We start from the raw sequence: 40,611 nt of genomic DNA, 5'->3' as shown, positions 1-40,611 counted from the left end.
CGTGGAGCAGAAGTACGGCAAGGTCGTGAACATCTCCTCGATCTCGGCGCTGGGCAACCGGGGTCAGGCCAACTACTCGGCGGCGAAGATGGGCATCCAGGGCTTCACCCGGACCCTGGGCATCGAGCTGGGGCCGTTCGGGATCAACGTCAACGCGGTCGCGCCGGGCTTCATCGCCACGGAGATGACCGATGCCACCGCGGCGCGGCTCAAGCTGGACGTCGACGAGTTCCGCCGGCTCAACGCCGAGGCGGTGCCGGTCAAGCGGGTGGGGCAGCCGGCCGACATCGCGGCCGCGGTCACCTTCCTGTCGAGCGACGAGGCGTCGTACATCACCGGCCAGACGCTCTACGTGGACGGCGGCGCCAGTGTCGGCTGAGGCATTGGCGGCGGCCACGCGCGAGCTGGTCCGGCGCGAGGTCATCCCGATCGAGGACGAGTACGACGGCGACGTCGAGGCCGCGGGCGGAGAGACGCTGCGGCGCGACCTCCAGGCGAAGGCGGCGGCGGCCGGGCTGCTGGCGCCGCACGGTCCGGTCGACTGCGGCGGCCGCGGTCTCGGCATGGTCGACCGGGCGCCCGTCTTCGAGGAGGCGGGGTGGGCGCTGTTCGGGCCGATGGCGCTCAACATCAACGCGCCCGACGAGGGCAACATCCACCTGCTCGACCACGTGGCGACCGCCTCGCAGCGGGAGCGGTTCCTGCGACCGCTGGTGGCGGGGGAGACGCGGTCCGCCTTCGCGATGACCGAGCCGGCGCCCGGCGCCGGCGCCGATCCGTCGATGCTGCTCACGCGGGCGACGAAGGTCGACGGCGGCTGGCTGCTCAACGGCCACAAGTGGTTCATCACCGGCGCCGACGGCGCGGGCTTCTTCATCGTGATGGCGCGGACCAGCGGTGAGCCGGGCGGCGCCGGCGGCGCCGGCGGCGCGACCATGCTCCTGGCGCCGGCCGATGCTCCCGGCCTCGAGGTGGTGCGCCACATCGGGACGGTCGACCGGTCGATGCTCGGCGGTCACTGCGAGATGCGGTTCACCGACGTCTTCGTGCCCGACGACGACGTCCTCGGTGGCGTCGACGAGGGCTTCCGCTACGCCCAGGTGCGGCTCGGGCCGGCCCGGATGACGCACGTGATGCGCTGGACCGGCGCCGCCCGCCGCGCCCACGAGGTCGCGGTGCGGCACGTCGCCGGCCGCGAGGCCTTCGGCGGCCGGCTCGCCGACCTCGGCATGATGCAGCAGATGATCGCGGACAACGAGATCGACCTCGCTGCGACCCGGGCCCTGCTGCTGGCAGCCTGTCGCGAGCTCGACGACGGCGGCCGCGCGTCGGAGTCGACGTCGATCGCGAAGACCTTCGCGGCCGAGGCGCTGCACCGGGTCGTCGACCGGGCCACCCAGATGTGCGGCGGGCTCGGAGTCTCCCGTGACCTTCCGGTGGCGCGGATCGCCCGGGAGATCCGGCCGTTCCGCATCTACGACGGCCCGTCCGAGGTGCACCGCTGGTCGATCGCCCGGCGTGCGGTCCGCCGGCTGGCGGGAGACGCCCGATGAGCGACCTGACCACCGCCGAGCTGGCGGCCGTCGCCGAGCGGATGGGCGAGGCCGGCGTCGAGCTCGCCGGCCCGCTGGACGCCGTACTGATCGCGGGTGGGCGGTCCAACCTCACCTATGCGATCACCGACGGCGTGCGCCGCTGGGTGCTCCGCACCCCGCCCCGCGCCGGACGCACGGCGTCGGCCCACGACGTCGCCCGCGAGCACCGGGTCGCGGCCGCGCTGATGGCGACCGACGTGCCGATCGCCGACGCCGTCCTGCTCGACGAGAGCGACGACCTGCTCGGCGTGCCGTTCACCGTCAGCGGCTTCGTCGACGGGGTGGCGGTCCGCACGCAGGCCGACCTGGCGTCGTACGACGACGCGCGGCTCGCCGTCGTGGTCGACAGCCTGGTCGAGACCCTCGCCGCCCTGCACCGGGTCGACCACGTCAAGGTCGGCCTGGAGACCTTCGGCCGGCCCGACGGCTATGCGGGCCGTCAGCTGCGGCGCTGGTCGGGCCAGTGGGAGACGGTGGGGGAGGAGCGCCTCGACCCGCTCGCCCGCGCGGTCGTCGCGGGCCTCACCGCCGCCGTACCGGAGCAGCGGACGGCCTCGATCGTGCACGGCGACTACCGGATCGACAACACCCTCCTCGGTCGCTCCGGCACGCCGGGCGCCGACCGGGTCGCCGCGGTCGTCGACTGGGAGCTCTCGACCATCGGCGACCCGATCGCCGACGTCGCGATGATGTGCGCCTACCGGCACGAGCCCTTCGACCTCGTCATGGGTGCCCCCAGCGCCTGGACCAGCCCGCGTCTCCCGACGCCGGACGGCCTCGCGCAGCGCTACGAGGCCGTCGGCGGGATCACGCTCGAGCACTGGGGCTTCCACCAGGCGCTCGCCTGCTTCAAGGTCGCGGTCATCGCCGCCGGCATCGAGCACCGCCGCTCGGCGGGATCGGGCTCGGGCGCCGGGTTCGACACGGCGGGCGCCGCGGTCGAGCCCTATCTGGAGCTGGCGTCCCGGCACCTGGGGCGGGCCGGCTGAGGCAGCCGCTCAGTCGGCGTCGAGGTCCTGCTCGACGAGCCCGGCGATCTTGGCGACGTCCGCCTCGACCTCGCCGGAGATCTCGACCTGGTCGCCGTTGCCGGCGCCGAGCGTCATGATCAGCAGCGCCGAGCTGGCGTCGACGGCCTCGACGCCGGGGACGCCGATGAGCACCTCCGAGTCGAGGTCGGCCGCCGCGTCGGCGATGATCTGGGCGGGGCGGGCGTGGAGGCCGACGGCGGAGCCGACGGTGACGGTGACGGTGTGCATGGAGCTTCCTCTCAGACGCTGGCGGTGGTCGGAACGGGCGTCGCGGCGGCCGATCGGCCGAGCGACTTCAAGACGATGACGGTGGCGGCCGCCACCAGCACGCCGGCGGCCAGGGCGACGGCGAAGCCGAGGATGCCGTCGACGGCGAAGAGCACGAAGATCCCGCCGTGCGGCGCGCGGAGGCTGACGCCGAAGGCCTCGGACAGGCCGCCGGTCACACCGCTGCCGAGGACGATCGCGGGGATGACGCGCAGCGGGTCGGCCGCGGCGAACGGGATCGCCCCTTCGGTGATGAACGAGGCGCCCAGTGCCCAGGCGGCCTTGCCGTTCTCGCGCTCGGGCGTCGTGAACAGCCGGGGCCGCACCGCGGTGGCCAGTGCCAGGGCCAGGGGCGGGACCATGCCGCCGAGCATCACGGCGGCCATGATCTTCAGCTGCGGGGCGTCGGTGGCCGCGCCGGCGGCGGACAGGCCGGCGGTCGCGAAGCTGTAGGCGACCTTGTTGAGCGGGCCGCCCATGTCGAAGGCCATCATCATGCCGAGGAGGACGCCGAGGATGATCGCGGAGCCGCCGCTCATGTTGGCCAGGCCGTGGTTCATCGCGTCCATCAGCGAGCGGAGGGGCTGGGCCAGGATGGCCAGCATCACGAAGCCGGTCGTCAGCGTCGCCACCAGGGGGATCACGAGCACCGGCATCAGGCCGCGTGCCCAGACCGGAACGGGACGGCCGGCGACCCAGCGGGCGACCAGGCCGGCGAGCACGCCGCCGACGATGCCGCCGAGGAAGCCGGCGCCGACGACCAGCGAGATCGCGCCCATCACGAACCCGGGCGCGATGCCCGGGCGGTCGGCGATGGCGTAGGCGATGTAGCCCGCGAGCGCCGGCACGAGGAAGCCGAACGCGGCGCCGCCGAGGACCATGAGCAGCGCGCCGAGATAGGTCAGGAGTGGGCTGCGGACGAGCTCGGCGCTGCCCAGGTCGTAGGCGTGGGGATCGGGCAGGCTGAACAGGGAGTTGTTGAGCACGATGTGCTGCGCGGTGTTGACCGACTCGCCGTGGTACGTCGAGCCGAGCGCGATCTCGTAGCCGCCCAGCAGGAACGCCAGCGCGATGAGCAGGCCGCCCGCGGCGACGAACGGGATCATGTAGGACACACCGGTCATCAGCACGCGTCGTACGTCACCGCCGCGGCTGCCGCTGGACGTCGGCGCGGCGTCGGCGGATCCGGCGCCGCGCTCGACCCGAGCGGCCGCCGGGTCGGCGGCGGCCCGCAGCGCCTCCGCGATCACCGCGTCGCCGTCGTCGATCGGGCGCTTCACCCCGGTGGACACCACCGGCTTGCCTGCGAACCGGGCGCGATCGCGCACCCCCACGTCGGCGGAGAAGATCACCGCGTCGGCGGCGTCGATCGTGGCCTGCGGCAGCGGCTTGCCGCCGGCCGAGCCCTGGGGCTCGACGGCGATCTCGACCCCGGCACGGGCCGCGGCCGCCTCGAGCGCCTCGGCGGCCATGTAGGTGTGGGCGATGCCGGTCGGGCAGGAGGTGACGGCCACCAGGCGGCGTACGGTGGCGGGGGCCGGCGCGGCGACCGGCTGCTCCGGCGTGTCGGCCGGCGGCGCGACGACGTCTCGCACGATCGCCACGACCTCGTCGGGGCCGGCGGCGGCGCGCAGCGCGTCGGTGAAGGCGGGCTTGACCAGCGAACGGGCGAGCTTGGCGAGGATCTGCAGGTGGGCGTTGCCCGCACCGTCGGGTGCGGCGATCAGGAAGACCAGGTCCGCGGGGCCGTCCTTCGCGCCGAAGTCGACGGCCGGCGCGAGCCGGGCGAAGACGAGCGTCGGCTCGGTGACGGCGGCCGAGCGGCAGTGCGGGATGGCGATGCCGTCCTTCATGCCGGTCGCCGACTTCGCCTCCCGCGCCCGCAGGTCGGCGCGGAGCTGCTCGACGTCGTCGGCGCGCCCGGCCTCGGTGACGAGCGAGGCGAGGGCGGCGATCACGTCGTCCTTGTCGCGCCCGAGGTCGGCGTCGAGGGCGACCAGGCTCGTGGTCATCAGTTCTGCCATGACGGCTCTCCTTCGGAGGCGGTGGTGCTCGAGGAAAGGTCGAGCGGGAGGACCCGGATCTCGTTGACCCGGACGTCGGAGGGGGACGGAACGGTGGTGCCCGGGAGCGCGGCGGCCGCAGTGCCGTAGGCGACCGCGGAGGCGAGCCGCTCGGGTGCGGTCGCGCCGCGCAGGTCGGCGGCGAGGTAGCCGAACAGGCTGCTGTCGCCGGCGCCGACGGTGCTGACGACCTGGACGGGTGGGGGCGCGGCGTGCCACGCCCCCTCGCCGTCGACGAGGACGGCGCCGGCGGCGCCGAGGGTCGCCAGGACGGCGCCGGCGCCGCGCTCGACCAGGCTGCGCGCGGCGGCCGCGACCAGCCCCGGGTCGCGCTCCAGCGAGGCGGGCGATGCCCCGACCAGGGCGGCGAGCTCGTCGGAGTTGGGCTTCAGCAGGGACGGCGCGGTGGCGGGTGCGAGGCCGGCGACGACGGCCGACAGCGCCGCGTCGCTGGTGTCGACCGCGACCCGCCGGCCGCGCTCGCGCAGCCGGGCGGCGAGGACGGCGTACCAGTCGTCGGGCGCGCCGGGCGGGAGTGACCCGGCCAGGACGAACCAGTCGCCGGCCTGCTCGAGCACGCGCTCGGTCAGCGCGGACAGGACGTCGGCGGAGAGGGTGGCGCCGGCGGCGTTGAGCTTGGTGGTCGTGCCGTCCGGCTCGGTGAGGGTGAGGTTGACGCGCATCGGCCCCGGCGACGGGACGGCGGCGCACGCGATGCCGAGGGCCTCCAGCTCGCGCACGAACGGCCCGTCGTCGGCGAGGAGCACCGCGCGGGTCGTCAGCCCGGCCGCGACGCAGGCGCGCGAGATGTTGATGCCCTTGCCGCCGGGCTGGTCGACGGCGTCGGCGACGCGCTGCACGCCCCCGCGCGCGAGGGGCCCGCCGAGGGCGACGGTGCGGTCGATGCTCGGGTTGGGGGTGACGGTGACGATCACGCGACCACCACCTCGACGCCGGCGCCCTCGAGGTCCTGGCGCGCGTCGCGCCCGACGGCGGCGTCGGTCACGACGGTCGTGACCTCGGCCAGCTCGGCGAAGCGCACGGTCGACTCGACGCCGATCTTGGAGGAGTCGACCAGCGCGACCACCCGCTGCGCCGCGGCGACGAAGGCCCGCTTGGTGGCCGCCTCCTCGCTGTCGGGGGTGGACAGGCCGTGGCGCAGGGACACCCCGTTGGCGCCGAGGTAGGCGACGTCGACCCGCAGGGCGCCGACCGCGGCGACGGTGGCCGCGCCGACCGCCGCCTGGGTTTCGGGGCGGACGCGTCCGGGGAGCAGGTGCAGCTCGACCGCCGGGTTCCCGGCCAGCCGGGCGGCGATCGAGACCGCGTGGGTGTAGACGACCAGGTGGCGGTGGGTGGGCAGCGCGTCGGCGAACCGGGCCGTCGTCGACCCCGCGTCGAGCAGGATGGACGCCCCCTCGGGCGGCAGCTGGGCGGCGGCGGCACGGGCGATCCCCGCCTTCGCCTCGGTGTTGGCCGAGTCGCGCTCGCTCAGGGCGAGCTCGAGGGTGGTCAGCGCCGCGCCGGGGACCGCGCCGCCGTGGACGCGCCGGACCAGGCCCAGGCCTTCGAGCGCGGTGAGGTCGCGCCGTGCGGTCTCGGTCGTGACGTCGAACTGCTCGGCGATCTGGGCCACGGACAGCCGGCCCTCGGTCGCCACGCGACGGGCGATGGCCTGGTGGCGCTCTTCGGCGTACATGCAGTGTGACCGTCCTCACGAATCTGTGTTTGTGTTGTTCTATGCCCGTTTCTGTTGCATGTCAAGGGCTTCGCGGTCTAGCGTGTGACCATGGTCACCACGTTGCACGGCACTCCCGTCGTTCCCGGACTGGCCTGGGCGCCCGCCCTGGTCGTCGCCACGGGGGTGCCCGACGAGGCGGTCCGGCGCTACGGCGACGGCGGTCACGCCGACGACGCCGCGGCCCTCGCCGCCTACGACGCGGCGGTCGCGGCCGTGGCCGACGGCTTCCGCACGAAGGCCGCGGCCGCCGACGGCGCGACCGCGGGCGTGCTCACGGCGAGTGCGGGCCTGGCGACCGACCGCGGCCTGCGGGCCGCCGTCCGCAAGAACCTGCGGGCCGGCCAGCCGCTGCTGACCGCGGTCGACCACGCGGTCGAGCAGTTCGTCACCGTGTTCACCGGCATGGGCGGCCTGATGGCGGAGCGGGTCACCGACCTGCGCGACATCCGCAGCCGGATCGTCGCGCGCCTGGTCGGCGAGCCGGAGCCGGGGGTGAGCATGCCGTCGACGCCGACCGTGCTGGTCGCCTCCGACCTCGCGCCGGCCGACACGGCGGGCCTCGACCCCCGCGTGGTGATCGCCCTCGTGACCGAGCGCGGCGGGCCGACCAGCCACACCGCGATCATCGCCCGCCAGCTCGCGATCCCGTGCGTGGTCGGGGCCGCCGGCGTCGTCGAGGCGGCGGCCGGGCGTCGGCTCCTGGTCGACGGCGCGACCGGTGCGATCGAGCTCGACCCCGAGCAGGTGGACGCCGCGCGGCGGGTCGCCCTCGACGCCGAGGAGCGCGCTGCCCTGGGTGCCTGGGAGGGCCCGGGCCGGACGGCGGACGGCCGCCCGGTGTCCCTGCTCGCGAACGTGGCGGATCCGGCCTCGGCCGCCGCGGCGGCCGCGGGGCCGGTGCAGGGCGTCGGCCTGTTCCGCACCGAGCTCGGCTTCCTCGACCGCGCGAGCGAGCCGAGCGTGGCGGAGCAGGCGGACATCTATGCCGACGTCCTGGCCCCCTTCGCCGCGGGCGAGCGGCATGTCGTCGTCCGCACGCTCGACGCGGGCTCCGACAAGCCGATCGCGTTCGCGACCCACCCCGACGAGGACAACCCGGCGCTCGGTGTGCGCGGCCTGCGGCTGTCGTTCATCGACCACGGCCTGCTCGAGCGCCAGCTCGACGCGATCGCCGAGGCCGCCAAGCGGACGGGCACGGACACCTGGGTGATGGCCCCCATGGTCGCGACGGTCGACGAGGCGCGCGACTTCGCGACCGCCGTCCGCGCGCGGGGGCTGCGGGCCGGCGTCATGATCGAGGTGCCGAGCGCTGCGCTGCTGGCCGACCGGATGCTCGCCGAGGTCGACTTCCTCTCCATCGGGACCAACGACCTCACGCAGTACACGATGGCCGCCGACCGGATGTGCAGCGATCTGGCCCATCTCACCGACCCGTGGCAGCCCGCCGTCCTCCAGCTGGTCGCGCTGACGGCGGCCGCGGGCCAGCGCGCCGGCAAGCCCGTCGGCGTCTGCGGGGAGGCGGCGGCCGACCCGCTGCTCGCCTGCGTCCTCGTCGGGCTCGGGGTCACCTCGTTGTCCATGGCGGTCGCCGCCGTCCGTGCCGTCGGTGCTCGCCTGGGCGCGATCACGCTCGCGCAGTGCCAGGAGATGGCGCGCGCGGCGCTCGCCGCCCCGACCCCCGCGGCCGCGCGCGACGCGGCCCGCTCTCTCGCCACAGCGCAACGACACCAGCAACCTGAGGAGTGACGTGACTGTTCGCGTAGGTATCAACGGATTCGGCCGGATCGGCCGCAACTTCTTCCGCGCCGTGTGCGCGAGCGGCGCCGACATCGAGATCGTCGGCGTCAACGACCTGACCGAGACCGCGACCCTGGCCCATCTGCTCAAGTACGACTCGATCCTCGGCCCCCTCGACGCCGAGGTCGGCTCGACCGACAGCGCGATCGTGGTCGGTGGGCAGGAGATCAAGGTCTCCGCCGAGCGCGACCCGGGCGCGCTGCGCTGGGGCGACCTCGGGGTCGACGTGGTGGTGGAGTCGACCGGCTTCTTCACCGACGGGACCTTGGCGCGTGCCCACGTCGACGCCGGGGGAGCGAGGAAGGTGATCATCTCCGCACCCGCCACCAACGAGGACGCCACCATCGTGATGGGCGTCAACCACGAGACCTACGACCCGGCCGCCCACACGGTCGTCTCGAACGCCTCCTGCACCACCAACTGCCTCGCGCCGATGGCCAAGGCGCTCAACGACGGGCTGGGCATCGTCAAGGGACTGATGACCACGGTGCACGCCTACACCGCCGACCAGAACCTGCAGGACAACATCCACAAGGACCTGCGTCGCGCCCGCGCCGCCGCCATCAACATCGTGCCGACCTCGACCGGCGCCGCGAAGGCGATCGGGCTGGTGCTGCCCGAGCTCAAGGGCCGCCTCGACGGCTACGCCCTGCGGGTGCCGACCCCGACCGGCTCGCTGACCGACCTCTCCTTCGAGGCGTCGCGCGAGACCAGCGTCGAGGAGGTCAACGCGATCGTGAAGGCGGCCGCCGACGGCCGCTATCTGAAGTACTCCACCGCGCCCATCGTCTCCTCCGACATCGTCACCGATCCGGCCTCGTGCATCTTCGACGCACCCCTCACCAAGGTGATCGGCAACCAGGTCAAGGTGGCGGGCTGGTACGACAACGAGTGGGGCTACTCCAACCGACTGGTGGATCTGATCCGGCTCGTCGGCCGGGAAGGGTGATCCGGCGCCCCGCGAAAGTGTCGAACAGGTGACCTCCTCGTCTCAGAGTGAGACTCGAGCACCGTCCTCACGGACGTTGAATGAGCCTCGACGAGATGAGGGCCGCCGCCGAAGGTGAGGGGCCGTCGCCAGCGCAACTCTGGAGGGCACCGACATGATCGACTGGGACTCGGAAGACTGGGGCGGCCACGTCCACCTCGCCGCGAACGGCTCGTGGGTCGCCGACCGACACGGCGACGAGCACGAGGACGACTGACGCGCGGCCGTGAACGCACCGCGAGAGGACTGGCAGCGCCAGGCGGCCGCCGGACTGGCCCACCTGAGCGTCGAGCTGATGCCCGCGATGGAGCTGCTCTACCTGGACGGGCTGGCGGCACACCTGCTCGGGCCCGAGGCGCCGGCGCCGCCGTACACCATCGAGCAGGGTACGACGATCGCGAGCCTGCTGCTGCGGGCCGTCAATGACGCACCGGCGGTCGGCCCGGATCTCGCGCCCGACGACGACCCTCGGGCCGCTGATCCGGGCCGCCGAGCGGTCGTCGGCGGCGCGCACCGGCTCGCCCAGCGAGGCGGGCTCGGTGCGCACCGGCTCGTGGCGCGCCTGCTGCCCGCGGCGGTGGGTGAGCTGGAGTCGCACCAGGACGCCCCGGAGGCGCAGGTGCGCTCGCTCTACTACTACGGGCTGATGGCTATCGCGTCCGGGCCCGAGAACCAGGCCAGCGCCGAGACGTCGGCGAGCGTGCTCGCCACCTTCCATGCCTGGGAGGCGCGACTCGGCAACGGCTTCATCCCCCCGTGGCGGGTACCCGCGGGGAGCGGGCCTTGACGCCCGCGCCGTCCAAGAACACTCCATCGATTCCCGAAAGGTCGAGCATGTCCGACACCCAGGCAGGCTGCCCGGTCGCGCACCACGGCAGCGAGAGCGAGAACCCCGCGCTCTCCTCGCCGACCCCGAAGACCCACCGCCCGCGGACCAACCAGGACTGGTGGCCTAACCAGCTGGACCTGTCCGTGCTGCACGCGCACGCCCCGGCGGGCAACCCGCTCGGCGCGGAGTTCAGCTACCGGGAGGAGTTCGCGAAGCTCGACGTCGAGTCGCTCAAGCGCGACATCGTCGACGTCCTGACCACCTCGCAGGACTGGTGGCCCGCCGACTTCGGTCACTACGGCGGGCTGATGATCCGCCTCAGCTGGCACGCCGCCGGCACCTACCGGATCCACGACGGACGCGGCGGCGCGGGGGACGGCGCCCAGCGCTTCGCCCCGCTCAACAGCTGGCCCGACAACGGCAACCTCGACAAGGCGCGGCGCCTGCTGTGGCCGGTCAAGCAGAAGTACGGGCAGAAGATCTCGTGGGCCGACCTGCTCGTGCTCGCCGGCAACGCGGCGCTGGAGTCGATGGGCTTCGAGACCTTCGGCTTCGGCTTCGGCCGCGAGGACGTGTGGGAGCCCGAGGAGATCAACTGGGGCACCGAGGACACCTGGCTCGGCGACGAGCGCTACAGCAGCGAGCGCGACCTGTCCGACCCGCTCGGCGCGGTCCAGATGGGCCTGATCTACGTCAACCCCGAGGGCCCCAACGGCAACCCCGACCCGCTGGCCTCGGCCCGCGACATCCGCGACACCTTCGCCCGGATGGCGATGAACGACGAGGAGACCGTCGCGCTCATCGCCGGTGGCCACACCTTCGGCAAGACCCACGGCGCCGGCGACCCCGAGCTCGTCGGTCCCGAGCCCGAGGGCGCGCCGCTCGAGGCGCAGGGCCTGGGCTGGCTGTCCTCGCACGGCACCGGCAAGGGCGCGGACACCATCACGTCCGGCCTCGAGGTCACCTGGACCGACCGGCCGACCGAGTGGAGCAACCGCTTCTTCGAGATCCTCTTCGGCTACGAGTGGAAGCTCACCGAGAGTCCTGCCGGCGCCCGGCAGTGGGTCGCCAAGGACGCCGAGCCGATCATCCCCGGGCCGGCCGCGGACTCGCCCAAGCGCCTGCCCACCATGCTGACCAGCGACCTCGCACTGCGCTTCGACCCGGCGTACGAGAAGATCTCGCGCCGGTTCCTGGAGCACCCCGACGAGTTCGCGCGGGCCTTCGCCAAGGCCTGGTACAAGCTGCTCCACCGCGACATGGGCCCCGTCTCCCGCTACCTCGGCCCCTGGGTGCCCGAGGCGCAGCTGTGGCAGGACCCGGTCCCGGCCGTCGACCACCCGCTCGTCGACGACGCCGACGTGGCGGCGCTCAAGGCCACGGTCCTCGACTCGGGCCTCGGCGTCGGCGAGCTCGTCTCGACCGCCTGGGCCTCGGCCGCGTCCTTCCGCTCGACGGACAAGCGCGGCGGCGCCAACGGCGCTCGGATCCGCCTGGCCCCGCAGAAGGACTGGGAGGTCAACCAGCCCGAGCAGCTGGCGACCGTGCTCGGCAGGCTCGAGGAGATCAAGGCCGCCTTCGACGCGCAGGGTGAGAAGAAGATCTCCCTGGCCGACCTGATCGTGCTCGCCGGCTCCGCCGCGGTCGAGAAGGCCGCCCAGGACGGCGGCTTCGACGTGACGGTGCCGTTCACCCCCGGGCGCACGGACGCGACCCAGGAGCAGACCGACGTCGAGTCGTTCGCGGTCCTCGAGCCGCGTGCCGACGGCTTCCGCAACTACGCCCGTCCCGGCGAGAAGCTGCCGCTGGAGACGCTGCTGCTCGACCGTGCGTACCTGCTCGACCTGTCGGCGCCCGAGATGACCGTCCTGCTGGGCGGCCTGCGCACCCTCGGTGCCACCGTCGGCGGTACGACGCACGGCGTGCTCACCTCGCGCCCCGGTGTGCTCTCGACGGACTTCTTCACCCACCTGCTCGCGCCCGGTGCGGTCGTGAAGGCGGCGGAGAACGAGGAGCACGTCTACGAGATCCGGGACGCCGTCACCGACGAGCTCCGCTGGACCGCCACCGCGGCCGACCTGATCTTCGGCTCGAACTCGCAGCTGCGTGCGCTCGCCGAGGTCTACGCCAGCCACGACGCCGCGGACCGGTTCGTCCGCGACTTCGTCGCCGCGTGGGTCAAGGTGATGGACGCCGACCGGTTCGACCTGCGGTAGGCAGCACGACGGTGGCTCGCTCTGCTCTCACGGCGTCTGGCGCTCGTCTGGCGTCCCTGCTGCCCGCCGACGTCGTCGTGACGGATCCGGACGTGATCGCCTTCTATGCCCGCGACAGGTCGCGGTTCACCGTCCACGGCTGGCCGGCCGCCGTACTCATGCCCCGAACGACCGACGAGGTCTCCCGGTGCATGAGGGCGGCGTCGGAGCTGGGCGTGCCCGTCGTCCCTCGGGGTGCGGGCACCGGGCTCAGCGGTGGGGCGAACGCGGCGACGGGCTCGGTCGTCCTGTCCCTGCACCGGATGAACCGGATCCTCGAGATCGATCCGGTCGACCGGATCGCGGTCGTCGAGCCCGGGGTGATCACGGCGGCTCTCCGCGACGCCGCGGCTGCGGTCGGCATGTCCTACCCGCCCGACCCGGGCAGCGTGGACATGTGCACGGTCGGCGGCAACGTGGCCACCAACGCGGGCGGCATGTGCTGTGTGAAGTACGGCGTCACGGCCGACTTCGTGATCGGCCTGGAGGTCGTCCTCGCCGACGGTCGGGTGATGCGGACCGGCAGGCGCACGGTGAAGGGGGTCGCCGGCTACGACCTGACCCACCTCCTCGTCGGGTCCGAGGGCACCCTCGGTGTCGTCACCGAGATCACGGTGCGGCTGGTCCCCGCGGCGCCGGCTCCGCACACCGTCGTGGCGTCCTTCGCACGCCTCGCCGATGCCGGCGCCGCCGTCCTGGAGATCAGGCGGGCGGGCCTGGTTCCGTCGCTGATGGAGATCCTCGACCGCACCACCCTCGGCGCGGTCGACCAGCTGGCGCAGATGCGACTCGGGGACGAGGTCGCCGCGCTGCTCCTCATCCAGGGCGACGGCGCCGATGCCGCCGACCTGGTGGCCGCCGCCGACGAGATCTGCACCCGGTCCGGTGCCGTCGACGTGGCCAGCAGCTCCGATCCGGACGAGGCGACGATGCTCCTCGAGGCCAGACGCCTGGCGCTGCCGGCGCTCGAACGACTCGGGCACTGCCTGCTGGACGACGTCGCCGTGCCGCCGTCACGGACGGTGGACCTGATCGCCGCCGTCGAGGAGATCAGCGCCCGCCTCGGCGTGGTGATCGGCGTCTTCGGGCATGCCGGCGACGGCAACATGCATCCGACCATCATCTTCGACGACGCCGACCCGCGGAGCAGGACGGCGGCGCTGGCGGCGTTCGACGCCGTGACGCAGAAGGCGCTCGATCTCGGCGGCACGATCACCGGCGAGCACGGCGTCGGCCAGCTCAAGCGCGGGTGGCTCTCCCGTGAGCTCGACCCGGCCGCCCGGGCGGTGCACGTCGCGATCAAGGCGGCGCTCGACCCCCAGGGGATCCTCAACCCGGACACCGCGATCCCGGAGCGCTGAGCGGTCTCAGATCGAGACGCGACGGCGCCCGGCGTCGTGCTTGGCTTGACCCATGATCTTCATCACCGCGAAGTTCCGAGTCCGTCCCGAGTACGCCGACCGCTGGCCCGAGATCACCCGCGAGTTCACCGACGCCACCCGCGCCGAGCCCGGCTGCCTGTGGTTCGACTGGTCGCGCAGCCTCGACGACCCCGACGAGTACGTGCTCGTCGAGGCGTTCCGCGACGCTGACGCGGGCGGCGTCCACGTCGGCTCCGCGCACTTCCAGCAGGCGTGCGCCTTCCTTCCGCAGCACCTCGTCGAGACCCCGAGGATCGTGAACTTCGAGGTCCCGGGCACGGAGTGGTCCGAGCTCGGCGAGCTGGCCGTCAGCTGACGATGCCGAACTCGCGGATCTTGCGGTAGATGGTCGCCCGCGACATGCCGAGCGACTCCGAGGCGGCGACCTTGTCGCCACCGTGGACGGCCAGCGCATCCACGATGGCGTCGCGCTCCAGCGTCTCCAGCCGGGTGAGACTGCGACGCGACGTCGCACGGCACTCCGCCGGCAGGTCCGCCACGTCGATCACTCCCGCACGCCTGGTGCGGACGATCGACGTGAGCGTCTGGTGCAGATGAGCCACGTTGTCGGACCAGGGCAGCCGCGACAGCTGGTTCAGGGCGGCCTTGGAGAGCACCAGGTCGGTAGCACCGCTCCTGTTGAGCAGCAGTCGGACCAGCGCGGGCAGATCCTCGAGATGGTGGCGCAGCGGAGGCACGGACACCGTGCGGGGGAAGAAGTGCAGCAGGTGCAGTCCGAGACGAGAGTCCGCCTGCCCCTCCTGTCCCTCCTGCTCCTCACGGGCGGTGAGTGCCACCCACGGGTCACGGGCCAGTGAACGGTCGTGGACCTGCTGGAACAGCTCGGTGAGCCCGTCGAGCTGGTCGGGGCTCAGCAGGTGCGCGCGGCGGAGGAGCAGGTCGGAGCCGGCGTCGAGGTGGACGCCGGCCTGGTCGACGAGATCGCCGGGCTCGGAGGCGTCGAGCACCGCCAGCGCGCGGTGGCGGTCGGCGGCCTGGTGGGCGGCCGTGGCCAGCGCCGTCTTGCCGACGCCCGCCTCGCCCTGCAGGACCACCCACTCGGCTCGCGTCGCAATGTCCAGCACCTCCCGGCTCACGCGGCGCCAGGACGCGCTCGACCCCGCCAGCCCGGGCAACGAGGGACCCCGTGGGTCCTGGACGCGAGGAACGCGCTGCTCCTTGATCTGGATGATCCCGCCGGCGAGGACGTCGCCGGCGAAGGCCGGCTGATAGGCGAGGCGGGCCGTCATCCCGCTCGGCAGGTCCGCGAGCAGCGTGCACGCCTTGAGCCGGCCGATCGTCTCCCGGGTCTGGTCGAGGAGGGCGGCCTGGTCGTTGGCGTCGAAGTGCTGCTGCGCCAGGGAGTTCATCATGAAGGTCTGCTCGCCGACGGCGATCACCGGTCCGCCCGAGTGGCGGCATGCCGCGTAGTAGCGACCGAGCAGGGCGCCGTCGAGCTCGTTGGCCTCCTCGAGGATCCGCTCCTGGATCCGGCGCGCGGCGAGCTTGGCGAACGACAGCAGCAGCGGGTTGGTGTTCTCGGCCTTCGTGGTGATGTCGATGACCCCGAGCAGGGATCCGGTCACCGGATGGGTGATCAGGGCTCCGGCACAGGAGAAGGGGCGCAGGTTCCCGGTGTAGTGGTCGGCGCCGTTGACGAGGATCGGGGCACCCACCTCGAGGGCAGTGCCGATGCCGTTGGTGCCGACGTCCGACTCGCCGTAGCAGAACCCGGGCGCGAGGTAGACGGCGTCGAGGGCCTGGATGAGCGACCGGTCGCCTCCGCCGCGCGACAGGACGACGCCGCGGCTGTCGGTGAGGATCAGGCACACCGGCTCGTCGGCGAGCTCGGCGGACAGCGAGGTGAGGACGGGCCGGGCGGCCCGCAGCAGCAAGGAGTCGCTGTCTCCCGTGTCGACGAAGGTCGGCGACGGGTGGTCGGTGTCCACGAGTGACGCCTTCGAGCGCTCCCAGGAGACCTGGATGTAGGTACGCACATCGCTCACCAGCCCAAAGTACCGCCAGGGCGTGTGACCTGCGTCTCACATTGAGACAGGCGCTGCACCCGCTGCCGAGTTTGATCAGGCCCTGACCGGCCCTGACCAAGGAGGCAACATTGAGCAGACAGAGTCTCACCAAGGCCCACGCGAAGATCAGCGAGCTCACCTGGGAGCCCACCTTCGCCACCCCCGCCACGCGCTTCGGTACCGACTACACCTTCGAGAAGGCTCCCAAGAAGGACCCTCTCAAGCAGATCATGCGGTCCTACTTCCCCATGGAGGAGGAGAAGGACAACCGGGTCTACGGCGCCATGGACGGCGCGATCCGCGGAAACATGTTCCGCCAGGTGCAGCAGCGCTGGCTGGAGTGGCAGAAGCTCTTCCTCTCGATCATCCCGTTCCCGGAGATCTCGGCGGCCCGCGCGATGCCGATGGCCATCGACGCGGTGCCCAACCCGGAGATCCACAACGGTCTTGCGGTCCAGATGATCGACGAGGTGCGTCACTCGACGATCCAGATGAACCTCAAGAAGCTCTACATGAACAACTACATCGACCCGGCCGGGTTCGACATGACGGAGAAGGCGTTCGCGAACAACTACGCGGGCACCATCGGCCGGCAGTTCGGCGAGGGCTTCATCACCGGTGACGCCATCACCGCCGCGAACATCTACCTCACGGTCGTCGCGGAGACGGCGTTCACCAACACGCTCTTCGTGGCGATGCCCGACGAGGCGGCCGCCAACGGCGACTACCTGCTGCCGACGGTCTTCCACTCGGTGCAGTCCGACGAGTCGCGCCACATCTCCAACGGCTACAGCATCCTGCTGATGGCCCTGGCGGACGAGCGCAACCGGCCGCTGCTCGAGCGCGACATGCGCTACGCCTGGTGGAACAACCACTGCGTGGTCGACGCGGCCATCGGCACCTTCATCGAGTACGGCACGAAGGACCGCCGCAAGGACCGGGAGAGCTACGCGGAGATGTGGCGTCGGTGGATCTACGACGACTACTACCGCAGCTACCTGATTCCGCTGGAGAAGTACGGCCTCACCATCCCGCACGACCTGGTCGAAGAGGCCTGGAACCGGATCGTCAACAAGGGCTACGTCCACGAGGTCGCCCGGTTCTTCGCCACCGGCTGGCCGGTCAACTACTGGCGGATCGACGCCATGACCGACACCGACTTCGAGTGGTTCGAGCACAAGTACCCGGGCTGGTACTCGAAGTACGGCAAGTGGTGGGAGGAGTACAACCGCCTCGCGCACCCGGGCCGCAACAAGCCCATCGCATTCGAGGACGTGGGCTACCAGTACCCGCACCGCTGCTGGACCTGCATGGTGCCGGCGCTGATCCGCGAGGACATGGTCACCGACAAGGTCGACGGCCAGTGGCGGACCTACTGCTCGGAGACCTGCCACTGGACCGACGCCGTGGCCTTCCGGGGCGAGTACGAGGGCCGTGAGACCCCCAACATGGGCCGCCTCACCGGCTTCCGCGAGTGGGAGACGCTCCACCACGACAAGGACCTCGCCGACATCGTCAAGGACCTCGGCTACGTCCGCGACGACGGCAAGACCCTCATCGGCCAGCCGCACCTGGACCTCGACGACCCCAAGAAGATGTGGACCCTCGACGACGTCCGCGGCAACCGCTTCATGAGCCCCAACGTGCTGCTCAACCAGATGTCGGACGCCGAGCGCGAGGCGCACATCGCCGACTACATGGCGAACGGCACCAAGGCCGCGAGCTGACCCTCCCTGAACCGGTGGCGCCGCCCGGGGGCGGCGCCACCGGATCCTCACCCTTCACCAAGGAGAGCTCCATGGCGGACAAGCACCGCATCAGCTTCGAGCCGGTCGACATCGAGCTGGAGGTCGGCGAGGACGAGAACATCCTCGACGCCGCCTTCAGGCAGGGCATCCACCTGATGCACGGCTGCCGTGAGGGCCAGTGCTCGGCCTGCAAGTCGTACGTCCTCGACGGGGACATCCAGATGGAGCGCTACTCGACCTTCGCCTGCAACGACGCCGAGGTGGACGAGGGATACGTCCTGCTGTGCAGGTCGCACGCGTTCAGCGACTGCGTCATCGAGCTGCTGAACTTCGACGAGGACGAGCTCCTGAGCGGGGTTCCGATCCAGGACGTCCGGACGCGCATCAGCGCGATCGAGCCCGTGACCCGGGACATCGTGTCGCTGCGCCTGACCGCGATCGAGCCCGCGACGTACGACTTCAAGCCGGGGCAGTACGCCGACCTCACGATCCCGGGCACCGACGAGCACCGGTCGTTCTCGATGGCGACGACTCCGTCGTCGCCGGGCGAGGTCGAGTTCCTGATCAAGAAGTACCCGGGCGGGAAGTTCTCCGCGCTCCTCGACGACGGCCTCGCGGTCGGCGACGAGATCGAGCTGACCGGCCCCTACGGCTCCTTCACCCTGAAGGACGGGCACGCCCTGCCGGTCGTGTGCATCGGCGGCGGCGCCGGGATGGCTCCCATCCTCTCCCTGCTCCGGCACCTGAACGAGTCGGGAAGCACGCGTCCGGTGCGCTTCTACTACGGCGCCCGCACGGCGGACGACATCTTCTACGTCGACCTCATCAGGTCGCTCGGGGAGAAGCTCAGGGACTTCGAGTTCGTCGTCTGCCTCTCCGAGTCGATGCCGGACGACCCCGGCGCATGGGGCTTCGCGGCTGAGCCCGGGAACGTCACGGAGGTCGTGGCGCGCCGCGAGGACGCCCTGGCCAAGGCCGAGGTCTACCTGTGCGGACCTCCGCCCATGGTCGATGCCGCCCTGGCCTTCCTCGAGCAGCAGGGCGTCCCCGCCGACCAGGTGTTCCACGACTCGTTCACCAGCCCGATCGCCGCGGACTGAGCAGCACCCATCCATCCCCTTCACGCACAACGGAGTTGACAGACATGGCGGACATCACCGACCAGAAGGAACGCAGCTTTCCGAAGATCGAGTTCACCGACTCGGAGGCCGGAGCGCTGACGTTCCCCAGCTCGAAGAGCCGTACCTACAACTACTACAAGCCGGCGAAGCTGCGGGCGACGATGTACGAGGACGTCACTGTCGACGTCCAGCCCGACCCCGACCGTCACCTGACGCAGGGGTGGATCTACGGGTTCGGCAACGGCCCGGGCGGCTATCCGCAGGAGTGGACCCAGGCGAAGTCGTCGAACTGGCACGCCTTCCTCGACCCGAACGAGGAGTGGGAGCAGTCGATCTACCGCAACAACTCGGCGGTCGTGCACCAGGTCGAGCTCTGCCTGAAGAACGCCAAGCGGGCGGGCGTGTACGACGCGTGGAACTCCTCGTGGCTGAAGTTCATCGAGCGCAACCTCGGTGCCTGGATGCACGCGGAGAACGGCCTCGCGCTGCACGTGTTCACCGCCGTCCAGCGCTCGGGACCGACCAACATGATCAACACCGCGGTGGCCGTCAACGCGGCCCACAAGATGCGGTTCGCGCAGGATCTCGCTCTGTTCAACCTCGACCTGTCGGACGCCGACGTGGTCTTCGCGGGGGAGGCGCACCGCGAGGTGTGGCAGGAGGCGCCCGAGTGGCAGCCCACCCGGGAGGTCGTCGAGCGGCTCACGGCCGTCAGCGACTGGTGCGAGCTGCTGTTCGCCACCAATGTCGTCTTCGAGCAGCTGGTCGGCTCGCTCTTCCGCACCGAGCTGGTCATGCAGGTCGCGGCCCGCAACGGCGACTACATCACGCCCACCCTCGTGGGCACCGGCGAGCACGACTACGACCGCGACCTCGGCTACACCCGGGCGCTCTTCCAGCTCCTCGTGCAGGACGAGGAGCACGGCGCGGCCAACAAGGAGCTCTTCGCGAGCTGGCTGAGCACCTGGGTGCCGCGGTGTCTCGAGGCCGCGCGGGCGCTCCAGCCGATCTGGTCGCAGCCGGCCGAGAAGCCGGTCACCTTCGCGACCAGCCTCGACAACGCCATCGCGAAGTTCTCATCCCTGCTCGAGGACCTCGGGCTCGACATCCCCAAGGAGCTGGACAAGTGACCATGCAATTCGGATCCGCCACGGAGTTCTCCAACATGTGTGGCGTCACCCTGATGAACACCCCGATCGGCCGCGTCGTCGCGGAGGTGATGGGCACCAAGGAGGGCGTCGAGCTCACCGAGTACCCGTCGATGATCCGGGTCGACGGAGTCCGGCTCCTCGAGTTCGACTACGACGAGCTCACCGACGCCCTCGGCGTCGAGTTCGACGGATCGGTCTTCGAGGAGATCAGCTCCACCCACTACGGCCGGATGGTCCACCTGGACGACAAGACGATGTTGTTCGCCAGCCCGGAGGACGCCGCCGAGTACATCGGGTTCGACCTCACCGCGAGCTGAGCCACCCCGAGCGTCCCGTCCGGGGCCCGGGTCTGTGGCCCCGGGCGGGACCCCCGAACAGACCACGAAGAACCAGAAGTCGAAGCGAGGCAGGACATGTACAGCAAGGACGGCGAGGACTACTACGTCTGCGATGCCCACATCCACCTGTGGGACGGGCGCGAGTCCAATCTCAAGAACGTGCACGGCAAGCAGTTCATCGACTGCTTCTACGACTACCACAAGAACCTCAGCCCGGAGGAGCGGGTGTGGGACTACGACACCTACACCTACTACGGCGCCGACCGGCTGATGAAGGACGTCTTCGAGGACGGCTACGCCGACCACGCCATCTTCCAGGCCACGCTGCTCACCGACTTCTACAAGAACGGCTTCGGGCAGACCGAGGAGGCGTTCGCGCTGACTCGGGCCAACGCGGACCGGCTCACCTACAACCACGCGTACGACCCGCGTCACGGCGAGGCCGGTCTCGAGCAGCTGCGCCGCGATGCCGACCGGATGCAGCTGAAGGGCGTCAAGCTCTACACCGCCGAGTGGCACGGCGACTCCCGCGGCTACAAGCTCGACGACCCGTGGTCGCGCCGCTACCTGGAGGAGTGCCTCGAGCTCGGCATCACCAACATCCACGTCCACAAGGGCCCGACGATCCGGCCGCTCGACCGCGACGCCTTCGACGTCGCCGACATCGACAAGGTGGCCACCGACTACCTGGACCTCAACTTCATCGTCGAGCACGTCGGCCTGCCGCGGCTGGAGGACTTCTGCTGGATCGCGACCCAGGAGTCGAACGTGTACGGCGGCCTCGCGGTCGCGATGCCGTTCATCCACACGCGGCCGCGCTACTTCGCGCAGATCATCGGCGAGCTCCTCTACTGGATCGGCGAGGACAAGATCCTGTTCGCCAGCGACTACGCGCTGTGGACGCCCGGCTGGCTGGTCGAGAAGTTCGTGGACTTCCAGATCCCGGAGGACATGACGGAGTACGCGCCGATCACCGTCGAGCAGAAGAAGAAGATCCTGGGGCTCAACGCCGCGGCGCTCTACGACCTCGAGGTCCCCGAGGCGCTGCGCATCCCGACCTCCGCGGCGGACGCCGGCGTCGAGGTGGCCGCCGGGGCGAGGGAAGCCGTGCGCTCATGACCGTCCTCACCTCGCCGGTCACGACCTTGCTGGAGGCCGCGATCGTGGCGGCGCTGGACACCGTGGTGGACCCCGAGCTGGACGAGCCGATCACCGACCTGGGGTTCGTCCGCTCGATCGCCATCGACGACGTCGGCGTGACGGTGCACCTCAGGCTCCCGACGTCCTTCTGCTCGCCGAACTTCGCGTATCTGATGGCCTCCGACGCCGTCGACGCGCTCCGCGCGGTCGAGGACGTCGGCCAGGTCCGGGTCCTGCTCGACGACCACCACGACTCGGACAAGATCAACGCCGGCCTGGCGGCCGACGCGGGCTACCGGGGGACCTTCGGGGTGGAGGCGGAGGACAGCCTCGACGAGCTCCGGCTGACCTTCCAGCGGAAGGCACACGCCGCCGCGATGGAACGCTGCGTCGAGCAGCAGCTGAAGCGGACCGGACTCGCCTTGTCCGACGTCTATCGACTCCGCCTCCGGAACCTGCCCGCCGGCCGCGACAAGGAGGCGCTGCTGCGCCGACGCGCCGCCCTCGGCCTGAGCATCGGGCTGGACGAGCCGGTGTTCGTCGACGAGCACGGCACACCCGTGCCTCCCGACGAGGTTTCGATGCGGCTGCGCTTCGCGAAGTCGGTGCGGATCTCCATCGAGGGCAACGGCCATTTCTGCCGCGGGCTGCTGGCGACCCGCTATGCGGACGGCGAGTCCCTCTCCACCCACATCACCAACACCAGGAGTGCGTCATGAAGGCAGTGCAGGTCGTCGGCTACCACACCAAGCTGCAGCTGACCGAGATCCCCGAGCCGGGGATCTCCGGCCCGCTCGACGTCATCATCAGGATCGGCGGCGCCGGCGTGTGCCGCACCGACCTCCACGTGTTGGAGGGCCAGTGGGAGGCGAAGACGGGCGTCGGCCTGCCGTACACGATCGGGCACGAGAACGCGGGGTGGGTGCACGCGATCGGAGCCGCGGTCACCAACGTCGCGGTGGGTGACAAGGTCATCGTGCACCCGCTGATCACGTGCGGACTCTGCCGAGCCTGCCGGTTCGGTGACGACGTCCACTGCGAGAACAGCAGGTTCCCGGGCATCGACACCGACGGCGGCTACGCCGACTACCTGCTCACCAGCGCCCGCAGCGTCGTCAAGATCGACGACAGCCTCGAGCCCGCCGACGTCGCCGCGCTGGCGGACGCCGGCCTGACGGCGTACCACGCGGTCGCGAAGGTGGCGCGTGCGACGCGGCCCGGCGACGTGTGCGTGATGATCGGCGCCGGGGGTCTCGGCCACATCGGCATCCAGGTGATGAAGGCGATCTCGGCCGCCACGCTCGTGGTCGTCGACCGCAACCAGGCGGCGCTCGACCTCGCCCAGGAGATCGGCGCGGACGTCACCGTGCTCGCCGACGGCGACCAGGTCGCGAAGGTCCTCGAGCTCACCGGGGGCCACGGCGCCGAGGCGGTCGTCGACTTCGTCGGCGAGAACGGCACGACGGCCCAGGGAGTGGCGATGCTGCGCCGGGCCGGCAACTACTACGTCGTGGGGTACGGCGAGAACATCGACGTCCCGACGATCGACGTCATCTCCACGGAGATCAACTTCATCGGCAACCTGGTCGGCTCCTACAACGACCTCCAGGAGCTGATGGCCCTCGCGGCGGACGGCAGCGTCACCCTCCACACCACGAAGTACGACCTCGAGGACTTCCAGCGTGCGCTCGACGACCTCGACAACGGCTTGGTCCGGGGTCGGGCGATCCTCGTCCCCTGACCGCACCTCGCATCCCATCAACAGACCGATCAGAAGACACGTGAAGGGTTGTCAGACATGGCAAAGGAACTGCGATTCAACGAAGAGGCGCGTCGACTCCTCGAGCACGGCGTGAACTCACTGGCCGACGCGGTCAAGGTCACGCTCGGCCCCAAGGGACGCAATGCGGTCCTGGAGAAGCTCACCGGACCGCCGACCATCACCAACGACGGCGTGACGATCGCGCGCGAGATCCAGCTCCGCGAGCCCTTCGCCAACATGGGCGCCCAGCTGGTCAAGGAAGTCGCGATGAAGACCAACGGCGCCGTCGGTGACGGTACGACGACCGCCACCGTCCTGGCCCAGGCGATGGTCCGCGAGGGCATGCGCGCGGTCGAGGCGGGCGCCAACCCGATGCGGCTGCGCCGGGGCATCGAGCGCACGATCCCGGTGGTGGTCGAGGCGCTGCGCAAGCAGGCCGTCGAGGTCGCCGGCGCACGCGAGCTCGAGCACGTCGCGACGCTGGCCGCCAGCGACGACGAGACCATCGGCAAGGTGATCGCCGAGGCGGTCAACCGGGTCGGGAAGTCCGGCATCGTGACCACCGAGGAGTCCGACGGACTGGGCATGTCGGTCGACGTCGTCGACGGCATCGAGTTCGACCACGGCTACATCTCCGGCTACATGGTCACCGACCACGAGCGGATGGAGGCGGTCCACGAGAACCCGCTCATCCTGCTCACCAACAAGAAGATCGACCAGGTGCAGGACATCATGCCGGCGATCGAGGTGGCCAAGCGGGCCGATCGCCCGCTGGTCGTGCTGGCCGAGGACGTGGACGGTCCTGCGCTGCAGCTGCTGGTCGGCGGCAACATGCACCACACGATGGCCTCGGTGGTCGTCCGGGCACCCGGGTTCGGGCACCGCCGCGTCGCGGAGCTGCAGGACCTCGCCATCGCCCTGGGTGGCCACGTGATCGCCAAGGACACGGGCGTCGAGCTGTCCGAGGTCACGCTCGAGCACCTGGGCTCGTGCGACCGGATCACCGTCACCGAGGGCAGCACGACGATCGTCGGCGCGCACGGCGACGCGAGCCTGGTGGAGGCGCGGATCAAGCAGCTCGAGACGCAGCTCGAGCGCGCCCGGATCGATGCGGACCAGGACAGCCTGCAGCTGCGCATCGCCCGCCTGACCGGACGCGTCGCCGTGATCTGGGTCGGCGGTGCGACGAGCGTCGAGCTGCGGGAGCGGATGCTCCGCGTCGAGGACGCTCTCGCCGCCACCCGGGCGGCGCTGGAGGAGGGTCTCGTCTCCGGCGGCGGCACCGCCCTGGCTCAGGCGCGCCGGGCGCTGAACCGGGTCGAGCTCACCGGCGACGACGCGATCGGGCGCGACGTGGTGGGGCGCGCCCTCGCGGAGCCGCTGCGCTGGATCGCCATCAACGCCGGCTACGAGGGCGACGAGGTCGTCGACGTCGTGACGACCCTTCCGCTCGGGCACGGCTTCAACGCGCTGACCGGCAAGTACGGCGACATGTTCGACGAGGGCGTGATGGATCCGTTCAAGGTGACCCGCGCGGCCCTGGAGAGCGCGGCGTCCATCGCGGCGCTGCTGCTGACGACCGAGACGGCCGTGGTCGAGGAGGTCATGGGCAACCCCGGCGCGATCATCGCGCCCGGCTTCGGTGATCTCGCCGAAGGCATGGTCCGGCCCTCGAACATCTACTGAGCGCACTGCCGCTCCGCAGGTCGCCCGCCGTGCCGTGAGGTCGCGGTGGGCGGCCTGTGGGCATGAGAAGGAGAAGCATCATGACCGCGACCGATCTCGGCACCTTCCTGCTGGTGGAGGGTGCCCTCGTGACCGGACTGTGCCTCGCCAGGATCATCTGTCTTCGGCTGGTCGCCCTGGACGCGGCGCCCGCGCCGGTCAGGTCCTGGATCGAACGAGGCACCCGCCTCGTCCCCGCCGTCCTCGCCCTCGCGGTGGCCACGGTGGTGGTCGGGGCCGTGATCCGGATCGTCGCCTCCTGAGCCGAGGCGCCGGTTCTCACATTGAGACAGAGACGCGAGTTCGACGGCTCTAATTTCGGCCCATGAGCACAGCAAGCGCACTCTGGGAAGGCGATCCGTGCTGCGCGATCGACCTGACCGAGCCGGTCGAGGACTACCTCAAGGCGATCTTCGCGCTGACCTCCGAGGGGCTCCCGGCCAGCACCTCGGGCATCGCCGGTCATCTCGGGGTGACCCCGTCGTCCGCGTCGACGATGGTGACCCGGCTGCGACGGGCGGGCCTGGTGGACCAGGTCGCGTGGGGTCAGGTCCACCTGAGCAGCCACGGGATGGCCCATGCGCGCAGCATCGTCCGCCGGCACCGGCTGGTCGAGACCTTCCTGCACCGGCAGCTGGGTCTCGGGTGGGACGAGATCCACCGTGAGGCCGAGGTCCTCGAGCACGGACTCAGTGAGCGGGTGACCGACCTGATCGACGAGCTGCTGGGACACCCACGGCGAGATCCGCACGGGGACCCGATCCCGGCGAAGGACGGACCGCACGACGAGTCCGGCGACGAGCCGCTGAGCGCCGTACCCGTGGGCTGCTCGTTCGTCGTGGGCAGGGTCAGTGACCGCGACAGCGGGGTCCTGCGCCGGCTCGAGGACCTCGGTGTCGGGCCCGGCTCGACCTTGCGCGTCGAGGGCTCGCCGGAGCGTCGTGGCCGAACCGTCCGCGCCGACGGCTCGTCGGCCGTGCTGGACGACGAACTGGTCGACGCCATTCGCGGCGCCGTCGTCTCCGGCACGCATCCCGGTGAGGTGCGGCGATGAGGCTCGACGAGCTCCGCCCGCCGATGGACGCCGTCGTGATCGGCCTCGACGCCGTCGGTGCGGAGCGCCGACGGCTGATGGACCTCGGCATCCTGCCCGGCTGTGCGGTCCGCGCGGAGCGGGTCAGCCCGCTCGGCGACCCGACGGCGTACGTCGTGCGGGGCGGCCTGGTCGCCTTGCGTCGGTCGCAGGCCGAGAAGGTCGTGGTCGGGCTCAGGACGCCCGAGTCCGGAGGGCCGAACGGTGAGTGCTGACGCATGCGGCTCCTGCGCGGTCGCCAATCTCGCGAACCTGCAGCGACTGGGACTCCAGGTCGAGCAGGGCGAGGTCGTCGTCGCGCTGACCGGCAACCCCAACACCGGCAAGAGCACGGTCTTCAACATGCTGACCGGCCTGCGCCAGCACGTCGGCAACTGGCCCGGCACGACCGTCACCCGCGCCGAGGGGGCCTACCGGTCCGGAGGAGCGGTCCACCGCGTCGTCGACCTGCCCGGCACCTACTCGCTGCTGTCCACGTCGAGCGACGAGGACGCCGCACGCGACTTCCTCCTCTTCGGCGACCCCGACGTCACGGTCGTCGTCGTGGACGCCACGCGGCTCGAGCGCAACCTGAACCTGGTGCTCCAGGTCCTGCAGATCACCGACCGCGTCGTGGTGGCGCTGAACATGATGGACGAGGCCGCGCGGCACGGCGTCCGGCTCGACGTACGTCATCTCGAGCGTGAGCTCGAGGTGCCGGTGGTCCCCATGTCCGCGCGCAGGGGAGAGGGTGTCTCCGAGCTGCTCGAGGCGATCGCGTCGACGGCGGCGGGTACGACGGTCGGCCGGTCGCGTCCGCTCAGGCTCCCGGCATCGGTGGCAGCGGCCGTGGACCTGCTCGCGGGACGCCTCGCGATGGAGTTCGCGGGCCTGAGCAACGTCCGGTGGGTGGCCCTGCGACTGCTCGAAGGCGACGCGAGCATCACCGACGCCCTCGTCGACGGCCGCCTCGGAGACCTGGATGCGGCCATGCGTTGCCGGAAGGCGAGCTGATGGAGGCACACGCGCTCCTCGCCGACGTGGACCGACTGCGCGCCGACCTGCCGCCCGGCTTCGCGGACGACCTGGTGGTGGCGATCTACGACGAGGCCGAGGCGATCGCCCGCGCGAGCGTCGACACCGACGGCCTGCCCGCGCGGCTGGTCTGGGACCAGCGGTTGGATCGCCTGCTCACGCACCGGGTCGGGGGCTTCGTCGCGATGGGCGTGCTCTTCTATCTCGTCTTCTGGTTCACCATCGCCGGCGCCGCGCTGCCCTCGGACCTGCTGTTCGAGGTGCTGGTGGAGCACGGCCATCCGGCGATCAGGTCGGTCTTCGAGGGCGCCGGGAGCCCCGCGTGGCTGACCGGCGTCCTCGTCGACGGCGTCTACCTCGGGGTGGCGTGGGTGGTGGCGGTCATGTTGCCGCCGATGGCGATCTTCTTCCCGCTCTTCACGCTCCTGGAGGACCTCGGCTACCTGCCTCGGGTGGCGTTCAACCTGGACCGCCTCTTCGCAGGGGCCGGAGCGCACGGCAAGCAGGCGCTGACGATGATGATGGGCTTCGGCTGCAATGCCGCCGGGGTCACCGCGACCCGCATCATCGACAGTCCACGCGAGCGCCTGATCGCGATCATCACCAACAACTTCAGCATCTGCAACGGGCGCTGGCCGACCCTGATCCTGATGGGCACCATCTTCCTCGGCACCCTCGTGCCGGCCCCGTTGGCGGGCGCCGTGGCCGCCGCCAGCGTGGTCCTCGTCGCCTGCCTCGGGATCGTCGTCTCCTTCGTGGTCGCGTCGGTGCTCTCGCGCACGGTGCTGCGCGGCGAGACGTCGGTCTACACGCTGGAGCTGCCGCCGTACCGCCGGCCCCAGGTGTGGCGCACGATCTACACGAGCGTCGTCGACCGCACCCTGAAGGTCCTGACCAGGGCGCTGGTGATGGCGGCGCCGGCCGGAGCCGTCATCTGGTCGATCAGCAACGTGCGGATCGGTGGCAGCAGCCTCGCCGCGCACCTGGCGGCGGCGCTGGATCCGGTCGGGGTCGTCATGGGGCTCAACGGCATCATCCTGCTGGCGTACGTCGTCGCGATCCCCGCCAACGAGATCATCATCCCCACCATCTTGATGCTCACCGTCAGCCTCGGAGCGGGGGCGCATGCGCAGGCCGGCGTGATGATGGACCTCTCGACCGCGCAGGCCGGAGCCGTGCTCGTCGGCGTCGGTGGGTGGACGGTGCTGACCGGCGTCAACCTGATGCTCTTCACGCTGCTCCACCATCCGTGCAGCACGACGGTCCTGACCATCGGCAGGGAGACGCGCAGCCTGAAGTGGACCGCCGTCGCCACCGTGCTCCCGCTGGCGCTGGGCTTCCTGGTGACCGCCGGAACGACGGGCGCGGCTCGCCTCTTCGGGGTGGCCTGAGCCTCGCGGTGCGTAGACCGCGCCGGTCAGCAGCCGTCCGGCTCGCTGACCCGCGTCTTCGCTTCGGTGCCCCAGGCAAGAGTCGAACTTGCGACCTTTCGCTTAGGAGGCGGCTGCTCTATCCACTGAGCTACTGGGGCGTTGGCCCCATCTTGTCAGGTACGTCGGGCCCGGCGTGCAGCGGATTGGGTCAGCGGCCACCGCCGAGAGACAATGTGGGGAACGCCACCGTGTCCCTGCTTGTCGGGGTCCGTACGGTGGGCGTGGCGCCAGCCGGCGTCGATCGGCCGCTGACTGACTCGGCAGCGCAGTCGAGGAGCAGAGACCAGATCCGCCGCGCGCGGCCACACGACCAGGTGATTCATGACGCAGGACGTAGAGACCAGGAGTGCCGACGGCACCCCTCGTGCGCCCGGTGGTGCCCGTCGTGTGGCGACCTCGCGAGCCAACCGCGACGCGCGCCGGCCCAAGGGACGGCGTTCCGGGGGCGGTCGGCGCAAGGCGCCGCAGCCCGGCAAGACCGTCTTCAAGGTGATCGCGGCGAGCCTGCTCTCCCTGGCGCTGGCGACCGGTGTCGGCGTCGTGCTGATCTACAACAACTGGAACGGCAACCTCAAGCGCGAGGACGTCACCCAGCTGCTGTCCAACCGGCCCACCAAGGAGAAGGTGGCCGGGCCGAGCGAGCCGATGAACATCCTGGTGATGGGCTCCGACACCCGCGCCGGCAAGGGCAACGGCATCGACGGGGAGGCCGGGGGCGGTCTGTCCGACACGACGATCCTGTTCCACCTCTCGGCCGACCGGAAGTTCGCCTACGGCATCTCGATCCCGCGTGACACCGCGGTGATGCGGCCGCAGTGCAAGGGCAAGAACGGCAAGGTCATCCCGGCCGCGACGGGCTACGAGAAGTGGAACGCCGCCTACGCCTACGGCGGTCCGTCCTGCACGATCCAGCAGTTCGAGCAGCTCTCGAAGGTCCGCATCGACCACTACGTCGTCGTCGACTTCAACCAGTTCCGCGACATGGTCAACGCGCTCGGCGGCGTGGAGGTCTGCATTCCCGAGCCGATCGACGACAACCAGCACAACATCCACCTCAAGGCCGGCACTCGTGAGATCAAGGGCAACGAGGCGCTGACCTACGTCCGCGCCCGCTACCGGATCGGCGACGGCACCGACACCAACCGCACCCGCCGCCAGCAGGCGTTCATCGGCTCGATGATCAGCAAGGCGCTCTCCGCCGGCATGCTGGCCCGCCCCGACCACCTGATCGGGTTCATGAACGCCGCGACGTCGTCGCTGCAGACCGACTTCAAGTCGATCGCCCAGATGGCCAACCTCGCGGTCACCGCGCGCGGCATCGGCGCCGACAACATCAAGTTTGTGACCACCCCGTGGGCCTACTCCGACAAGGTCAGCGGCGGCATCGAGTGGACGCCCGAGGTGCTCCGCCTGTGGCAGCTGGTCCGCAACGACAAGCCGCTGACGCCGCAGTTCCTCAAGGACGCGCTCAGCGCGGGCGACAAGCCCGACGGTACGCCGGCCGCGGGCTCGAGTGGCGCCACCGGCTCGGCGAGCGGCAACCCGTCGAACACGCCCTCCCACACGCCGTCCGGCTCCGCCACCGGCAACCCGTCCGGCGGCGCCACCACCGGCACGCCCGGCCAGACCCCGTCCACCGGCGGCGGTCTCTCCTCCGCGGGCCGCGAGAGCGCCGGGCTCTGCACGTGAGCACCGGCCCCGAGCCGGACTGGAAGCGCAGGCGCCGGCTGGCGGAGATCTTCGGCGACGTGCTGCCGGAGACCACCTCCGACGAGCGCGACGCCGACACGACGTCGGAGAAGAAGAGCGAGTCGGCGTCCGAGCGCTGGCTGAAATCACAGGTGCCGCCCCACCACGGAGGGTGAGGCGGCACCGGTCGGCTGGTCTCCCAGCCGGGGCTCAGTGGCTCGCGGCGAGCGAGTCGCGGATCTGGGTGAGGAGCTCGACCTCGGTCGGGCCCGACGCGTCGGCGGGGAAGAAGCGCTCCTTCGCCTTGGTGTAGGGCAGCACGACGAGGAAGTAGACGACCGCGGCGAGGATCACGAAGGCGATCACCGCGTTGACGAAGGGCGCGACGTCGACGCCGCCGATCAGCATCTTGCCGATCTCCTTGGCGCCGCCCGCCTTGCCGACGTACGCGACGAGCATGTCGGTGAAGGTCTTCACGACCGTGCCGAAGGCACCGCCGATGATGAAGGCGACCGCGAGGTCGACCAGGTTCCCCTGCAGCAGGAACTTCTTGAAGCCGGACATTTCTCTCTCCTCTTTCCCGAGACGAGTGGTGGTGAGGCATTCGATCTGGAGGCTCGGCCTCGCTGGCCAGTAGAACTAACTGCGACTCCACGTATAAGTCACGTATTTCGCCACCGACGCGCCGCTGACGTGATACAGGTCGCCTGAGCGTAGGCCGAGCACGACCAGGCGGCCAGCAAGCGCGCCGTCGCTCGCTCCCATTCCCGCCGGCGGTACGGCGAGCACCACCGCGCCGCTCGCGAGCGGCTCGCTGGTGCCGTGCTGCGGGTCGGCGCCGATCAGGTCGATCCGGTCGCCGGGGGAGAGCAGGGCCACCTGGCCGGCGTCCGAGAGCCGCACCGGTGCGACGACCGTGCCGGCCGGCTGGGTCGTCCCGAGGCCGCGGCCGACCAGGCGGACATCGGTCACCGGCTCGCCCGCGCGCAGTGGCGCGGCCAGGATCCCCCCGAGGGGAGGCCTCGCCGCGGCGCCGGCCGGCACCAGCCCGGGCGGGACGCGGGCGACGGTCAGGTCGCCCGGACCCAGGGCCTGCCCGGCGGGCAGGTCGTGCGCGGCGACGAGCAGCGCCGCCGTGGGTGGCGCGGGCGGCGCGAGGGTGCGCATCGCGAGGGCGGCCGCCCCGGCGAGGAGGAGGGCGGCGATCAGCCGGCGGCGGCGCAGCAGCCGACGTCGTAGCTGCTGGCGGGCGTCGGCGAGGCGACGCGCGAGGGTGCGGTCCCGAGAATCCATGCCCGCGACGCTAGGCCGGATCCACGCCGGCTGCCGGCGTCATCCACAGGGGCGGGGATCAGGCGGGAGGATCAGGCGGGGGAGGCGGCCGCGCCGGTGCTCGACGAGCTGCTCGACGAGCTGCTGGACGACGAGGACGACGCGCTCGACGCGCTCGACGAGGACGAGGAGTCGGACGAGCTCGACGAGGACGAGGCCGCCGGCGAGGACGCCGTGCTGCTCGAGCGGCTGTCGGTCTTGTAGAAGCCCGAGCCCTTGAAGACCACGCCGACCGAGTTGAACAGCTTGCGCAGCTTGCCGGTGCACTCGGGGCAGGTGGTCAGCGCATCGTCGCTGAAGCTCTGGAACTGCTCGAAGGCGTGTCCGCACTCGGTGCACTGGTACTGGTAGGTGGGCATCGTCGTTCTCCCGCGGCGCTCGGGGTGCCTCGGCTGGCACTCTCGACTATCGAGTGCCAATGCTACGTCACGACCCCAGCAACCGGCACAATGGCGACCACCATGGTGGAGGCAGCAGCGACCGGCCCGGAGGCCGGCACGAAGAGGGGGCCCCGGCCGTGGCCGCGGACGCTGCGCTGGGCGGTGGGCATCGGCGTCCTGCTCGTCCTGGCGCTGATCGCGGGCCTGACCGCGTCGGTGATCGTCGTCCGGCAGTCCTGGCCGCAGACGTCCGGCACGCTGCGGCTGAGCGCGCTCGAGGGCTCGGTCCAGGTGATCCGCGACAGCTCGGGCATCCCGCAGATCTACGCCGACACCACCCACGACCTGATGCTGGCCCAGGGCTTCGTGGCCGCGCAGGACCGCTTCTTCGAGATGGACGTACGGCGCCACGCGACCGCCGGCCGGCTCTCGGAGATGTTCGGCAAGGCCGGCCTCGAGAGCGACCTCGTCGTCCGCACCCTCGGCTGGCGCCAGATCGCCGAGGAGGAGCTGCCGCTGCTCAGCCCGGCGACCCGCAGCGCGCTCGACGCCTACGCCGAAGGCGTCAACGCCTACCTCGAGGGCCGCTCGCCGGGCGACATGTCGCTGGAGTACGCGCTGCTCGGCCTCACCGGCCTCGACTACAAGCCCGAGAAGTGGACCGCCGTCGACTCCATCGCCTGGCTCAAGGCGATGGCGTGGGACCTGCGCGGCAACCTCGACGAGGAGATCGGCCGCGCGCTGAGCGCCGCCGTCGTCGGCCCGCAGCGGGCGGGCGACCTCTACCCGGCCTACCCCTTCGGCCAGCACCCGCCGATCGTCCAGCAGGGCGGCGTCCGGGCCGGACGGTTCGACCAGAACGCCTCCGGCGCCCCCGCGGGCCTGGCCCGCCCGCCGCTCGACCAGCCGGACGCCGTCCGCGTGCTCGACGAGGTGCGTGCGGTCGTCGACGCGATGCCGCCGCTGCTCGGCCGCGGCGACGGCATCGGCAGCAACGCCTGGGTCGTCGACGGCAAGCACACCGACTCGGGGGCGCCGATCCTCGCCAACGACCCCCACCTCGGCGTCTCCCTGCCGGGGGTGTGGACCCAGGTCGGGCTCCACTGCCGCGAGCTCTCCGCCCAGTGCCCCTACGACGTCGCGGGCTTCAGCTTCTCCGGCGTCCCCGGCGTCGTCATCGGCCACAACCGCGACATCGCCTGGGGCCTGACCAACCTCGGCCCCGACGTCACCGACCTCTACGTCGAGCGGGTGACCGGCGACGACTGGGAGTTCGACGGCCAGCGGCTGCCGCTGACCCTGCGCCCGGAGACGATCAAGGTCCGTGACGGCAAGGACGTCGACATCGTCGTCCGCTCCACCACTCACGGGCCGCTGCTCTCCGACATCGCCCGCTACGCCGATCAGGACGGCGTCGACCTCACCGACGACGGGGTCGTCGACCAGGTCCACCAGCTCGGCTCGGCGGGGCTCGACGACGGGGCCACCGAGCATGCCGTGTCGCTGGCCTGGACCGCGCTCACCCCGCACCCGACCGCCGACGCGCTGCTCGCTCTCGACCGGGCGACCGACTGGGCGTCCTTCCGCTCGGCGCTCTCCGACTTCGCGGCGCCCGGCCAGAACGTCGTCTACGCCGACACCGACGGCCACATCGGCTACCAGGCCACCGGCCTGGTCCCGATCCGGCGCGCGGGCAACGACGGCCGGCTGCCGGCCGCGGGCTGGCGCCGCGACACCGACTGGACCGGCAGGTTCATCCCCTACGACGAGCTGCCCAACGTCCTCGACCCCGCGTCAGGGATCATCGCCACCGCCAACCAGGCGGTGATCGACCCGAGCCGCTACGCGCCGTACCTCACCTCCGACTGGGACCAGGGCTACCGCTCCGACCGGATCGGCAAGCTGCTCGCCGCCGACGACGCGCTCAGCGCCGACGCGATGAGGGCGATCCAGCTCGACGACCGCAGTGCGATCGGCGAGCTGCTGACGCCGTACCTGCTCGAGGTGAAGCTGCCGCGCGGCTACTACTCCGACGGCCAGAAGCTGCTGCGGTCCTGGAACTACCAGCAGGACGCCGACAGCGCGGCCGCCGCCTACTTCAACGCGGTCTGGCGCGAGGTGCTGCACCGGACCTTCGCCGACGAGCTGCCGAAGGGGCTGCAGCCCGACGGCAGCGACCGCTGGTTCACGGTCATGGCCAAGCTGCTGCCGCGCGCCCGCGCCGGGTGGTGGGACGACATCAACACCGACGACAAGGTCGAGCGCCGGACCGACATCCTGCGCGAGGCGATGATCGCGGCGCGCGACGACCTCACCGCCCTCGAGTCACCCGACACCGACGAGTGGAGCTGGGGCGGCATCCACCAGCTCGAGCTGCGCTCGTCGACGCTGGGGGAGTCCGGCATCGGGATCGTGGAGTGGCTGTTCAACCGCGGCGGCTGGGACGTCGGCGGCGGCGGCTCGCTCGTCAACGCGACCGCCTGGGACGCGCGCGACGGCTACGACGTGGTGACCGCGCCGTCGATGCGGATGGTCGTGCCGATGGACGATCTCGACGCGTCGCGCTGGATCAACCTGACCGGTGTCTCCGGCCACGCCTTCAACCCCCACTACACCGACCAGACCGACCTCTGGGCGCGCGGCGACTACCTGCCGTGGGTGTTCTCGGAGAAGGCGGTGCGCAAGGCGGGCGAGGACGTCTTGACCCTCAAGCCGTGAGCCGGACGACGCCCCCGGGCGTCGCCGCCGCGGTGACCGGGCGGTCGTGCGGCTCGGCCGGCACGTCGGCGAGCAGCTCGTCGTCGTAGAGCAGGACACAGGTGAACGTCCCGACCGGCACCCGCGCCAGCGCCCGGTCGTAGGAGCCGCCGCCGCGGCCCAGCCGCAGCCCGGCGCGGGAGGCGGCCAGCCCCGGCACCAGGACGACGTCGGCAGTCGCCACCGCAGCCACGCCGAGCGGCGTGCTCAGTGGCTCGAGCAGCCCGCGGCGGGCGGGCGCGAGCGAGGTCGGCCCGTGGTAGACGGCCCAGTCGAGGTCGTTGTCGGGCAGCAGCACGGGCAGGATCACCCGCTTGCCCGCGTCGACCAGCCGGTCGAGCAGGTCGGTGGTGCCGGGCTCGGTGCCGACGGAGACGTAGGCCGCGACAGTCGCGGCGCGCCGTACCTCGTCGGTGGCCAGGACGTGATCGGCGATCGCTCGGGCCGCCGTGCCGACCTCGGGGAGGGGGCGCCGGCGGCGGGCCGTGAGGAGCTGGTCGCGGACCGCGGTCTTGGCCGCTCCTTGGCACGGATGTGTACCTGTCACGGTGCCAGCCTACGATCGGAGGTATGGGTATGAGTGGTCGCAGTGGTGGCCTGGAGAAGGCGCGGGCGAAGATGCTCGACGCGGGTGTCGACCCCGTCGCGGTCGAGACGTTCGCGCACTACTACCGGCTGCTCGAGCACGGTGAGACCGGCATGGTGCCCGAGTCGACGATCAAGCCGGTCGACATCGAGAGCCTCGCCGACGTCGAGGTGGCCGACGACGTGGCGGCCGAGGCGATCAGCAAGACGGTCGCGATCAAGCTCAACGGCGGGCTCGGCACCTCGATGGGCATGGAGCGCGCGAAGTCGCTGCTGTGCGTGCGCCGCGGGCTGTCCTTCCTCGACATCATCGCCCGGCAGGCGCTGCACCTGCGCGCGAAGTACGACGCGCGGCTGCCGCTGATCTTCATGAACTCCTTCCGCACCTCCGCCGACACGCTGCACGCGCTGGGCCGCTACGACGAGCTCGCGGTCGACGGGCTGCCGCTGGAGTTCCTGCAGAACAAGGAGCCCAAGCTCCTCACCAGCGACCTGACCCCGGCCAGCTGGCCCAAGGACCCCGACCTCGAGTGGTGTCCGCCCGGTCACGGCGACATCTACACCGCGCTGCGCGGCACCGGTCTGCTCGACCGGCTGATCGAGCAGGGCTACCGCTACGTCTTCGTCTCCAACTCCGACAACCTCGGCGCGGTCCCCGACCCGCGGGTGGCGGGCTGGTTCGCGTCGACCGGCGCTCCGTTCGCGATCGAGGCGGTCCGCCGTACGGCGTCGGACAAGAAGGGCGGCCACTTCGCGCGGCGCAAGGCCGACGGCCGGATCGTGCTGCGCGAGACCGCGCAGACGCTGCCCGACGACCTGGCCGCGCTCGCCGACCTCGACCGCCACCGGTTCACCTCGACGAACAACCTGTGGTTCGACCTGCAGGCGATGAAGCGCAAGCTCGACGAGCGCGAGGGCATCCTCGGCCTGCCGCTGATCCGCAACGTCAAGCACCTCGACCCGGCCGACCCCACGTCGCCAGAGGTGGTGCAGATCGAGACCGCGATGGGCGCCGCGATCGAGGTCTTCGAGAACGCTCGGCTGATCGAGGTCGGCCGCGACCGGTTCATCCCGGTCAAGACCACCAACGACCTGCTGGTGCTGCGCTCCGACGTCTACGAGATCGGAGCCGACTTCGCGCTGACGCAGGTCGCGGCCGACCTGCCCTACGTCGAGCTCGACGCCGACCACTACAAGTTGGTCGGCGAGTTCGACAAGCGGTTCCCCGAGGGCGCTCCGTCGCTGGCGAAGGCCGCGTCGCTCAAGGTCGACGGCGACTGGACGTTCGGCCACGGCGTACAGGTCGTCGGCGCGGTCGAGCTCGCGTCCAAGGGCGCCCAGCGCGTCGCCCCCGGCGAGGTCCTCGGTGCTGATCGGGCTGCGCGCGACTCCGACGGCGAAGCGGGCAGCAAGCTGCCGGGGGCCGTCTCCCGCCGCGTCAGCCAAGGCTCGGATGACTGACGCCGGCTCGGTCTCCGCGCATCGCGCGCGGGTCGTGGCCGGGGTCGAGCCGCTGGCGCCTGTCTCGGTGCCGCTCGCCGCGGCGCTGGGGCGCCGCCTGGCGACGGAGGTCGTGGCGACCCTGTCGGTGCCGCCCTTCGACCACGCGGCGATGGACGGCTTCGCGGTCCGCGCGGCCGACGTGGCTTCGCTGCCCGTCTCGTTGCCGGTCGCGGGGGTCGTCGCGGCGGGCGACCCGGTCGCCGTACTGGAGGCGGGGACGGCGATCCGGATCATGACCGGCGCGCCCGTGCCGCCCGGTGCCGACCTGGTGGTGCCCTTCGAGTGGACGTCGGGCCACGACCCGGTCGAGGTGCTGAAGAGCGCCGACTCGGGGCGGCACATCCGGTTCGAGGGCGAGGACGTGCGCGCCGGGGAGGTCGCGCTGGCGGCGGGCTCGTTGCTCGGGGCCGCGCAGATCGGGCTGCTCGTGTCGGTGGGCGTTGCCATGGTCGAGGTGCGGCCGCGGCCGCGGCTCGGCGTGATCTCGACCGGCGCCGAACTGGTGGAGGGGCATGTCCCCGACAGCAACACCGCGACCTTGCTCGCCGCCGGACGCGAGCTCGGCGCCGACGTCGAGGCCTTCGGCCCGGCCCCGGACGACGTCCCCCGGTTCCTGGAGGTGCTGCGCGCGGCGGCCGAGCGCTGCGACGTCGTGGTGACGACCGGCGGGATCTCGGCCGGCGACCACGACGTGGTGAAGGCGGCGCTGCGCGACGACCCGGCGTTCTGGTTCGGGCCGGTGGCGATGAAGCCGGGTCGGCCGCAGGGCTGCGGGTCCGTGGTGACCAGCGACGGACGGCGGGTGCCGGTCGTGACGCTGCCGGGGACGCCGATCGCGGCGTACGCCGCGTTCCTGCTGTTCGTGCGCGAGGTGCTGGCCGTGCTGGAGGGCGACCCGGCGGGCGCCGTGATGCGGCGGGCTCGGCTGGGTGCGCCCGTCGAGGCGCGGGACCGCACCGTGGTGCTGCCCGGCGTGTACGACGAGAATGACCACGTCGTCCCCCTGCCCGGCCACGCCGGGCACTCCCAGCGACTGCTCGCGCAGGCCGAGGTGCTGCTCGTGGTGCCGCCGGTGCGGCAGGCGCTGGAGACCGGGACCGACATCGAAGTGCTCGTGCTGTGAACCCGAAGGAGATCTGATGGCAGCCGACCGGTTGACCCACGTCGACGAGACAGGGGCCGCGCGGATGGTCGACGTCTCCGAGAAGGACGTGACGCACCGGGTCGCCACCGCGTCTGGGCGGGTGCTCGTGTCGGCCGAGGTGGTCGCGCTGCTGCGCGGCGAGGGCGTGCCGAAGGGCGACGCGCTCGCCGTCGCGCGGATCGCCGGGATCATGGGCGCCAAGCAGACGCCGGCGCTGATCCCGCTGTGCCACCCGCTGTCGATCTCCGGCGTCAAGGTCGACCTGTCGGTCGCCGACGACGCCGTCGAGATCGCCGCGACCGTGAAGACCACCGACCGCACCGGCGTCGAGATGGAGGCGCTGACCGCGGTGTCGGTGGCGGCGCTCACCGTCGTCGACATGGTGAAGGCTGTCGACAAGGGCGCGGTAATCACCGACGTGCGGGTCGAGACCAAGTCGGGCGGCAAGTCGGGGGACTGGAAGCGATGAGCGGCACCGGCCTCCCGGCCGTGGTCGTCGTGGCCTCGAACCGCGCCGCGGCGGGTGTCTACGACGACACGACCGGCCCGCTGATCGTCGCCGCCCTGGCGGAGTGGGGGTTCGAGGTGCCGCCGCCCGTCGTGTGCCCGGACGGCGAGCCGGTGGGTGCCGCGATCGCGTCGGCCGTCGCGTCCGGCGCGCGCGTCGTACTGACCACCGGCGGCACCGGACTCACCCCGACCGACCTGACGCCCGAGGTGACCCGGCCGCTGCTCGACCGCGAGGTCCCCGGCCTGGCCGAGGCGATCCGCGCGGCGGGCGTGGCGAAGGGCGTGCCGACCGCCGTACTGTCGCGGGGGCTGGCGGGCGTCGCCGGCCGGACCCTCATCGTCAACCTGCCCGGCTCGCGCGGCGGGGTGAAGGACGCGCTGGCCGTGCTGGAGTCGGTCGTCGGGCACGCCGTCGAGCAGATCGTCGGGAGCGACCATTGATCGTCGGCGTCCCCGGTCGTGCGTGGCCGAACGAGCTGATCTCGGGCACCGATCCGGTCGTCCGGCTGCGCCCGATCGCGCGCAGCGACGCGAAGGCCTGGCGCTCGGCGAGGCGCCGCAATGCGGTGTGGCTGGCCCGCTGGGACGCGACCGCCCCGCCCGGCGCGGACGCCCGGCCGACCTCCTTCCGGGCACTGGTGAAGCGGCTGCAGAAGGCGGCGCGGCGCGGGACGACGTACCCCTTCGTGGTGGAGGTCGACGGCGTCTTCGCCGGGCAGGTGAGCGTCAACAACATCGTGCGCGGGTCGGCGCAGTTCGCGTCGGTGGGGTACTGGATCGACCAGGAGTTCGCGGGGCGCGGCGTGATCCCGCGGGCGGTGGCGATGGTGATCGACCACTGCTTCTTCGTCGCGGGGCTGCACCGGATCGAGATCTGCATCCGGCCGGAGAACTCGAACTCGCTGCGGGTGGTGGAGAAGCTGCGGATCCGCGAGATCGGCTATGCGCCGCGGTTCCTGCACATCGACGGCGACTGGCGCGACCACCGGATCTTCGCGATCACCAAGGAGGAGGCGCCGCGCGGCGTGCTGGCGCGCCTCGAGGAGGACCCCCCGTCCTAGGCGCCTGGTCCTTCCGGGTGAGATCACACAGGTCACAGCAAACAATCTGTGACACACCGATGGACATGCGCCTCACCGTGAGGTACCCCTCCTAACCTCTGGTTGTGGACCTGAGCTCGCTGATCTTCGTCGCCTTGTTCGTGGCGTGGGCGGTCTACCTCGTGCCGAAGGCGCTGCGCCACCACGAGGAGGACGCCGTCAGCCGCTCGGTCGACGGCTTCTCCGACCGGCTGCGCGTGCTCGCCCGGCGCGAGGCGGTCTCGTCCACCGAGGCCGAGCTGGTCGCGCCCGGTGCGCCGGCTCGCTCGTCCGAGAAGCCTGCTGCGGAGCCGACCGAGGAGGTGTCCGCGGCGCCCACCCCTGCGCCGCGCGCGTCCTCTCGGCGTGGTGCCTCCGCCGCTGCTCGTCGGCGCCGGGTGCTGTCGGTGCTGGTGCTGGCCAATGCCGTGGCCGGCTCTCTCGCCGCCGGCGCCGTGACGTCGGCGTGGTGGATCGCTGCGCCCGCGTCGCTGCTCGTGGCGTGGCTGGTCGCCTGCCGGCTGATGGTGCGCCGGGAGCGGGCCGCTCGTGCCGCGGCGGCGCGGCGGCGTCGTCGTACGTCGGCCGATGAGGTGCTCGAGGCGGAGGCCGATGAGGCGGTCGTCGAGCCGGAGGTGGCGGCGGCCGAGGTCGGCGCCGACCTCGCCGACCTCGCCGACGACGACACCGGCGAGATCCCGGCCGTCAGCGCCGAGCTGCTCGAGGAGTCCGCCGTCGACGGCTGGGCGCCCGTGTCCGTCCCGCTGCCGACGTACGTCGCGAAGGCGCCCGCCGGCCGCACCGTCCGCACCATCGACCTGGACTCCACCGGCGTCTGGAGCTCCGGCCGCAACGACGCCGACTCCCAGCTCGCCCGCGAGGCCGACGCCCAGCGCGCCTCGTCGGCCGCCGCCGACGACGACGCCCAGGAGCGCCGTACGGGATCGTGAGGCGGGAGCCGGGAAGCCCCTCCCGATTCGGTACGTCCGACGACGGGGTGCTACCGTTTCACCTCGCTTGGGGGTGTGGCGCAGTTGGTAGCGCGTCTCGTTCGCAATGAGAAGGTCAGGGGTTCGAATCCCCTCACCTCCAC

Annotated in this window: 39 protein-coding genes, 2 tRNA genes and 1 pseudogene; 32 read left to right on the top strand and 10 right to left on the bottom strand. The window is 71.5% G+C overall.

The features are described from left to right. From AB4880_RS17455 to AB4880_RS17445, 3 genes are all read left to right on the top strand, one after another. Positions 1–379 (top strand): SDR family oxidoreductase (locus AB4880_RS17455; RefSeq protein WP_367920497.1); only part of this gene is annotated, 379 nt, incomplete at its 5' end. 4 nt (positions 380–383) lie between these two features. Further along, the gene (locus AB4880_RS17450; protein ID WP_367920496.1) at positions 384–1,553 is read left to right on the top strand and encodes an acyl-CoA dehydrogenase family protein; all 1,170 of its coding nucleotides are present in this window, start codon (positions 384–386) and stop codon (positions 1,551–1,553) included. Next, positions 1,550–2,584, top strand: coding sequence for a phosphotransferase family protein (locus tag AB4880_RS17445; RefSeq protein WP_367920495.1), 1,035 nt, complete (start codon positions 1,550–1,552; stop codon positions 2,582–2,584). Before AB4880_RS17450 ends, AB4880_RS17445 begins: the two co-directional genes overlap by 4 nt. A 9-nt stretch (positions 2,585–2,593) precedes the next feature. Here the strand turns inward: AB4880_RS17445 and AB4880_RS17440 are convergent, their stop codons facing one another. Genes AB4880_RS17440 through AB4880_RS17425 form a run of 4 tightly spaced genes read right to left on the bottom strand, consistent with a single transcriptional unit; the run spans position 2,594 to position 6,655 of the window. Next, positions 2,594–2,854 (bottom strand): HPr family phosphocarrier protein, encoded by a 261-nt coding sequence (locus AB4880_RS17440; protein WP_367920494.1) that lies wholly within the window; start codon positions 2,852–2,854, stop codon positions 2,594–2,596. A gap of 11 nt (positions 2,855–2,865) precedes the next feature. Continuing rightward, the gene (locus AB4880_RS17435; RefSeq protein ID WP_367920493.1) at positions 2,866–4,917 is read right to left on the bottom strand and encodes a PTS fructose transporter subunit IIABC; all 2,052 of its coding nucleotides are present in this window, start codon (positions 4,915–4,917) and stop codon (positions 2,866–2,868) included. Beyond that, a complete protein-coding gene (locus tag AB4880_RS17430; RefSeq protein WP_367920492.1) occupies positions 4,905–5,891 on the bottom strand; it encodes a 1-phosphofructokinase family hexose kinase in 987 nt (328 codons plus the stop codon). Before AB4880_RS17430 ends, AB4880_RS17435 begins: the two co-directional genes overlap by 13 nt. Further along, entirely contained in the window at positions 5,888–6,655 is a 768-nt protein-coding gene (locus AB4880_RS17425) for a DeoR/GlpR family DNA-binding transcription regulator (RefSeq protein ID WP_367920491.1), read from the bottom strand. The genes AB4880_RS17430 and AB4880_RS17425 overlap by 4 nt, the downstream gene beginning before the upstream one ends. A gap of 90 nt (positions 6,656–6,745) precedes the next feature. Between AB4880_RS17425 and ptsP the strand changes: the two genes are divergently transcribed. The 6 genes from ptsP (at position 6,746) to AB4880_RS17395 (ending at position 14,303) form a co-directional block, all read left to right on the top strand. Continuing rightward, positions 6,746–8,443 carry a phosphoenolpyruvate--protein phosphotransferase gene (ptsP, locus tag AB4880_RS17420; protein ID WP_367920490.1) on the top strand — a complete coding sequence of 566 codons (1,698 nt, stop codon included), beginning with the start codon at positions 6,746–6,748 and terminating at the stop codon, positions 8,441–8,443. A gap of 1 nt (position 8,444) precedes the next feature. Next, the gene (gene gap / locus AB4880_RS17415) at positions 8,445–9,443 is read left to right on the top strand and encodes a type I glyceraldehyde-3-phosphate dehydrogenase (protein ID WP_367920489.1); all 999 of its coding nucleotides are present in this window, start codon (positions 8,445–8,447) and stop codon (positions 9,441–9,443) included. A gap of 265 nt (positions 9,444–9,708) precedes the next feature. Next, positions 9,709–10,269, top strand: coding sequence for a hypothetical protein (locus AB4880_RS17410; RefSeq protein ID WP_367920488.1), 561 nt, complete (start codon positions 9,709–9,711; stop codon positions 10,267–10,269). A 47-nt stretch (positions 10,270–10,316) separates the two neighbouring features. Beyond that, the gene (gene katG, locus AB4880_RS17405; protein WP_367920487.1) at positions 10,317–12,527 is read left to right on the top strand and encodes a catalase/peroxidase HPI; all 2,211 of its coding nucleotides are present in this window, start codon (positions 10,317–10,319) and stop codon (positions 12,525–12,527) included. Between the two features lie 11 nt (positions 12,528–12,538). Next, complete coding sequence (locus tag AB4880_RS17400) at positions 12,539–13,927, top strand: FAD-binding oxidoreductase (protein ID WP_367920486.1); 1,389 nt, start codon at positions 12,539–12,541, stop codon at positions 13,925–13,927. Between the two features lie 52 nt (positions 13,928–13,979). Continuing rightward, on the top strand, positions 13,980–14,303 hold the full coding sequence (locus tag AB4880_RS17395) for a putative quinol monooxygenase (RefSeq protein WP_367920485.1): 324 nt from the start codon (positions 13,980–13,982) through the stop codon (positions 14,301–14,303). Here the strand turns inward: AB4880_RS17395 and AB4880_RS17390 are convergent. Next, on the bottom strand, positions 14,296–15,993 hold the full coding sequence (locus tag AB4880_RS17390; RefSeq protein ID WP_367920484.1) for a sigma-54-dependent Fis family transcriptional regulator: 1,698 nt from the start codon (positions 15,991–15,993) through the stop codon (positions 14,296–14,298). The two genes, AB4880_RS17395 and AB4880_RS17390, sit on opposite strands and share 8 nt — an antisense overlap. Before the next feature lie 110 nt (positions 15,994–16,103). On the opposite strand from AB4880_RS17390, the gene AB4880_RS17385 reads away from it, so the two are divergent. The 13 genes from AB4880_RS17385 to AB4880_RS17325 all read left to right on the top strand — a co-directional run bounded on the left by AB4880_RS17385 (position 16,104) and on the right by AB4880_RS17325 (position 28,497). After that, complete coding sequence (locus AB4880_RS17385) at positions 16,104–17,741, top strand: ferritin family protein (RefSeq protein ID WP_367920483.1); 1,638 nt, start codon at positions 16,104–16,106, stop codon at positions 17,739–17,741. A gap of 71 nt (positions 17,742–17,812) precedes the next feature. After that, positions 17,813–18,862 carry an FAD-binding oxidoreductase gene (locus AB4880_RS17380; RefSeq protein ID WP_367920482.1) on the top strand — a complete coding sequence of 350 codons (1,050 nt, stop codon included), beginning with the start codon at positions 17,813–17,815 and terminating at the stop codon, positions 18,860–18,862. A 44-nt stretch (positions 18,863–18,906) separates the two neighbouring features. Then, positions 18,907–20,013, top strand: a complete 1,107-nt coding sequence (locus AB4880_RS17375; protein WP_367920481.1) for an aromatic/alkene monooxygenase hydroxylase subunit beta — start codon at positions 18,907–18,909, stop codon at positions 20,011–20,013. Positions 20,014–20,015: 2 nt separating this feature from the next. Then, complete coding sequence (mimD, locus tag AB4880_RS17370; RefSeq protein WP_367920499.1) at positions 20,016–20,351, top strand: propane 2-monooxygenase effector subunit MimD; 336 nt, start codon at positions 20,016–20,018, stop codon at positions 20,349–20,351. 96 nt (positions 20,352–20,447) lie between these two features. Continuing rightward, entirely contained in the window at positions 20,448–21,491 is a 1,044-nt protein-coding gene (locus AB4880_RS17365) for an amidohydrolase family protein (RefSeq protein ID WP_367920480.1), read from the top strand. Next, positions 21,488–22,231: an iron-sulfur cluster assembly protein gene (locus AB4880_RS17360; protein ID WP_367920479.1), complete on the top strand. Its 744-nt coding sequence runs from the start codon at positions 21,488–21,490 to the stop codon at positions 22,229–22,231. The genes AB4880_RS17365 and AB4880_RS17360 overlap by 4 nt, the downstream gene beginning before the upstream one ends. Next, the gene (locus AB4880_RS17355; protein ID WP_367920478.1) at positions 22,228–23,253 is read left to right on the top strand and encodes an NAD(P)-dependent alcohol dehydrogenase; all 1,026 of its coding nucleotides are present in this window, start codon (positions 22,228–22,230) and stop codon (positions 23,251–23,253) included. The genes AB4880_RS17360 and AB4880_RS17355 overlap by 4 nt, the downstream gene beginning before the upstream one ends. A gap of 57 nt (positions 23,254–23,310) precedes the next feature. Then, positions 23,311–24,960 carry a chaperonin GroEL gene (groL, locus tag AB4880_RS17350; protein ID WP_367920477.1) on the top strand — a complete coding sequence of 550 codons (1,650 nt, stop codon included), beginning with the start codon at positions 23,311–23,313 and terminating at the stop codon, positions 24,958–24,960. 80 nt (positions 24,961–25,040) lie between these two features. After that, positions 25,041–25,262, top strand: coding sequence for a hypothetical protein (locus AB4880_RS17345; protein ID WP_367920476.1), 222 nt, complete (start codon positions 25,041–25,043; stop codon positions 25,260–25,262). A gap of 62 nt (positions 25,263–25,324) precedes the next feature. Further along, positions 25,325–26,053, top strand: a complete 729-nt coding sequence (locus AB4880_RS17340; RefSeq protein ID WP_367920475.1) for a metal-dependent transcriptional regulator — start codon at positions 25,325–25,327, stop codon at positions 26,051–26,053. Continuing rightward, complete coding sequence (locus AB4880_RS17335) at positions 26,050–26,307, top strand: FeoA family protein (RefSeq protein ID WP_367920474.1); 258 nt, start codon at positions 26,050–26,052, stop codon at positions 26,305–26,307. The genes AB4880_RS17340 and AB4880_RS17335 overlap by 4 nt, the downstream gene beginning before the upstream one ends. Continuing rightward, positions 26,297–27,085 carry a FeoB small GTPase domain-containing protein gene (locus AB4880_RS17330; RefSeq protein WP_367920473.1) on the top strand — a complete coding sequence of 263 codons (789 nt, stop codon included), beginning with the start codon at positions 26,297–26,299 and terminating at the stop codon, positions 27,083–27,085. Before AB4880_RS17335 ends, AB4880_RS17330 begins: the two co-directional genes overlap by 11 nt. After that, positions 27,085–28,497, top strand: coding sequence for a nucleoside recognition domain-containing protein (locus AB4880_RS17325; RefSeq protein ID WP_367920472.1), 1,413 nt, complete (start codon positions 27,085–27,087; stop codon positions 28,495–28,497). The genes AB4880_RS17330 and AB4880_RS17325 overlap by 1 nt, the downstream gene beginning before the upstream one ends. 67 nt (positions 28,498–28,564) lie before the next feature. Here AB4880_RS17325 and AB4880_RS17320 read toward each other — a convergent pair. Continuing rightward, positions 28,565–28,637: transfer RNA gene (locus AB4880_RS17320), tRNA-Arg, on the bottom strand. 223 nt (positions 28,638–28,860) lie between these two features. Here AB4880_RS17320 and AB4880_RS17315 point away from each other — a divergent pair. Beyond that, positions 28,861–30,228 (top strand): LCP family protein, encoded by a 1,368-nt coding sequence (locus AB4880_RS17315; protein WP_367920471.1) that lies wholly within the window; start codon positions 28,861–28,863, stop codon positions 30,226–30,228. After that, the gene (locus AB4880_RS17310) at positions 30,225–30,404 is read left to right on the top strand and encodes a hypothetical protein (protein WP_367920470.1); all 180 of its coding nucleotides are present in this window, start codon (positions 30,225–30,227) and stop codon (positions 30,402–30,404) included. Before AB4880_RS17315 ends, AB4880_RS17310 begins: the two co-directional genes overlap by 4 nt. 34 nt (positions 30,405–30,438) lie before the next feature. Here AB4880_RS17310 and AB4880_RS17305 read toward each other — a convergent pair whose 3' ends face one another. The 3 genes from AB4880_RS17305 to AB4880_RS17295 all read right to left on the bottom strand — a co-directional run bounded on the left by AB4880_RS17305 (position 30,439) and on the right by AB4880_RS17295 (position 31,919). Beyond that, positions 30,439–30,792: an MscL family protein gene (locus AB4880_RS17305; protein WP_367920469.1), complete on the bottom strand. Its 354-nt coding sequence runs from the start codon at positions 30,790–30,792 to the stop codon at positions 30,439–30,441. A 75-nt stretch (positions 30,793–30,867) separates the two neighbouring features. Further along, a complete protein-coding gene (locus AB4880_RS17300; RefSeq protein WP_367920468.1) occupies positions 30,868–31,521 on the bottom strand; it encodes an SAF domain-containing protein in 654 nt (217 codons plus the stop codon). 71 nt (positions 31,522–31,592) lie between these two features. Then, on the bottom strand, positions 31,593–31,919 hold the full coding sequence (locus AB4880_RS17295; RefSeq protein WP_367920467.1) for an FmdB family zinc ribbon protein: 327 nt from the start codon (positions 31,917–31,919) through the stop codon (positions 31,593–31,595). 102 nt (positions 31,920–32,021) lie between these two features. Between AB4880_RS17295 and AB4880_RS17290 the strand changes: the two genes are divergently transcribed. Continuing rightward, positions 32,022–34,658, top strand: coding sequence for a penicillin acylase family protein (locus AB4880_RS17290; RefSeq protein WP_367920466.1), 2,637 nt, complete (start codon positions 32,022–32,024; stop codon positions 34,656–34,658). On the opposite strand, the gene AB4880_RS17285 is transcribed toward AB4880_RS17290, so the two are convergent. Further along, the gene (locus AB4880_RS17285) at positions 34,648–35,244 is read right to left on the bottom strand and encodes a 5-formyltetrahydrofolate cyclo-ligase (protein ID WP_367920465.1); all 597 of its coding nucleotides are present in this window, start codon (positions 35,242–35,244) and stop codon (positions 34,648–34,650) included. The two genes, AB4880_RS17290 and AB4880_RS17285, sit on opposite strands and share 11 nt — an antisense overlap. Before the next feature lie 29 nt (positions 35,245–35,273). Between AB4880_RS17285 and AB4880_RS17280 the strand changes: the two are divergent. The 7 genes and pseudogenes from AB4880_RS17280 to AB4880_RS17250 form a co-directional block, all read left to right on the top strand. Beyond that, positions 35,274–36,659: pseudogene (locus AB4880_RS17280) on the top strand (UTP--glucose-1-phosphate uridylyltransferase); the annotation flags it as partial. A gap of 76 nt (positions 36,660–36,735) precedes the next feature. Beyond that, positions 36,736–37,908: a molybdopterin molybdotransferase MoeA gene (locus AB4880_RS17275; protein ID WP_367920464.1), complete on the top strand. Its 1,173-nt coding sequence runs from the start codon at positions 36,736–36,738 to the stop codon at positions 37,906–37,908. 16 nt (positions 37,909–37,924) lie between these two features. Then, complete coding sequence (gene moaC / locus AB4880_RS17270) at positions 37,925–38,398, top strand: cyclic pyranopterin monophosphate synthase MoaC (protein ID WP_367920463.1); 474 nt, start codon at positions 37,925–37,927, stop codon at positions 38,396–38,398. Further along, on the top strand, positions 38,395–38,880 hold the full coding sequence (locus AB4880_RS17265) for a MogA/MoaB family molybdenum cofactor biosynthesis protein (protein WP_367920462.1): 486 nt from the start codon (positions 38,395–38,397) through the stop codon (positions 38,878–38,880). The genes moaC and AB4880_RS17265 overlap by 4 nt, the downstream gene beginning before the upstream one ends. Then, entirely contained in the window at positions 38,877–39,500 is a 624-nt protein-coding gene (locus AB4880_RS17260; RefSeq protein ID WP_367920461.1) for a GNAT family N-acetyltransferase, read from the top strand. The genes AB4880_RS17265 and AB4880_RS17260 overlap by 4 nt, the downstream gene beginning before the upstream one ends. Positions 39,501–39,604: 104 nt before the next feature. Further along, positions 39,605–40,468, top strand: coding sequence for a divisome protein SepX/GlpR (sepX, locus tag AB4880_RS17255; RefSeq protein ID WP_367920460.1), 864 nt, complete (start codon positions 39,605–39,607; stop codon positions 40,466–40,468). A gap of 69 nt (positions 40,469–40,537) precedes the next feature. After that, positions 40,538–40,610 (top strand) — tRNA-Ala (locus AB4880_RS17250). Position 40,611 lies beyond the last annotated feature (1 nt).

This window comes from Nocardioides ginsengisoli (genome assembly GCF_039537225.1).
GTDB lineage: Bacteria > Actinomycetota > Actinomycetes > Propionibacteriales > Nocardioidaceae > Nocardioides > Nocardioides ginsengisoli.
The sequence above is the reverse complement of the archived record's forward strand: the minus strand, read 5'-3'. Positions and strand labels throughout refer to the sequence as shown.

What these genes read in the sequence shown, in the direction of transcription:
- AB4880_RS17435 (WP_367920493.1), bottom strand. Translation starts at nt 4,917, where the DNA reads ATGGCAGAACTGATGACCACGAGCCTGGTCGCCCTCGACGCCGACCTC.
- AB4880_RS17360 (WP_367920479.1), top strand. Translation starts at nt 21,488, where the DNA reads ATGACCGTCCTCACCTCGCCGGTCACGACCTTGCTGGAGGCCGCGATC.
- AB4880_RS17340 (WP_367920475.1), top strand. Translation starts at nt 25,325, where the DNA reads ATGAGCACAGCAAGCGCACTCTGGGAAGGCGATCCGTGCTGCGCGATC.
- AB4880_RS17440 (WP_367920494.1), bottom strand. Translation starts at nt 2,854, where the DNA reads ATGCACACCGTCACCGTCACCGTCGGCTCCGCCGTCGGCCTCCACGCC.
- AB4880_RS17315 (WP_367920471.1), top strand. Translation starts at nt 28,861, where the DNA reads ATGACGCAGGACGTAGAGACCAGGAGTGCCGACGGCACCCCTCGTGCG.
- AB4880_RS17355 (WP_367920478.1), top strand. Translation starts at nt 22,228, where the DNA reads ATGAAGGCAGTGCAGGTCGTCGGCTACCACACCAAGCTGCAGCTGACC.
- AB4880_RS17425 (WP_367920491.1), bottom strand. Translation starts at nt 6,655, where the DNA reads ATGTACGCCGAAGAGCGCCACCAGGCCATCGCCCGTCGCGTGGCGACC.
- AB4880_RS17365 (WP_367920480.1), top strand. Translation starts at nt 20,448, where the DNA reads ATGTACAGCAAGGACGGCGAGGACTACTACGTCTGCGATGCCCACATC.
- AB4880_RS17300 (WP_367920468.1), bottom strand. Translation starts at nt 31,521, where the DNA reads ATGGATTCTCGGGACCGCACCCTCGCGCGTCGCCTCGCCGACGCCCGC.
- AB4880_RS17275 (WP_367920464.1), top strand. Translation starts at nt 36,736, where the DNA reads ATGACTGACGCCGGCTCGGTCTCCGCGCATCGCGCGCGGGTCGTGGCC.
- AB4880_RS17295 (WP_367920467.1), bottom strand. Translation starts at nt 31,919, where the DNA reads ATGCCCACCTACCAGTACCAGTGCACCGAGTGCGGACACGCCTTCGAG.
- AB4880_RS17305 (WP_367920469.1), bottom strand. Translation starts at nt 30,792, where the DNA reads ATGTCCGGCTTCAAGAAGTTCCTGCTGCAGGGGAACCTGGTCGACCTC.
- AB4880_RS17290 (WP_367920466.1), top strand. Translation starts at nt 32,022, where the DNA reads ATGGTGGAGGCAGCAGCGACCGGCCCGGAGGCCGGCACGAAGAGGGGG.
- AB4880_RS17325 (WP_367920472.1), top strand. Translation starts at nt 27,085, where the DNA reads ATGGAGGCACACGCGCTCCTCGCCGACGTGGACCGACTGCGCGCCGAC.
- groL (WP_367920477.1), top strand. Translation starts at nt 23,311, where the DNA reads ATGGCAAAGGAACTGCGATTCAACGAAGAGGCGCGTCGACTCCTCGAG.
- ptsP (WP_367920490.1), top strand. Translation starts at nt 6,746, where the DNA reads ATGGTCACCACGTTGCACGGCACTCCCGTCGTTCCCGGACTGGCCTGG.
- AB4880_RS17445 (WP_367920495.1), top strand. Translation starts at nt 1,550, where the DNA reads ATGAGCGACCTGACCACCGCCGAGCTGGCGGCCGTCGCCGAGCGGATG.
- AB4880_RS17265 (WP_367920462.1), top strand. Translation starts at nt 38,395, where the DNA reads ATGAGCGGCACCGGCCTCCCGGCCGTGGTCGTCGTGGCCTCGAACCGC.
- AB4880_RS17395 (WP_367920485.1), top strand. Translation starts at nt 13,980, where the DNA reads ATGATCTTCATCACCGCGAAGTTCCGAGTCCGTCCCGAGTACGCCGAC.
- mimD (WP_367920499.1), top strand. Translation starts at nt 20,016, where the DNA reads ATGCAATTCGGATCCGCCACGGAGTTCTCCAACATGTGTGGCGTCACC.
- AB4880_RS17345 (WP_367920476.1), top strand. Translation starts at nt 25,041, where the DNA reads ATGACCGCGACCGATCTCGGCACCTTCCTGCTGGTGGAGGGTGCCCTC.
- AB4880_RS17375 (WP_367920481.1), top strand. Translation starts at nt 18,907, where the DNA reads ATGGCGGACATCACCGACCAGAAGGAACGCAGCTTTCCGAAGATCGAG.
- katG (WP_367920487.1), top strand. Translation starts at nt 10,317, where the DNA reads ATGTCCGACACCCAGGCAGGCTGCCCGGTCGCGCACCACGGCAGCGAG.
- AB4880_RS17335 (WP_367920474.1), top strand. Translation starts at nt 26,050, where the DNA reads ATGAGGCTCGACGAGCTCCGCCCGCCGATGGACGCCGTCGTGATCGGC.
- moaC (WP_367920463.1), top strand. Translation starts at nt 37,925, where the DNA reads ATGGCAGCCGACCGGTTGACCCACGTCGACGAGACAGGGGCCGCGCGG.
- AB4880_RS17380 (WP_367920482.1), top strand. Translation starts at nt 17,813, where the DNA reads ATGGCGGACAAGCACCGCATCAGCTTCGAGCCGGTCGACATCGAGCTG.